This is a genomic window from Methylobacterium sp. 22177, from assembly GCF_052045615.1.
Classification (GTDB): domain Bacteria; phylum Pseudomonadota; class Alphaproteobacteria; order Rhizobiales; family Beijerinckiaceae; genus Methylobacterium; species Methylobacterium radiotolerans.
This window is the reverse complement of record NZ_JBQEPK010000005.1, coordinates 174,227-229,971: the sequence shown is the minus strand read 5'-3', so window position 1 is coordinate 229,971 and position 55,745 is coordinate 174,227. Positions and strand designations below refer to the sequence as shown.

The 55,745-nt window shown below is 71.6% G+C and carries 52 protein-coding genes (1 of these 52 cut by a window edge); 20 read left to right on the top strand and 32 right to left on the bottom strand.

Annotated features, from left to right (window positions below; genetic code table 11):
• The 15 genes from folB to ACTJK8_RS08335 all read right to left on the bottom strand — a co-directional run.
• Positions 1-166 carry the beginning of a dihydroneopterin aldolase gene (gene folB / locus ACTJK8_RS08405; RefSeq protein ID WP_043073097.1) on the bottom strand. Its footprint begins 212 nt before the window's first position, so the window shows 166 of its 378 coding nt (coding positions 1-166); its start codon is at positions 164-166; its stop codon lies beyond the left edge, outside the window.
• Between the two features lie 2 nt (positions 167-168).
• The gene (gene folP / locus ACTJK8_RS08400) at positions 169-1,005 is read right to left on the bottom strand and encodes a dihydropteroate synthase (RefSeq protein WP_440761784.1); all 837 of its coding nucleotides are present in this window, start codon (positions 1,003-1,005) and stop codon (positions 169-171) included.
• Positions 1,006-1,089: 84 nt separating this feature from the next.
• Complete coding sequence (locus ACTJK8_RS08395) at positions 1,090-1,452, bottom strand: hypothetical protein (protein WP_012317521.1); 363 nt, start codon at positions 1,450-1,452, stop codon at positions 1,090-1,092.
• The gene (locus tag ACTJK8_RS08390; RefSeq protein ID WP_043073099.1) at positions 1,433-2,143 is read right to left on the bottom strand and encodes a hypothetical protein; all 711 of its coding nucleotides are present in this window, start codon (positions 2,141-2,143) and stop codon (positions 1,433-1,435) included. Before ACTJK8_RS08390 ends, ACTJK8_RS08395 begins: the two co-directional genes overlap by 20 nt.
• Before the next feature lie 11 nt (positions 2,144-2,154).
• Positions 2,155-3,300: a pyrroloquinoline quinone biosynthesis protein PqqE gene (pqqE, locus tag ACTJK8_RS08385; protein ID WP_440761783.1), complete on the bottom strand. Its 1,146-nt coding sequence runs from the start codon at positions 3,298-3,300 to the stop codon at positions 2,155-2,157.
• Positions 3,297-4,382: a pyrroloquinoline-quinone synthase PqqC gene (gene pqqC, locus ACTJK8_RS08380; RefSeq protein ID WP_012317524.1), complete on the bottom strand. Its 1,086-nt coding sequence runs from the start codon at positions 4,380-4,382 to the stop codon at positions 3,297-3,299. Before pqqC ends, pqqE begins: the two co-directional genes overlap by 4 nt.
• Before the next feature lie 318 nt (positions 4,383-4,700).
• Positions 4,701-5,600, bottom strand: coding sequence for a pyrroloquinoline quinone biosynthesis protein PqqB (gene pqqB / locus ACTJK8_RS08375; protein WP_440761782.1), 900 nt, complete (start codon positions 5,598-5,600; stop codon positions 4,701-4,703).
• A 33-nt stretch (positions 5,601-5,633) separates the two neighbouring features.
• Positions 5,634-5,723: a pyrroloquinoline quinone precursor peptide PqqA gene (gene pqqA / locus ACTJK8_RS08370; protein WP_012317526.1), complete on the bottom strand. Its 90-nt coding sequence runs from the start codon at positions 5,721-5,723 to the stop codon at positions 5,634-5,636.
• Positions 5,724-5,947: 224 nt separating this feature from the next.
• Complete coding sequence (locus ACTJK8_RS08365; RefSeq protein WP_012317527.1) at positions 5,948-6,652, bottom strand: response regulator transcription factor; 705 nt, start codon at positions 6,650-6,652, stop codon at positions 5,948-5,950.
• On the bottom strand, positions 6,649-8,295 hold the full coding sequence (locus ACTJK8_RS08360) for a sensor histidine kinase (protein WP_012317528.1): 1,647 nt from the start codon (positions 8,293-8,295) through the stop codon (positions 6,649-6,651). The genes ACTJK8_RS08365 and ACTJK8_RS08360 overlap by 4 nt, the downstream gene beginning before the upstream one ends.
• Positions 8,296-8,385: 90 nt before the next feature.
• Positions 8,386-8,592: a hypothetical protein gene (locus ACTJK8_RS08355; protein WP_012317529.1), complete on the bottom strand. Its 207-nt coding sequence runs from the start codon at positions 8,590-8,592 to the stop codon at positions 8,386-8,388.
• A gap of 84 nt (positions 8,593-8,676) precedes the next feature.
• Positions 8,677-9,471, bottom strand: coding sequence for a formylmethanofuran dehydrogenase subunit C (locus ACTJK8_RS08350; protein ID WP_182177523.1), 795 nt, complete (start codon positions 9,469-9,471; stop codon positions 8,677-8,679).
• A 3-nt stretch (positions 9,472-9,474) separates the two neighbouring features.
• Positions 9,475-10,422, bottom strand: coding sequence for a formylmethanofuran--tetrahydromethanopterin N-formyltransferase (gene fhcD, locus ACTJK8_RS08345; protein WP_012317531.1), 948 nt, complete (start codon positions 10,420-10,422; stop codon positions 9,475-9,477).
• 27 nt (positions 10,423-10,449) lie between these two features.
• A complete protein-coding gene (locus ACTJK8_RS08340; RefSeq protein ID WP_440761781.1) occupies positions 10,450-12,096 on the bottom strand; it encodes a formylmethanofuran dehydrogenase subunit A in 1,647 nt (548 codons plus the stop codon).
• On the bottom strand, positions 12,090-13,160 hold the full coding sequence (locus tag ACTJK8_RS08335) for a tungsten-containing formylmethanofuran dehydrogenase subunit B (protein WP_012317533.1): 1,071 nt from the start codon (positions 13,158-13,160) through the stop codon (positions 12,090-12,092). Before ACTJK8_RS08335 ends, ACTJK8_RS08340 begins: the two co-directional genes overlap by 7 nt.
• A 441-nt stretch (positions 13,161-13,601) precedes the next feature.
• Between ACTJK8_RS08335 and ACTJK8_RS08330 the strand changes: the two genes are divergently transcribed.
• From ACTJK8_RS08330 to ACTJK8_RS08295, 8 genes are all read left to right on the top strand, one after another.
• Entirely contained in the window at positions 13,602-14,579 is a 978-nt protein-coding gene (locus tag ACTJK8_RS08330) for a beta-ribofuranosylaminobenzene 5'-phosphate synthase family protein (protein ID WP_029358403.1), read from the top strand.
• An 86-nt stretch (positions 14,580-14,665) separates the two neighbouring features.
• Positions 14,666-15,559: an NAD(P)-dependent methylenetetrahydromethanopterin dehydrogenase gene (locus ACTJK8_RS08325; protein WP_440761780.1), complete on the top strand. Its 894-nt coding sequence runs from the start codon at positions 14,666-14,668 to the stop codon at positions 15,557-15,559.
• 22 nt (positions 15,560-15,581) lie between these two features.
• Positions 15,582-16,733, top strand: coding sequence for an ATP-grasp domain-containing protein (locus ACTJK8_RS08320; RefSeq protein WP_127991529.1), 1,152 nt, complete (start codon positions 15,582-15,584; stop codon positions 16,731-16,733).
• A complete protein-coding gene (gene mch, locus ACTJK8_RS08315) occupies positions 16,730-17,704 on the top strand; it encodes a methenyltetrahydromethanopterin cyclohydrolase (RefSeq protein ID WP_012317537.1) in 975 nt (324 codons plus the stop codon). The genes ACTJK8_RS08320 and mch overlap by 4 nt, the downstream gene beginning before the upstream one ends.
• Positions 17,705-17,814: 110 nt before the next feature.
• Positions 17,815-18,723 (top strand): ATP-grasp domain-containing protein, encoded by a 909-nt coding sequence (locus ACTJK8_RS08310; RefSeq protein ID WP_012317538.1) that lies wholly within the window; start codon positions 17,815-17,817, stop codon positions 18,721-18,723.
• The gene (locus ACTJK8_RS08305) at positions 18,720-19,559 is read left to right on the top strand and encodes a triphosphoribosyl-dephospho-CoA synthase (protein WP_440761779.1); all 840 of its coding nucleotides are present in this window, start codon (positions 18,720-18,722) and stop codon (positions 19,557-19,559) included. Before ACTJK8_RS08310 ends, ACTJK8_RS08305 begins: the two co-directional genes overlap by 4 nt.
• Before the next feature lie 238 nt (positions 19,560-19,797).
• The gene (gene fae / locus ACTJK8_RS08300; RefSeq protein ID WP_012317540.1) at positions 19,798-20,310 is read left to right on the top strand and encodes a 5,6,7,8-tetrahydromethanopterin hydro-lyase; all 513 of its coding nucleotides are present in this window, start codon (positions 19,798-19,800) and stop codon (positions 20,308-20,310) included.
• 403 nt (positions 20,311-20,713) lie between these two features.
• Positions 20,714-21,007, top strand: coding sequence for a hypothetical protein (locus ACTJK8_RS08295; RefSeq protein ID WP_440761778.1), 294 nt, complete (start codon positions 20,714-20,716; stop codon positions 21,005-21,007).
• A gap of 106 nt (positions 21,008-21,113) precedes the next feature.
• Here the strand turns inward: ACTJK8_RS08295 and groL are convergent, their stop codons facing one another.
• Both groL and groES read right to left on the bottom strand, forming a co-directional pair.
• Positions 21,114-22,754: a chaperonin GroEL gene (gene groL, locus ACTJK8_RS08290; protein WP_012317541.1), complete on the bottom strand. Its 1,641-nt coding sequence runs from the start codon at positions 22,752-22,754 to the stop codon at positions 21,114-21,116.
• Between the two features lie 71 nt (positions 22,755-22,825).
• Positions 22,826-23,116, bottom strand: a complete 291-nt coding sequence (gene groES, locus ACTJK8_RS08285; RefSeq protein WP_012317542.1) for a co-chaperone GroES — start codon at positions 23,114-23,116, stop codon at positions 22,826-22,828.
• Positions 23,117-23,327: 211 nt separating this feature from the next.
• Here groES and ACTJK8_RS08280 point away from each other — a divergent pair, with 211 nt between their 5' ends.
• Positions 23,328-24,314: a CorA family divalent cation transporter gene (locus tag ACTJK8_RS08280; RefSeq protein WP_012317543.1), complete on the top strand. Its 987-nt coding sequence runs from the start codon at positions 23,328-23,330 to the stop codon at positions 24,312-24,314.
• A gap of 207 nt (positions 24,315-24,521) precedes the next feature.
• On the top strand, positions 24,522-25,982 hold the full coding sequence (locus ACTJK8_RS08275) for a methyl-accepting chemotaxis protein (RefSeq protein ID WP_024831083.1): 1,461 nt from the start codon (positions 24,522-24,524) through the stop codon (positions 25,980-25,982).
• 10 nt (positions 25,983-25,992) lie between these two features.
• Here ACTJK8_RS08275 and pdeM read toward each other — a convergent pair whose 3' ends face one another.
• Genes pdeM through ACTJK8_RS08260 form a run of 3 tightly spaced genes read right to left on the bottom strand, consistent with a single transcriptional unit; the run spans position 25,993 to position 30,382 of the window.
• Positions 25,993-26,706 carry a ligase-associated DNA damage response endonuclease PdeM gene (gene pdeM / locus ACTJK8_RS08270; protein WP_024831082.1) on the bottom strand — a complete coding sequence of 238 codons (714 nt, stop codon included), beginning with the start codon at positions 26,704-26,706 and terminating at the stop codon, positions 25,993-25,995.
• A 41-nt stretch (positions 26,707-26,747) separates the two neighbouring features.
• Positions 26,748-29,429: a ligase-associated DNA damage response DEXH box helicase gene (locus tag ACTJK8_RS08265; RefSeq protein ID WP_116655734.1), complete on the bottom strand. Its 2,682-nt coding sequence runs from the start codon at positions 29,427-29,429 to the stop codon at positions 26,748-26,750.
• Positions 29,426-30,382: an alpha/beta hydrolase gene (locus ACTJK8_RS08260; protein WP_012317547.1), complete on the bottom strand. Its 957-nt coding sequence runs from the start codon at positions 30,380-30,382 to the stop codon at positions 29,426-29,428. Before ACTJK8_RS08260 ends, ACTJK8_RS08265 begins: the two co-directional genes overlap by 4 nt.
• Positions 30,383-30,657: 275 nt before the next feature.
• On the opposite strand from ACTJK8_RS08260, the gene ACTJK8_RS08255 reads away from it, so the two are divergent.
• Both ACTJK8_RS08255 and ACTJK8_RS08250 read left to right on the top strand, forming a co-directional pair.
• The gene (locus tag ACTJK8_RS08255; protein ID WP_012317548.1) at positions 30,658-31,011 is read left to right on the top strand and encodes a DUF6460 domain-containing protein; all 354 of its coding nucleotides are present in this window, start codon (positions 30,658-30,660) and stop codon (positions 31,009-31,011) included.
• A gap of 142 nt (positions 31,012-31,153) precedes the next feature.
• Positions 31,154-32,518, top strand: coding sequence for an MATE family efflux transporter (locus ACTJK8_RS08250; RefSeq protein ID WP_024831079.1), 1,365 nt, complete (start codon positions 31,154-31,156; stop codon positions 32,516-32,518).
• 29 nt (positions 32,519-32,547) lie between these two features.
• Here the strand turns inward: ACTJK8_RS08250 and ACTJK8_RS08245 are convergent, their stop codons facing one another.
• Entirely contained in the window at positions 32,548-32,889 is a 342-nt protein-coding gene (locus ACTJK8_RS08245; RefSeq protein WP_012317550.1) for a hypothetical protein, read from the bottom strand.
• A gap of 215 nt (positions 32,890-33,104) precedes the next feature.
• Between ACTJK8_RS08245 and ACTJK8_RS08240 the strand changes: the two genes are divergently transcribed.
• The gene (locus ACTJK8_RS08240; RefSeq protein WP_012317551.1) at positions 33,105-33,998 is read left to right on the top strand and encodes an HpcH/HpaI aldolase/citrate lyase family protein; all 894 of its coding nucleotides are present in this window, start codon (positions 33,105-33,107) and stop codon (positions 33,996-33,998) included.
• A gap of 102 nt (positions 33,999-34,100) precedes the next feature.
• On the opposite strand, the gene ACTJK8_RS08235 is transcribed toward ACTJK8_RS08240, so the two are convergent.
• From ACTJK8_RS08235 to ACTJK8_RS08220, 4 genes are all read right to left on the bottom strand, one after another.
• Positions 34,101-34,409, bottom strand: a complete 309-nt coding sequence (locus ACTJK8_RS08235; protein WP_059408459.1) for a MarR family transcriptional regulator — start codon at positions 34,407-34,409, stop codon at positions 34,101-34,103.
• Entirely contained in the window at positions 34,406-36,703 is a 2,298-nt protein-coding gene (locus ACTJK8_RS08230) for an FdhF/YdeP family oxidoreductase (RefSeq protein ID WP_076729395.1), read from the bottom strand. Before ACTJK8_RS08230 ends, ACTJK8_RS08235 begins: the two co-directional genes overlap by 4 nt.
• Positions 36,704-36,949: 246 nt before the next feature.
• The gene (locus ACTJK8_RS08225) at positions 36,950-38,026 is read right to left on the bottom strand and encodes a quinone-dependent dihydroorotate dehydrogenase (RefSeq protein ID WP_440761777.1); all 1,077 of its coding nucleotides are present in this window, start codon (positions 38,024-38,026) and stop codon (positions 36,950-36,952) included.
• Positions 38,023-38,373, bottom strand: a complete 351-nt coding sequence (locus ACTJK8_RS08220) for a DUF952 domain-containing protein (RefSeq protein WP_059408456.1) — start codon at positions 38,371-38,373, stop codon at positions 38,023-38,025. The genes ACTJK8_RS08225 and ACTJK8_RS08220 overlap by 4 nt, the downstream gene beginning before the upstream one ends.
• A 316-nt stretch (positions 38,374-38,689) precedes the next feature.
• Here ACTJK8_RS08220 and ACTJK8_RS08215 point away from each other — a divergent pair, with 316 nt between their 5' ends.
• The 3 genes from ACTJK8_RS08215 to ACTJK8_RS08205 all read left to right on the top strand — a co-directional run bounded on the left by ACTJK8_RS08215 (position 38,690) and on the right by ACTJK8_RS08205 (position 41,674).
• On the top strand, positions 38,690-39,322 hold the full coding sequence (locus tag ACTJK8_RS08215; RefSeq protein WP_012317556.1) for a S24 family peptidase: 633 nt from the start codon (positions 38,690-38,692) through the stop codon (positions 39,320-39,322).
• 106 nt (positions 39,323-39,428) lie between these two features.
• The gene (locus ACTJK8_RS08210) at positions 39,429-40,526 is read left to right on the top strand and encodes a two-component system sensor histidine kinase NtrB (RefSeq protein WP_076729397.1); all 1,098 of its coding nucleotides are present in this window, start codon (positions 39,429-39,431) and stop codon (positions 40,524-40,526) included.
• Between the two features lie 173 nt (positions 40,527-40,699).
• Positions 40,700-41,674 carry a TIM44-like domain-containing protein gene (locus ACTJK8_RS08205; protein WP_029358422.1) on the top strand — a complete coding sequence of 325 codons (975 nt, stop codon included), beginning with the start codon at positions 40,700-40,702 and terminating at the stop codon, positions 41,672-41,674.
• Positions 41,675-41,717: 43 nt separating this feature from the next.
• On the opposite strand, the gene rsmA is transcribed toward ACTJK8_RS08205, so the two are convergent.
• The 5 genes from rsmA to lptF all read right to left on the bottom strand — a co-directional run bounded on the left by rsmA (position 41,718) and on the right by lptF (position 48,777).
• Positions 41,718-42,596 carry a 16S rRNA (adenine(1518)-N(6)/adenine(1519)-N(6))-dimethyltransferase RsmA gene (gene rsmA / locus ACTJK8_RS08200; RefSeq protein WP_440761776.1) on the bottom strand — a complete coding sequence of 293 codons (879 nt, stop codon included), beginning with the start codon at positions 42,594-42,596 and terminating at the stop codon, positions 41,718-41,720.
• Positions 42,597-42,606: 10 nt separating this feature from the next.
• Positions 42,607-43,722 (bottom strand): 4-hydroxythreonine-4-phosphate dehydrogenase PdxA, encoded by a 1,116-nt coding sequence (pdxA, locus tag ACTJK8_RS08195; RefSeq protein WP_070998547.1) that lies wholly within the window; start codon positions 43,720-43,722, stop codon positions 42,607-42,609.
• Positions 43,723-43,862: 140 nt separating this feature from the next.
• Complete coding sequence (locus ACTJK8_RS08190; RefSeq protein ID WP_012317561.1) at positions 43,863-46,442, bottom strand: LPS-assembly protein LptD; 2,580 nt, start codon at positions 46,440-46,442, stop codon at positions 43,863-43,865.
• Positions 46,443-46,519: 77 nt separating this feature from the next.
• The gene (gene lptG / locus ACTJK8_RS08185) at positions 46,520-47,608 is read right to left on the bottom strand and encodes an LPS export ABC transporter permease LptG (protein ID WP_024831071.1); all 1,089 of its coding nucleotides are present in this window, start codon (positions 47,606-47,608) and stop codon (positions 46,520-46,522) included.
• Between the two features lie 8 nt (positions 47,609-47,616).
• Complete coding sequence (gene lptF / locus ACTJK8_RS08180; RefSeq protein WP_440761775.1) at positions 47,617-48,777, bottom strand: LPS export ABC transporter permease LptF; 1,161 nt, start codon at positions 48,775-48,777, stop codon at positions 47,617-47,619.
• A 184-nt stretch (positions 48,778-48,961) separates the two neighbouring features.
• Here lptF and ACTJK8_RS08175 point away from each other — a divergent pair, with 184 nt between their 5' ends.
• The 4 genes from ACTJK8_RS08175 to msrP all read left to right on the top strand — a co-directional run bounded on the left by ACTJK8_RS08175 (position 48,962) and on the right by msrP (position 54,223).
• The gene (locus ACTJK8_RS08175) at positions 48,962-50,473 is read left to right on the top strand and encodes a leucyl aminopeptidase (protein WP_043073116.1); all 1,512 of its coding nucleotides are present in this window, start codon (positions 48,962-48,964) and stop codon (positions 50,471-50,473) included.
• 49 nt (positions 50,474-50,522) lie between these two features.
• A complete protein-coding gene (locus ACTJK8_RS08170) occupies positions 50,523-51,254 on the top strand; it encodes a hypothetical protein (protein ID WP_440761774.1) in 732 nt (243 codons plus the stop codon).
• 99 nt (positions 51,255-51,353) lie between these two features.
• The gene (locus tag ACTJK8_RS08165) at positions 51,354-53,108 is read left to right on the top strand and encodes an AMP-binding protein (protein WP_029358434.1); all 1,755 of its coding nucleotides are present in this window, start codon (positions 51,354-51,356) and stop codon (positions 53,106-53,108) included.
• A 161-nt stretch (positions 53,109-53,269) separates the two neighbouring features.
• The gene (gene msrP / locus ACTJK8_RS08160; protein WP_059408451.1) at positions 53,270-54,223 is read left to right on the top strand and encodes a protein-methionine-sulfoxide reductase catalytic subunit MsrP; all 954 of its coding nucleotides are present in this window, start codon (positions 53,270-53,272) and stop codon (positions 54,221-54,223) included.
• 96 nt (positions 54,224-54,319) lie between these two features.
• Here the strand turns inward: msrP and ACTJK8_RS08155 are convergent, their stop codons facing one another.
• Both ACTJK8_RS08155 and ACTJK8_RS08150 read right to left on the bottom strand, forming a co-directional pair.
• Positions 54,320-54,580 (bottom strand): YARHG domain-containing protein, encoded by a 261-nt coding sequence (locus ACTJK8_RS08155; protein WP_012317568.1) that lies wholly within the window; start codon positions 54,578-54,580, stop codon positions 54,320-54,322.
• Positions 54,581-54,621: 41 nt separating this feature from the next.
• Positions 54,622-55,512, bottom strand: a complete 891-nt coding sequence (locus ACTJK8_RS08150) for a LysR family transcriptional regulator (RefSeq protein WP_012317569.1) — start codon at positions 55,510-55,512, stop codon at positions 54,622-54,624.
• Positions 55,513-55,745 lie beyond the last annotated feature (233 nt).

Below are 55,745 nucleotides of genomic sequence, written 5' to 3'. Positions count from 1 at the left end.
CGTAGCTCACCGTGCCGGCCACGTCGTCGGAGCGACCCGCCGGGCCGAGATCGAGTTCGGCTTCCAGGGAGATGTAGAAGCGCTGGCCGAGCACCGCCTCCTCGGCCAGCACGCCGTGCCGGCCGAACACGGCGATCCGGGTGACGCGGATCAGGTCGCCCGCCATGCTCAGCGCGCCTCCGGCCGCATCACGGCGTCGACGACGCGCATCGCGTCGATATGCGCCGCGACGTCGTGCACGCGCACGATGTCGGCCCCGAGGGTGGCCGCGACGGCGTGGGCGGCGATGGATCCGTGCAGGCGATCCGCCGGACGGGTTTCACGGTCGTGCAGGCGTCCGAGGAGCGACTTGCGGGACACGCCGACCAGGACCGGGAATCCGAGGGCGCGGATCTCGGGCAGCCGCCGCAGCGCATCGAGATGCTGGTTCCAGGTCTTGCCGAAGCCGACCCCCGGGTCGAGCACGATCTCCGAATCGACGAGACCCGCGCGGTGGGCGATCGCCAGCGACCGCTCGAAGAAGGCCAGCATGTCGGCGACGATGTCGAGATCCGGCTCGATCGTCTCGCGGTTGTGCATGATGATGACCGGTGCGCCGTGCGCGGCCGCCACGGTGGCGATGTCGGGCTCGCGCTGGAGGCCCCAGACGTCGTTGACGATCCGCGCGCCCGCCTCCAGCGCGACGCGCGCGGTCGAGGCCTTGTAGGTGTCGATGGAGATCGGCACCGGCAGCCGCGGCGCCACCGCCCGGATGACTGGCACGACGCGGGCCTGCTCCTCCTCGGCGGGGACAGGAACGTGGCCGGGCCGCGTCGATTCCCCCCCGACGTCGAGGATCGCCGCCCCCTCGGCGACCAGCCGTTCGGCCTGGGTCACCGCCTCGGCCTCCCCGGCGAAGAGGCCGCCATCCGAGAAGGAATCGGGCGTGACGTTGAGGATGCCCATGACGAGCGTGCGGCCGCCGAGGGCGGGCAGCAGGTCGGACAGGCGGGAGGAGGGGGTCACAGGCGGGTCCCGTTCACGAACGCGGTTCGGGAGCCGGTGTGCGCGAATCGGGAGGCCGGCGCAACGCCGGCCTCGCCGTTCGATTCAGCCGCGATAGCAGCGGATCTCGGCCTCGGCCTGGGCGCGGCGCAGCTCCGCGACCTTGTCGTCGAAGATCTTGGTCGACTTGAACTCGTTCGCCCGGTTGCCGATCCCCTGCCGCATCGAGAGCACCGTGCTCGCCTGGACGTACTTGTCGTACGGCAGGATCGCGGCGAGCTGATCCAGCGAGCACGAGCATTTCTGCAGGCTCTCGCGGGTCTGGCCGTTGGCGGCCATGCAGCCGAACACGTAGTCGACCCGCGCGTCGGTCGGGTAGTCGTTCTCCTCGGCGGCCCAGCCGGCCAGGCCCGACAGCGTCAGGGCGAGGGCGGCCAGCGCGCCCCGTTCAGCCAGCCTTCTGATCATAGCTCAGCTTCTCCTCGAGCAGTTCGCCCCCGTCCGGGCTCTTCGACGACGCCTCGATCGAGACGATCTCGCCCGGGACCGAGGGGGCGGTGACGAAGGTATAGGTCATGTCGTCCATGCCGCGCATGCGCTGCGCCATCGCGTCGCCCGCGAACGGCTTCGTGACCACGCGCCAGCCGTCGACCTCGCGGCCGCCGATATCCACTTTGGTCGGCGTCACGATCGCCTTCTCGCGCAGGCCCTTGCGGATCGCGAGCTTGAGGTAGCGCGGGTTCGCCTCCAGCACCTTCGCGACGGCGCGCAGGTGGTTCTCCAGGAACAGCGAGACGACCGGATTTCCCGACATGTCCTCGAACGGGCCGGCCGGCATCCGGTTCAGCCCGGAGAACATCACGACGCTGATGTCGCGGCCCTCGGCGCTCTTCCCGGGCGTCACCTTGAGCTGAACCGTGTCCTCCAGCGGCGCCCCGAACGGGCCCTTCGAGATCCCAGAGCGACGCAGGTAATCGTAGGTCAGCGTCGAGCCCGGCGCCGTGTTCTTCATGTGCGGCTGGTCGAACAGCAGGTCCGCCGCGGAGGGCGGGGCGGCGGCGTTCGCCTGGGTGACGGTGGCGGGCTTCGGCGCGTCCTCGGCGAGGGCCGGCAACGCGGCCAGAACCAGCGCGACCGACGTCGCCGCGAGGCTCCTCACGACAAGACTTCTCACGAGTTCACTTCCTCCTTGAGCGGCGACCGGACGTTGCTGCCGATCGTCCGGTAGACGTAGTCGGGCGGGTTCTCGGCCGCCTCCTCGGTGGCCAGCGCCCGCACCTTGGCGTGGAGCGGCGAGAGCGAGCAGGCCGGATCCGTGGCGGCCGCGTCGCCCGCGAGTGCGAGCGCTTGGCAGCGGCAGCCGCCCCAGTCCTTCTCGCGCCGGTCGCAGGATCGGCAGGGCTCCTTCATCCAGTCCGTGCCGCGATAGGCCGTGAAGGCGGGGGAGTCGCGCCAGATCTCGCCGAGGGCGTGGTCGTTGACGTTCCAGAACTCCAGCCCCGGGATCGTCTCAGCGGCGTGGCACGGCAAAACCTTGCCCTGCGGCGTGACGTTCATGAGCTTGCGGCCCCAGCCGCCCGCGCAGGCCTTCGGGTACTTCGCGTAGTAGTCGGGCACGACGAGGTCGATGACGAGCTGGCCCTTCAGGCGCTCGCGGGCCGCCTCGACGATCCGGATCGACTCGTCGACCTGCGCCTTGTCGGGCATCAGGGCGGCGCGGTTGACGTAGGCCCAGCCGTAATACTGCGTGTGCGCCACCTCGAGCCGCTTGGCGCCCATCTTCACCGCGAGATCGATGAAGCCCGCCACCTCGTGGATGTTGCCGCGGTGAATCACCGAATTCAGCGTGAGGGGCAGGCCGAGTTCGACCACCTTGGCGGCGAACTCGAACTTCTGCGGCTGCGCGTTCTTCAGGCCGCCGATCTTCTCGGCGTTCTGCGCGTCGACGCCCTGCACCGACAGCTGCACGTGGTCGAGCCCGACGTCGTAGAGCGCCTGGAGCTTCGCCAGCGCCCCGCCGACGCCGGAGGTGATCAGGTTGGAGTACAGGCCGAGATCGGCGCAGGTCTTGGTGATCTCGACGATGTCGTTGCGGGCGGTCGGCTCTCCGCCGGACAGGTGCACGTGCAGGACGCCGAGCGCCGCGGCCTCCCCGAGGACGCGCTGCCAGGTCTGCGTGTCGAGCTCGCCCGACCGGCGGTCGAGCTCCAGCGGGTTCGAGCAGTACGGGCAGCGCAGCGGGCAGCGGTGGGTCAGCTCGGCGAGCAGACCGACCGGTGCCGGCGCATCGGATCGGTTCGGCGTCGGCGCGTTCATCGCTCGAGAACCCGTTTCTCCGCGAGGCCGTCGAGCATCACCAGGATGTCCGCCTCGATGGCGCGCGGATCGGCCGCGTAGGTCTTGCCCAGCTCGTCCGCGATGTCGGACACGCTGCGCGCGCCGTCCACCAGCTTGAGGACCGCGACGGCGTTGTCGTCGAGATCGAAGGTGCGCTCGGGGGCGAGCAGGACCCACTTCCCACGGGTCTCGTCGTTGCGCAGCCGGACGCCGCGCGGCAGCCGCGGGCGATCGCCGGCCGCCATCTTACCGCCGGACGCGCCCGGCTTGGCCTGGGACGCCTCGGACACGAGACCCTCGCCGGGCTGCCAGGCGTCCGGGGGGACCATGCCGGGGGCGACATAGGCGAAGTACAGGGCGTCGAGCTGCGTCCAGAGCACGGTGCACTTGAACGTCAGCGCCGCCATCGCCTGCCGCTGCAGCTCCGGGGTCGTGGCGTGCTGCTTGACGTAGTCCAGGGCGAAGTCCGCATCCCGCGGCGCCTGGGTCAGGCGCTTGTCGAAGTAGGCCAGCGTGTCTTTGGTGATGAAGTCGTAGTTCTTCAGCATCCCGGCCACGCGCTCGGAGATGATCGTCGGCGAGAACATCTCGGTCAGCGAGGAGGCGATCGCCTCCAGGAGCGTCCGCTCGGAGACGAAGTGGACGTAGGCCTCCACCGAGAACTTCGTGGCCGAGAGGATGCCGCGGGTGGACAGGACGTAGTCGCGGTCGAAGCCGACGCCCTCCGCCAGCTTGAGCCAGCGCTCGATGCCGCCGTCACCCTCGTGGTCGCCGTCGTGGTCGACGATGCGCTGGCGCCAGATCCGCCGCAGCGACGCGTCGGTCATGCGGGCCAGCACGGCCGCGTCCTTCACCGGGATCATCGCCTGGTAGTAGTAGCGATTCAGGGCCCAGGCCCGGACCTGATCCTTCGACAGCTTGCCGTCGTGCAGCAGCCGGTGGAACGGGTGCAGGTTGTGGTAGCGGCGCGCGCCGATATCGCGCAGGGCCGCCTCCAGCTCCTCGGGACTCAGGAGACGCTGACTGTCGGCGGTGTCCGGGGTCGGGAAGATGGCGTTCATGGCGTGTCCGGCGTCCGTTCTCGACCTGCGTTTCCTGTATCCTGATCCCGCCCTCGTCTGTGGGGCGAACGTCCGGGCTCAGGGACGATATAGTGCCGGCAACCGACGGGCCCAACCGTCGGTCGCCTGCGGACCGCCCGTTCGCGGCGCCGATGCCTGCGGCACAGGGCCCTGATCGTCGTCGTGCCGACCTGACCAGGAAGTGCCGATCATCGAGCCTCGGGTGCGACCGGACTTCGACCTCAGCCCTCGTTCGAGGCTCGCCCGCGCGGGCCCTTCCCGGTGGGGTCCGGGTCGGGGATCCCGACCGCGCACCGCCTACAGCGACAGACTCAGCCCGTCGTGCGCCACGGTCCAGCCGGCCGCCTCGACATCCGCCCGCTCCGGCGATCCTTCGACCAGCACCGGGTTGGTGTTGTTGATGTGCACGAAGACGCGCCGCCCGATCTCGACCGCCGCCAAGGCGTCGATCGAGCCGTTCGCGCCGCGCATCGGCACGTGACCCATGCGCCACCCTGTCTTGGTACCGACGCCGGCCCGGATCATGTCGTCATCGTGCAGGACGGTTCCGTCGAACAGCAGAGCGTCGACGCCCGCGATCCGCGCGCGCAGACCGTCCGTCACCCGGGCACAACCGGGAATGTAGGCGAGGCGGCGGCCGCCGGCCTCGATCAAGGCCCCGACGGTGGTCTCGGTCTCGGCACCGATCTCCATCGTTTCGTCCTCCAGCCAGAGCGGCACCTTGCCGGGCACCGGGAAGAGGGTGACCGACAGGCCGGGCAGGGGCTCGAAGCGCTGGTCCATGCCGATCGGCTGCCGGGCGACGACGCCCTCGGCCATCACGTCGAAGACGCGGTTGGCATTGACGGAGTCGAGGATCCCGCGCGTGCCGTAGAGCGTGTAGGGCTGACCTTCGCGCAGGGTCAGGAGACCCGCGACATGGTCGACGTCGCCGTTGGTCAGGAGAACCGCGCGGATCGGCGAGTGGCGCAGGCCCTCGCGCGGATGCATCTGCGGATTGTCGAAGAGCTGTTGCCGGATATCCGGCGAGGCGTTGATCAGCAGCCAATCCGACCCGTCCGCGGAGACCGCGATGCTCGACTGGGTCCGGGGCCGCACCCGGTCCAGTTCGGACCGCGCCAGCGTGCAGATGGGGCAGCGGCAATTCCACTGGGGAAGGCCGCCGCCGGCCGCGGAACCGAGGATCACGACGCGCATGGTGCGGCTCCCGAGATCCCCGGCCCGTAAAACTCAGTTGAAGGTGTCGATCTCGGCCGACTCGTAGCTCGTCACTTCCATGCCGACGCAGATCTCGGACACGATCGGGGCAGCCCACTTCATGGTGTTTCTCCTCAGGCGATATCATCACCGCGTGTCGCGCGGATCCTAAGAGGACCCTAAGACACTGATGGCGCTCTCATTTCCGGCGCGAGAGAGGTATCGACGATTCACGCGCGGGCTTCAAGCACTAAGTTGCCGGATCCTCCCAAATTTTTCGTGAGAGACTTCCTAAGCGTCCGGAAACCATCACGAAACAGGCGACCCTGCGACTAAAGTACAGTGGCTCACTGGCGGAAGTCGGGACCGCGCAGTTCGAGCATGAATCCTTTGCCGCGCACGGTGACGAGGCCCGGCCCGCCGTAGCGCACGAAATCGGCCATCTTGGAGCGCAGGTAGCCGATATAGACGTCGACCACGTTGAGGGAGAGCCCGCCCTGGCTGGCCCAGAGCCGGTCGAAGATGTCGGCGCGGGAGACCGGCTTGCCGATATTCTCCATCAGCATGGCGAGCAGGTCGGCCTCGCGGGGCGTGAGGCGGGCGCTGGCCTCGCCGCAGCTCGCTTGCCGGGTCTCGAGGTCGAGCATCAGCTTGCCGGCGGTGATGCGCGAGCGCGGCGCCTCCGCCTGCTCGCGCCGCATCAGATGGGTCCGCAGGCGGGCGACCAATTCGTCGAACTCGAACGGCTTGACGATGTAGTCGTCGGCGCCGAGCGCCAGGCCTTCGGCGCGGTCGCGGATCTCGTCCCGGGCCGAGAGGAACAGGATCGCTCCGGGGAAGCCGCCCTCCCGCAGGGACCGGCAGACGTCGTGGCCCGATCCGTCCGGGAGGTTGATGTCGAGGAGCACGGCGCCCGGGGCCGGATCGTGGGCGGCCTTCAGCGCTTCGTCGACGCAGGCCGCCGTCCCGACCTCGAATCCCTCGGCTTCGAGACCCCGGGCGAGGAGGCCGCGAATGTCGATATCGTCCTCGACGATCAGGATCCGCGTCATGCGGCCGACTCCTTCACCTGCGCGCCCACTCGGGCACCGACAGCAGCGCCGTCGGCCGCGCCCGTTTCCCATGCCGGATCGCAGGCCGGGATGTCCAGGGTGACCCGGGCCCCGCGTCCGTCCGGCCCGGGCCCGAGTCGGATCGTGCCGCCGTGCTGCTCGACGATCCAGCGCGCCAGGGCGAGCCCGATGCCGAACCCGGTCTCGTCCGGCCCGGCGCCCGTGCCGCGCTTGAAGCGCTCGAACAGCGCCTCCTCCGGGGCACCGAAGCCGGGACCATCATCCGTGATGGTGATCCGCCCGACCGGTCCCGGACCTGCCGCCAGGGCGACCTCGACCCGGGTGAGGCCGGCGGCGTGGCGGAGCGCGTTGTCGACGAGGCTCTCGACCGTCTGGCGCATCCACTCGCGGTCGGCGAGGCTCTCGACGTCCCGGCTGCCCGGATCGAGGGTGAGACCGACCCGGCGGCGCGCCGCCTCGGAGCTCATGTTGTCCACGGCCTCCGCGAGGACTTGGGCGAGCCCCAGACGGCGCTTGTCGAACGCGATCTCGCCGGACTCCGAGCGGGCGACGCGGAGAAGGTCCTCGACGCGCAGCTTGAGGCGCTGCGCCCGCTTCTTGATCGTGGCGAAGACAGGCCCCGGATCGGCGCCCCGGGACGCGCCGCGCAGGGCGAGGTCGCACTCGCCCAGGATCACCGTCAGGGGCGTGCGCAGCTCGTGGCTGACATCGGCGAAGAAGCGGCGGCGGGACTGATCGACCGCCTCCAGCCGGGCGTTGGCGGCGCGCAGGTCGGCGGTGCGCGCCGCCACCGTGTCCTCCAGCGCCGCCCGGTCGGCCGCGACCCGCGATTCCCGCCGTGCCAGCCGGGCGGCCATGCGGTTGACGTTCGTCATCAGCAGGCCGAGCTCGTCCCGCGTGGCGACGGAGAGGCGCGTGTCGAGGGCGCCGTGGCCGATGGCGCTCGCGGCGCGGCGGACCTCCTCGATGCGCGCCAGGGTCGGCCGGGTGACGCCCCGGTACAGGATCGCCAGCAGCACCAGGGCCGCCGCCACCGCGGCCGCGGCGGCCACCCGCAGGCGCTCGGACAGCGCCCGGGCCTGCTCGGAGCCGAGCGCCATGCTGCGCCGCTCGGCCTCGATGAGGAAGGAGAGGGGCTGGCCGGTCATGGCGCCGAAGCCGTTGAGCGCGCCCTTGATCGCGTCCTGACGCCGCTCCTGATCGGTCTGGCGGCTGATCAGCGAGACCTGCCGGTCCAGCACCGCGCGGGCCGCGCGCAGCTGCGCCATCGGGCGGGTGCGCGCGGCGTACTGCATCCGGTCGGCCGGGTCGTCGCTCGGCGGGAAGCTCTTGGCGAGCGCCTCGTCCACGGTGGTCAGGGCCCGATCGGCGTTGTCGCGGGCGATCGCCATCGCCTCGGGCTGGCCGTCGGGGTTGCCGACGGTCTCCACGGCCGCGAGACCGAACTGGGTGAGGCGGCCGGACAGCTCGGCCAGCAGCTCCAGGCGCCGCTGAGCCTCGAGGGTCCGGTCGACGGTCCGCTCCGCCGCCCCGATCGCCGCCAGCGCGGCCGCGGCGGCCAGCACCACCACGATGGCGGTGCCGCCGAGCAGCAGCGCGAAGCGGACCTTCAGCGAGCGCATCGTCCCCGTCCCGCCCTCAATCCCGCTCCGCGGGCGAGCCCGAGCATGGCACCGCCGGGGCGCCGAACCAAGGTGCCGTCGAGGGCGTCGTCACAGGTCCTTCGGCAGGCTGCCCTTGGCGGCGCAGCGCCACCGCTCCACGTGCCATTCCGGATGTGCGGCCTGCCAGGTCGCGAGCGCGCTCTGCGAGTTGCGCAGGCACACGAAAGGGCTCGATTTCTCGAAGGACATCTCGATCCGGTCCTCGCGGCAGGTCGAGGGCTGGGCGACGAGACAGATCGACAGCAGCAGCAGCATGGGCGCCTCCCCGGGCTGCCGGCCTCGAGCGGGCCGGCTTGGACGGGAGAATAGGACGCGCCCACGCCCATTGCCCAGGCGACGTCAGGCCGCGACCCAGATCTCGCCCTTGGCGATCGTCGCGAGGTCGCCGGAATAGCGGCGCAGCGGCTTGCCGAGGAGGTCGGCGTGCTCGGCGCTCAGGCCGCGCAGGGCCTTGGCCAGCAGCCGCAGGAACACGAGGTCGTGCGTCCCGGTCTCCACGAAGGTCGGCGACATCCGGCCGTGGGCGCCGACGAGGAGCGTCCCGCGGCGCATGCCGAAGCCGGGGTGGTCGCCGACCGCGAGCGCCGCCAGGGTGCCGGCGATCATGCGCGAGCCCGCGTACGCCCCCGCGCGCCCGGCCACGATCGTCCCGCGCCGCATCCGGTCGCCGAGATGCGCGCCGGCCGCACCGCGGATGATCAGCGTCGCGCCGTCGAGACCCGCCTTCGCGGCGTAGACCGCGCCCCCGGCATAGTCACCGGCGTCGCCCTCGACGGTGATCGTGCCGCCCGTGGCGCCGGAGGCCGCGTAGGGCCCGGCATTGCCGGTGACGATCAGGCTGCCGCCCGCCATGCCGGCCCCGAGGCGCTGGCCGACATCGCCGGTGACCCGGATCGTGCCCTCGGCCAGCGACGCGCCGACCCGGTCGAGGCGCTCGTGGCCGCCCTCGATGGTCAGGGTGTCGGAACCGTCCAGCGCGACCGCGAAGCAGTCGCCGAGGCGCACGCCGGTCCGGGTCGTGCCGATCTCGAGGCGCTCGACCTCGCCCTGGGACAGGCGGCTCAGGGCGAGCGGGTTGATGTTCAGGAGGTCCAGCCGCTCGGGCGGGGCCGCGCGCAGGGTGAGGGTGCTCACGGCTCAGCCCTCCGGCTTGGCGTCGTCGCGCGCGATCAGGTCGCGCAGGTGGTAGTGGTGGCGGCCGAGATTGCCGCCGTAATTGCCGGCCGTGACGGCGATCAGGCCGTGCTTGCCGCCGATCTCGGTGGCGGCGTGCAGGCCGGCGCGCATCGAGTCGGACACGCCCTGCGAGGTGAGGGCGTCGATCACGATCTCCAAGACCACGCCGCACTCGGCCGGCAGCGCCGAGCCGGCGCGGCCCTTCAGGGTCGGGCAGTAGGCGTCGTTGGTCGAGGCCATCATGCCCTTGGTCCGGCCGCCGACCTTGGAGCCGGAGCGGACGATGCCGCCGGGGAACGGGAGGATCGCGCCCGGCACCGCCTTGGCGGCCTCGACGGCGATCTCGGCGACCTTGAGTGTCTCGGCGTGGGTGCGGCCGAGGAACAGCAGGTTGCCGCCGCCGACCGCGCCGTCGACGGCCCGGACCGCGTCCTCGCAGAGGAACTCGCCGTCCATCACCGGGATGCGCCAGTAGCGCCGGGCCTTGCCGGTGGCGTCGTGCAGGCGCTTGGCCACCGCGAAGCCGTCGCCGAAGTACCGGATCGCGCCGCCGAGCTTGATCTTGGTCGGCCCGTCGACGCCCGCGTAGCAGGCGGTGCCCGGGCAGGTGAGGATGCACTGGCCGACCCGCTTGATCAGCTGGTCCTTCAGGCCGTTCGGCTCGAAGCCGAACAGCAGGATGCGCACGCCGGGCCGCCCGTCCGGAGTCTCCTCCGGCGACAGCTCGGCGTCGATGCCGGCCTCGGCGCCGCAGCCGATGACCGAGGTGGCGAAGCCCGTCATCGTGGTCGCGGCGATCATCGCCCACTTGGCGGTGTCGTTCGTGACGATGATGGCCGTGCCGGCCACGTCGAACGCCTCCGCGAAGGTGTCGACGACCGGGATGCCGTTGAGGGTGAGGTCAGACATCGTACTTCCCGCGGCTCGCCCCGCTGATCACGCCCGGCATGGCACCGCCTCGAAAGTCTCCCGGCCCTCGCCGAAGGCCGCGTCGGGCACGGCGAAGCTGTCGAGACCCTCGCCGAACCGCTCCGTGAGGTAGGTGTCGGCGCGCTTCGCCATGGCCTTGTCGGACTCGACGGTCAGCGACAGCGTGCGACCGGCGCGCCACTCCACGACCTCGCCGTCCTCGACGATCGGCACGCCGTCCTTCAGGACGAGCTTGGCCGCGGTGAACATCGCGGTGCGGTTCGCGTCGTCGCGGTAGACCGCGACGTCGGCCCGGGCGCCGGCCCGCAGGTGGCCGCGGTCGGCGAGGCCGAGGAGCTTCGCCGGTCCGGACCGGGTCAGCTGCGCGATCTCCGAGAGCGTGTACTCGCGCTCCAGTCCCGGCAGGCTCGAGCGCTCCCCCACGACGCTCGGCAGCGTCGCGATCTCGCGGTCGCGCTCCGACTTGTCCATCAGCAGGTGGATGATGCGCGGGTACTGCGTGAACGGGCCGCCGTTCGGGTGGTCGGTGGTCAGGATCGTCCGCTCCGGGTCGGTGGAGAGCAGCATGATCTCCAGGCCGATCGCCCATTGCAGCGAGCTGGTCGGGCCCCGGGGCCGGTACAGGAACGGCACCACGCCGCCGCCCTCGGCGTCGCCCGCGTTCAGGACCCACTTCTTCGGCTTGGCGCCCTTGCGGCCGGCGAACTGGCGGAGGATGTCGAGGGACACCGTCACGGTCTGGCCGAACACGACCTGCCCGATATCGAGGGTGGCGTTCGGGTTGTCGGTGATCGCCTGGGCGATCCGCTCGGCGGCCGAGCGGAAGCCGCCGGTGCCGGGATTGGCCGGGTCGACCGCGCCGTAGGCGTAGAACTGCGCGTGGGCGAAGTGGATGCGCCGGCCCTCCGCTGCATCCAGGGTCGCCATGAAGCTGTCGTCCGCTCCGGGCAGGCCCAGGTTGTTGCAGTGGACGTGCAGCGGGTGCGGGACGCCGATCTCCTCGACCGCGTCGAGGAGCGAGCCCATGATCTGCCGGGTCGAGAGCCCGTAGCAGGGGATCTCGTCGTCCAGCGACAGGCGCAGCGCCCCGTCCTTGAAGGCGGAGGCGCCGCCCGCGTTGATGCACTTCACCCCGAGGCCGCGCGACTGGGCGACCGACAGGGCGACGAGGTCGCGCACGGCGTTGCCGCCCTGGCGCTCGCGCAGCATCTCCAGAAGCTGGTCGTCGTTGCCCATCACCGTGAGGGCGCCGCGGTCGAGCAGCGGGATGTCGGCGAGCTCGAGCTGCGTGCCCAGGGCGTGGGTCGGCGGCATCGCCGGCTCGACGGCCGTGGTGTAGCCCATCCGCGCGTAGGTCGAGCCGATCCAGGCCGCGGCCCCGCCCGCATGGGCGAAGGGATGGCCGTCGGGCGCCGCCTCGCTGACGTAGAGGTCCGGCAGCAGCAGCCGCGAGGTGATCACGTTGCCGCCGGCGATGTGCGAGTGCACCTCGACGCCGCCGGCCATCACCACGCAGCCGGCGGCGTCGATCACCGCGTCGGGCTCGCGGCCCGGCGGATCGACGACGCGGCCGTCCTCGATCCAGACGTCGCCCACGGAATCGCGGGACGCGGTCGGATCGACGACGCGCCCGCCCCGGATCACGCTCAGCATGCGGGTTCACTCCTCGACGCGGCCGGGCCCGTGACCAGGCGCTCCCTGAGGGCGCCCAGCACCGACGCGGCCGACGGCAGATCCGACGGCGCCGAGGCCGGCCAGAAAGTCAGCGCGGCGCGCTGCTCGTTCCACAACACGCCGCCGTGGTCGCGGCCGGGCTGGCCGACCGAGATCACCACCTCGGCGGCCTTGGCCTCACCGTCCGCGACCAGCGCGACGGAGGGGATGTTCGACAACCAGTCCGGGCGCGACACCGGGACGGCGCCGAGCCAGAGGACCGCGTCGACCTCGCCGGCGGCGACCTGCCGGGCGGCGTCGAAGCGCCAGGGATCGTGCTCGGGCACGCGGCGCCCGAAGCCGCTGCGCGGCGCCTGCCCGGTGAGCCAGGCCGAGACCGGCACCACCGCCCGGTCCTGACCGGTGCCGCCGACCGCGAGGGTGAAGCAGCGCGTCGTCTCGCTGAGCTCCATGGCGAGGCCCTGGAGCATCTCGATGCCGACCTCGCCGAGTTCGGCCGCGTCGTAGAGGAGCACGCCGTACTGCGCGGCGGCGAGCCGGGCGGCGATCTGGCCGGGCAGATCGTCGCCGGCCAGATGGCCGCGGGCGTGGGCGCGCAGCACGCCGACCGCCTCGGTCAGCCCGCCCTCGGCCGGCCAGGACAGCGACGCGGTGGCGTTGGCGCCGACAGCCAGAAGGGTGCGGTCCGACCCGGCGGCGCGACCGCGGCTCGGCTTGCCGTCGACGAGGCGCTTCAGGAGCGGCGCCTGCCAGGGGGCGGCGCCCACCACCAGCACCAGGTCGGCGCGGCCGACAGCCTCGGCGGGCGTCGAGGTCAGCGCCCCGACCCGGCTCAGCGATCCGAGTTCCGCGTAGGTGCCGGCCGAGCCGGCGGTGTCGACGGAGGCGCCGATGCGGCCCGCGAGATCGTAGGCCGCGCGGATCGCGGCCACGTCGGCGCTGAGGCCGGCGATCACCGGCGCGCGCGCCTTGGCGAGCAGGGACGCGGCCGCCTCGATGGCGGTGCCAGCGTCCGTCGCGCCACCCTTCACCCAGGCTGCCATGCTCCCTCTCGCAACGTTCTTGCTTGGTTTCGGAGCGGGCGACGGCCGTAAGACCGGACGAAGCGGGTGCCCCTCGAGCCCGAGGGTTCCCCACCGAATCGGAATGGCTCATCCGCCCGGCGTGTCCGGGCAGGCGGCAAACTCGGCGCGCCGTCGCGGCCTTAGGTTTGCATTCATCCGCGCACCGCGGCAAGGGGGTCCGGCGGCGTTGCGCGTCGGGAAGTGAATCGCGGGTATCGGTTCGCCGCCGCGCGCGGCGCCGCGACCGGGCCCCGGATCGCGGGGCATCGGCGCCGCGGGACGGCCTTGCGGTCGCTCCGGGCGGTCTGTTCTGCGCCGCCGGCGGGCACGATCCGCGCGCGCCCACGTTGCCCGGTCCGGGGACGCGTGTGAAAAGCGCGCCGCGCGGGCGCCGGACCTGCGGGATTCGAGGGAAGTGCGTTGGGCGAGGTCCCCGAACGGAACGAGGCGGCGGCGGACGGTGCCGTGCGGGTCGAGGCGCCGGCGCGGCTGCATTTCGGGTTCCTGGACCTGCACGGCGGGCTCGGCCGCCGCTTCGGCAGCATCGGGCTGGCCATCGACGCGCCGTCGCTGGTCCTGACCGCCCGCCGGGCGCCCCGGCCCGACGTCACGGGTCCCGAGGCCGACCGCGTCCGCGGCTACGTCGGGGCCGCCGCCGCCCATCTCGGGCGCGGCGGCGACGTCGCCATCGCGGTCGAGCGGGTGATCCCGGCCCATGCCGGGTTCGGCTCGGGCACGCAGCTCGCCCTCGCGGTGGCGGCCGCGATGGCCCGCCTGAACGGCGAGCCCTTCGCGGCGGAATCCTTCGCGGCGACCCTGGACCGGGGCAACCGGTCCGGCGTCGGCCTGTGCGCCTTCACGGAGGGCGGCCTGATCGTCGACGGCGGCCGCGGCGCGGATGGCGGGCCGCCGCCGGTCATCGCGCGTCTGCCCTATCCGGAGACCTGGCGGATCGTCCTGATCCTCGATCCGAGCATGGCGGGCGTGCACGGGACGCGCGAGGTCGAGGCCTTCCGCGACCTGCCGCGCTTCCCCGAGGCGCAGGCCGCCGAGATCTGCCGGATCGCGCTGATGCAGGTGATGCCCGCCGTCGCCCTGGCGGAGCCGCAGGGCTTCGGCGCCGGCATAACCCGGATCCAGACGCTGATCGGCGACCACTTCGCGCCTCATCAGGGCGGCCGTTACGCCAGCGCCGCGGTGGCGGAGGCGCTCGCCAGCGTCGCCGCGCAGGGCATCGCGGGCTACGGCCAGTCCTCCTGGGGGCCGACCGGCTTCGCGCTGGTCCCGTCCGAGGCCGAGGCCCGCGCCCTTGTGGCCAGCCTCGACCGGGGCGGCCCTCTCCGGTTCGTCATCGCCCGCGGCCGCAACGGTGGCGCTTCGGTAACCGGTCCGGCGTGAGCCGGTCGCCCCGGGCTTGACCCGGGGCGCCGCTCCGGGTTTGGACGGAGGGAAGGCGCCTCTCTCGCGCGCCGCACGAGGATTCCATGGCCCGCTCGATCCTCCACATGCTGACGCCGCTCCGGCACATGAGCCCGTTCGACGTGAACATGGCCGTGGATGCCGGCTTCGAGACGGTGGTGACCTACACGGAGGTCAGCCTCGCCGACGTCGTCTCGCTGACCCAGGATTCGATCTTCTCGCGGTCGCCGGCCGACGGGACGCGGACGGGCATCTTCATCGGCGGCAAGAACGCCGAGGACGCCCTCGACATGGTCGACCGCGCCAAGAAGGCCTTCGTGCCGCCCTTCGTGAACCACGTCTTCGCCGACCCGGCAGGCTCGTTCACCACCGGCGCCGCCATGGTGGCGCAGGTCTCCCGCGCCCTCCGGCAGAAATTCAACACCGACCTCACGGGCAAGCGCATCGTGATCTTCGGCGGCGCCGGCGTCGTCGCCTACGTGGCCGCGGTGATCGGCGCCCTGCAGGGCGCCACCACCGTGCTGGTCGGCCACGACGGCGAGGAGCGCGTCTCGAAGATCGCCTTCACGATGAAGTGGCGCTTCGGCGTCGAGGTGGGCGCCGTCGACGGCACGACGCCCGAGGATCGCCGCGCCGCGATCCGCGACGCCGACGTCATCCTCTCGGCCGGGCCGGCCGGCATCCCGATCCTCACCGCGGAAGACCTGAAGTCGGCGCCGAATCTGCTCGTCGCCTCGGACGTCAACGCCGTGCCGCCCGCCGGCATCGCGGGGATCGACGTCAACGCGGTGGACGTCGCGCTGCCCACCGGCAAGGGCGTCGGCATCGGCGCGCTGGCCGTCGGCGACGTGAAGTACCAGACGCAGCGGCGCCTGTTCGACCGGATGCTCGCCTCCGACACGCCGCTGTGCCTCGACTTCCGCGACGCCTACGAGCTCGCCGTGGAGATCGCCGGCTAGGCCGCTCCCGGACCGGATGCCGATGGCGGACGCGGTCCTGATCGCCGCGCAGGCCGGTCGCGCCCTGGCCGAGGCGGCGCGGCGCGCGGGGCTTCGGCCCTACGTCGCCGACCTGTTCGGCGATTCCGACACCCGCGTGCTGGCCGAGGCCTACCGGCAACTGCCGGGCCGCTTCGGCACCGCCCCCGCCGCCGACGCCACCCTGGCGGCGCTCGACGACCTCGCGGCGCGGGCCGGGCGCCCGGTCGGCCTGATCCTGGGCAGCGGCTTCGAGGACGCGCCCGACCTGATCGCGCGCCTCGCCGCGCGGCACCGGCTCATCGGTGCCTCGGCCGGGACCGTCGCCGCCCTGAAGGATCCCGTGGCCTTCGCGGCCCTGTGCGCGCGCCTCGGCGTGCCGCATCCGGCCGTGGCGGTCGGGCCGCCGGCGGATCCCGCGTCCTGGCTGCTCAAGCGGGCCGGGGGTTCCGGCGGCAGCCACATCCGGCCGGCCACGCGGTCGCTCGCGCCGCCGGGCTACTACTTCCAGGCGCGCGTGCCGGGGCGGCCGCACGCCCTGAACGTCCTCGCCGACGGGCGCACGATCCGCGTCCTCGCGGTCACCGAGCAGTGGTGCGCGCCGTCGCCGATCCGCCCGTTCCGCTATGCCGGGGCGCTCGTCCGCGGCGCCGGAGAAGCCCCGGCGCTTCCCGCTTCGGTCGTCGAGGCCGTCGCCGCCGGCATCGAGAGGATCGTCGCCGCGACGGACCTGCGCGGCCTCGCCAGCGCCGACCTGCTGGTCGACGGGGCCGACTGGTGGCTCACCGAGATCAACCCGCGGCCCGGCGCGACCCTCGACGTCCTGGACCGGCGCGGGACGCCGCTGCTCGCGGCCCACATCGCCGCCTGCCTGGGCACGATGCCGGATCCCGGACCGCATCCGGCGGGTGCGGCGGCCGCGCAGATCTGTTACGCGGACCGTGAGCTTGCGCCTGTGCCGGACATCGACTGGCCGGACTGTGTGCGCGACCGCCCGTGCCCCGGCTCGGCGGTCCGCCGCGACGCGCCGCTCTGCACGGTGCTGGCCGAAGGCGCGGACCGGGCGGAGGTGCTCGCCCTGTTGGAAACGCGGACGGCACACCTGCGGGCCGTCTGCGCGGCGAAGAAAACACACCCCGAGGAAGCCCCGTCATGAGTGCCAGCCAGTCCTATCCCAGCATCAACGCGCTCTCAGGCCCCCTGGTCGAGCGGCTCGTAGCCGATGCGCCGACGCTGCGGCTGTCCGTGTCGCAGGCCGCCGGCGGCGCCCGCATGGTCGATGCCGGCGCGCAGGCGCGGGGCTCGATCGAGGCCGGGCGGCGCATCGCCGAGATCTGCCTCGGCGGCCTCGGCACCGTCACCATCGCGCCGAGCGGGCCGATTGCGTCCTGGCCCTACTCGGTGACGGTGCATTCCGCCGACCCGGTGCTCGCCTGCCTGGGCAGCCAGTACGCCGGCTGGAGCCTCGCGGACGAGACCGGTGATTCCGGCTTCTTCGCCCTCGGCTCGGGCCCGGGCCGCGCCGTGGCGGCCGTCGAGGATCTCTACCAGGAGCTCGGCTTCCGCGATTCCGCCACCAAGACCGCCCTCGTTCTGGAGGCGGCGGGCGGCCCGCCGGAGAGCGTCGTCGCCAAGGTCGCCGAGGCCTCCGGCCTCAAGCCCGAGGACCTGACCTTCATCTACGCGCCGACGCAGAGCCTCGCGGGCTCCACCCAGGTCGTCGCCCGCGTCCTCGAGGTCGCCCTCCACAAGGCTCACACGGTCGGCTTCGACCTGCACGCCATCGTGGACGGGATCGGCTCGGCGCCGCTGTCGCCGCCGCACCCGGACTTCATCAAGGCGATGGGCCGCACCAACGACGCGATCATCTACGGCGGGCGGGTCCAGCTCTTCGTGGATGCCGACGATGCCGACGCCAAGCAGCTCGCCGAGCAGCTGCCCTCGACGACGTCGAGCGACCACGGCGCGCCCTTCGCCGAGATCTTCGCGCGGGTGAACGGCGACTTCTACAAGATCGACGGCGCCCTGTTCTCGCCGGCCGAGGCGATCGTCACGTCGGTGCGCTCCGGCGCGACCTATCGCGGCGGCCGCCTGGAGCCGACGCTGGTGGACGCGTCCTTCGCCTGAGAGGCGAGCCGGGCTCGCTCTCCCGCACGGGACGGGGAGTCCGGCCCCGCTCAGTGACATCTCCCTGGGCCGCCCCGGAGGCGGGCGGCGCCGTGACGATCAGGACACCCATGCGCATCGGGCTCGCGGCCGATAACGGCACCTGGCACAAGAGCCGCCTGCTCGCCGCCCTGCGCGCGAACGGCGTCGAGCCGGTGCTGTTCTCGCTCGCCGACGTGGCCGTCGTGACGGGCGGCGCCGAACCTCTCCGCGTTCCGGGCTTCCCGGACGCGCTGCCGGACGGCGTCCTGATGCGAACCATCGCGGGCGGGACCTTCGAGGCGACGACGATGCGGCTCGGCGTACTGCACGCGCTGGTCGCGGCGGGTGTCACCGTCTGGAACGCGCCGACCGCGATCGAGCGCTCGGTGGACAAGGCGGCGACCTCGCTGCTCATCGATCGCGCCGGGCTGCCCACGCCGGCCACCTGGGTGTTCTCGAAGCGCGAGGCGGCCGCGGCCCTGGTCGCCGCCGAGGCGCGTCCGGGCGCGCCGCTGGTCCTGAAGCCGCTGTTCGGCTCGCAAGGGGAGGGGCTCGCCCTGATCGAGCGCCCGGAGGACCTGCCCGACGAGGAGTCGGTGGCGCGGGTCTACTACCTCCAGCGCTACGTGCCGCGCCGGGACGGCCTGTGGCGCGACTACCGGGTGTTCGTCTGCGACGGCCGGGCCATCGCCGGCATGATCCGCGAGGGCGACGGCTGGATCACCAACGTCCACCGGGGCGGCCGGCCGCTCCCCTGGGCGATGCCGCGCGGCGCCGCCGAGCTGGCCGAAGCGGCGGCGGCCGCGGTCGGCGTCGACTATTCCGGCGTCGACCTCGTTGAGGACGGGGAGGGCGGGTTCTCGGTCCTCGAGGTCAACTCGATGCCGGCCTGGTCGGGCCTGCAGACCGTGTGCGAGACCGACATCGCCGCCGCGGTGGTGCGCGGCTTCCTCGCCGCGGCCCGCGGTGCCAGCCGTCCTCGGCTCGTGGTGGCATGAGCGGGGGCGGCCTCGATCCGGCCCTGATCGGCACGCTGTACCGAGCGGCCTGCCTCGCGGAGCTCGACGCCCTCAAGCCCGGCAACGTCCACGCCCACGCGCCCGGCCACCGCATGGTGCTGGCGGATTTCGTCACGAGTGCCGACGTCTCGGCGCCCGCCCTGGCCAGAGCGGGCGCGGGCGTCGGGACGCGGGTCCGCGACGGCGTCGCCGCCACCATGGCGGCGGTGGGCCAGAACACCAATCTCGGCATCCTGCTGCTCTGCGCGCCGCTCGCGGTCGCGGCCGAGCGTGAGCGGACCGTCGCCTCGGTGCTCGACACCCTGGACGGCGCGGATGCGGAGGCCGTCTTCGCGGGCATCCGGCGCGCCAATCCGGGCGGCCTCGGCGAGGCCGCCCGGCACGACGTTGCCGAACCGGCGCCCGGATCGCTGCGAGACGCCATGGCGGAGGCCGCCGACCGGGACCGGATCGCCCGCGCCTACGTCACGGGTTTCGCGGACGTGCCGGCGATCGGGCTCGCGGCCCTGCGCGAGGCCCGCACCGCCGGGCTCGACCCGACTTGGTGCACGACTGCGATCCACCTCGCCTTCCTGCGCGCCGTCCCGGACAGCCACGTCGCCCGCAAGCACGGCGCGGCCGCGGCCGAGGGCGTCCGCCGGGAGGTAGAAGCGACGCTCGCCGGGATCGACCTCGCCGCGCGGCCGGTGGACGCGCTGCTGGCCCTCGACGCGTCGCTGAAAGGGCGGTCGATCAATCCCGGTACGAGCGCGGATTTCACCGTCGCGACGCTGTTCTGGGACGCGCTCGCGGGCGCCGGTGCCCGGCTGGCCTGAGCCGCGTGCACGATCCGGTGTTCATAGCGCCGGACGGATGGAAATTCCTCCGTGTCAGAGCCTTGCGCGGGTTGTGAGCCGCAGGGCCCCGCTGTAGGGTCCGCCGCGCTGTCCGGCCCAACCGGCTCGGCCCATCCGGCTCGGCCGGCATGGTCGGGCGCCGATAACAAGGATGGCTTCCCGGCCGCGGCACCGCCCGGCGCGCGGCTCTATTTCGGAATCCAGGGAGAGACACCGAATGGCGAAGATCACCAAGGTTCAGGTCGGCGAGGCCCTCGTCGGCGACGGCAACGAGGTCGCCCACATCGACCTCATCATCGGACCGCGCGGTTCGCCGGCCGAGACGGCCTTCTGCAACGGCCTCGTGAACAACAAGCACGGCTTCACCAGCCTGCTCGCGGTCATCGCGCCGAACCTGCCGTGCAAGCCGAACACCCTGATGTTCAACAAGGTCACCATCAACGACGCCCGTCAGGCCGTCCAGATGTTCGGCCCGGCCCAGCACGGCGTTGCCAAGGCTGTGCAGGACGCGGTGGCCGAGGGCATCATCCCGGCGGACGAGGCCGACGACCTGTACATCCTGGTCGGCGTGTTCATCCACTGGGAGGCGGCCGACGACGCCAAGATCCAGAAGTACAACTACGAGGCCACCAAGCTGTCGATCCAGCGCGCCGTCAACGGCGAGCCGAAGGCCTCGACGGTCACCGAGCAGCGCAACTCCGCGCAGCACCCCTTCGCCGCCAACGCTTAGATCGGGGACGGTCCTGGGCAGAGCGAGCCTCCGCCCGCACCGCGGGGCCTGCTCCAGCGACTGGCTTCGATCTTCCTTGGCCGATAGGTAGGCCCCTGAACGGGACGGCGCGAGCCGTCCCGTTTCTCGTTTGGGCCGGCCGCCCGACCCGCCGCGGGGCGGCGCCGGGCCTCGGCTCCCCGGATCCGAAACGGTCGGCGAGCCCGCTGCGCGGACGCGATCCGCGCTGCTGCCCCCTCCCTCGACCTCCGCGCGATCACGCGGCGGGAGCAGGCTTGATCTCCCCGCGGACGCGGCGTCCTCGCCCGCGTCGAGCCTCCGCCAAGCGTGATCGGCGCCCCAAGTACCGCCTGCGGACGCGAGGATGGAGCGGCGGCGTCGAGCGCGACCGCGAGGTCAGGCCATGACTTCATCCGCCGAGGATTCGGCTGCCCTCCGCGATGACTGGATACACGGTGGCCGGCTCATTCTCGCTGCGGATCCCGATCCATCGGATCACGCGGCGATCCATGCCTGGATCCTGGAGTTCATCGAGGTCGGCGGGGAAGGCCCCGATCAGGACGGGATCCGAGACCTGATCGACCACAGCCTGAACTTCGAAATTCCGGTCCGGGCGACCGGCCGCGTCCGGCAATCCTTGATCGCTACTGTGTGGGCGCGCCTCGCGGCGCGGGCTTCGCCGCGTCACGGCCGATGAGGCTGACCGGACTGCGCCTCGCGCGCCGCTGGAGCGTGCCGCCATCAAAAGAAAAGGGGCCGCCTCACGGCGACCCCTTTCCCCCGTCATGCGCGGTGGCGCGGACTTAGAAGTCCATGCCGCCCATGCCGCCGCCCGGCATGGCCGGAGCGGGGCTGTCCTTCTTCGGCGCGTCGGCGACCATCGCCTCGGTGGTGACCAGCAGGCCGGCGACCGAAGCCGCGTCCTGCAGAGCGGTGCGCACCACCTTGGCCGGGTCGACGATGCCGGCCTGGATCATGTCGACGTACTCTTCGGTCTGGGCGTTGAAGCCGAAGGTCTCCGAGGAGGTGTTGTCGGTGATCTTGCCGACCACGATCGACCCTTCCACGCCCGCGTTCTGGGCGATCTGGCGGAGCGGGGCCTCGAGAGCCTTGAGGACGATCTTGATGCCGGCCTGAACGTCCGGGATGTCGGACTTCAGCTCGGCGACCGCCTTCTTGGCGCGCAGCAGCGCGGTGCCGCCGCCGGGGACGATGCCTTCCTCGACCGCCGCGCGGGTGGCGTTGAGGGCGTCGTCGACGCGGTCCTTCTTCTCCTTCACCTCGACCTCGGTCGCGCCGCCGACGCGGATCACCGCGACGCCGCCCGCGAGCTTGGCCAGACGCTCCTGCAGCTTCTCACGGTCGTAGTCCGAGGTGGTCTCCTCGATCTGCGCCTTGATCTGCGAGATGCGGCCCTCGATGTCGGACTTCTCGCCGACGCCGTCGATGATCGTGGTGTTCTCCTTCTCGATGCGCACGCGCTTGGCGCGGCCGAGCATGGGAAGCGTCACGTTCTCGAGCTTGATGCCGAGATCCTCGGCGATCATCTGGCCCTTGGTCAGGATCGCGATGTCCTCGAGCATCGCCTTGCGGCGATCACCGAAGCCCGGCGCCTTGACGGCCGCGACCTTCAGGCCGCCGCGGAGCTTGTTGACGACGAGCGTGGCGAGCGCCTCGCCCTCGATGTCCTCGGCGATGATCAGGAGCGGCTTGCCGGTCTGAACAACGGCCTCGAGCACCGGCAGCATGGCCTGGAGCGAGGAGAGCTTCTTCTCGTGGATGAGGATGTAGGGGTCCTCGAGCTCGGCGACCATCTTCTCCGCGTTCGTGATGAAGTACGGGGAGAGGTAGCCGCGGTCGAACTGCATGCCCTCGACGACGTCGAGCTCGGTCTCGGCCGTCTTGGCCTCCTCGACCGTGATCACGCCCTCGTTGCCCACCTTCTGCATGGCGTGGGCGATCATCTCGCCGATCTCCTTGTCGCCGTTGGCGGAGATCGTGCCGACCTGGGCGACCTCGTCGGAGGTCGAGACCTTCTTGGCGCGCGCGATGATGTCCTTGACGGCGGCCTGGGTGGCGAGGTCGATGCCGCGCTTCAGGTCCATCGGGTTGATGCCGGCGGCGACGTACTTGGCGCCCTCGCGGACGATGGCCTGGGCCAGCACGGTCGCGGTGGTGGTGCCGTCACCCGCGATGTCGTTGGTCTTCGAGGCCACTTCGCGCACCATCTGGGCGCCCATGTTCTCGAACTTGTCGGCGAGCTCGATCTCCTTGGCGACCGTCACACCGTCCTTGGTGATGCGCGGGGCGCCGAAGCTCTTCTCGATCACGACGTTGCGGCCCTTCGGGCCCAGCGTCACCTTCACCGCATCCGCGAGGATGTCGACGCCGCGCAGCATCTTATCGCGGGCGTCGGCGGAGAAACGAACGTCTTTCGCTGCCATTGTGTGCCTCTTAGCTACTGGTTGAACCCCAAGGCCGGGACGGCCTCAAAGGGCGATGACGGGTGATCCGATCAGAGGGCGACGACGCCCATGATGTCGGATTCCTTCATGATCAGGAGGTCCTGACCGTCGATCTTGACCTCGGTGCCGGACCACTTGCCGAACAGGACGCGGTCGCCGGCCTTCACGTCGAGCGCGTTGACGCGGCCCTGCTCGTCGCGGGCGCCGGGGCCGACGGCGACGACTTCGCCCTCCTGCGGCTTCTCCTTGGCGGTGTCCGGGATGATGATGCCGCCCTTGGTCTTCTCTTCGCTCTCGATGCGACGGACGACCACGCGGTCGTGCAGCGGACGGAACTTCATGAGCTGCCCTCTTGCTTCAGGTCTGGAGTTGGCGTTGATGCGGCCGGCGGGACCGCTCGCGAACTCGACTGTTAGCACTCTGTCTCGGCGAGTGCCAAAGACGGCCGCGAGATAGGCGCGGGCGGGTTCCGAGTCAAGGCTGTCGCACCCCCGCGCGACGGTGCGATGACGCGCCGGCGGCTCCTTTCCCCCTCATGGATAACGCGCTCTCATGCTGAGCCTGCACGGACCCGAAGGCCCGGTGGCGCTGCAACCCGGCAGGCCGGTCGCGCGCGACACCGTGTGGCTCGACCTGAACGATCCCACGCCGGAAGAGGCCGCGGCGGTCGAGGCCGCGACCGGTCTGCGCGTGCCGTCCCGGGCGGCGCTCTCGGAAGTGGAGACGTCGAGCCGCCTGCGCCGGGTGAAGGGCGGGCTCTCGCTCTCGACGCCGATGATCACCTTCGAGCAGAGCGCGTCGCAGCTGAAGCCGCTGGGCTTCCTGCTGACCAAGGATCACCTCGTCACGATCCGCTTCCACGAGCTGCGCGCCTTCGAGACCTCCGCGAAGCGCATCGCGGACGGCGACGGCAGCACGACACCCAGCGAGATCTTCCTCATCGTCCTGGAAGAGCTGGTCGACAGCCTCGCCGACGCCCTGGAAGACATGGGATCCGAGCTCGACACGCTCTCCACCCGCATCTTCGACTTCGACGTCCGCGGCGCAGAGCGGCGGCGCCTGGAGCGCCCCCCGCCCCGGCGCCGCGATCTCGCCCTGCGCCGGATTCTGCGCGGCATCAGCAACCGCGGGAAGGTTCTGGGAAAGATCCGGTCGAGCCTGCTCGGCCTCGAACGGATCATCCCGTTCGTCGCCGCGGCCTGCGACGGCCTCGGCCTGCCGGAGGATTCCCGCTTCGAGACGATCAAGCGGGACATCGAGTCCCTCGACGAGTTCGAGACGCGGCTCGCCGAGAACGTCCAGTTCCTGCTCGACGCCGCCCTCGGCCTCATCACGATCGAGCAGAACAACGTCTTCCGGGTCCTCACCGTGGTCTCGGTGGTCGGCGTCCCGCCGACGCTGATCGCGTCGATCTACGGCATGAACTTCAAGCACATGCCCGAGCTGGATTGGGCTCTCGGATATCCCTACGCGCTCGGCCTGATCCTTTTGAGCGCGGTCGCGCCGATCATATACTTCCGCATGCGGGGCTGGTTCTAATATTGACCGAAAAATTATAGCATTGGAAACACCACATCGCATCTCAGCCGCCGAGGGCGGCGCCGGTCCGGACACGAGCACAGAGCGGACACGGCGTCGCAAGCATTCGTTCGATCTTCGCCCGCGCTTAACCTGAACGAATTCCGAAATAAGCAATTCATTAACGATGCGGCGCTAGACCCGGCGCGGGGGAACGCGAGCGGGACCATGTTCAATCGTACTGTCTTCAACGAGGCCCAGGCCAAGATCGACGCCCTGGACCGCTCACTCGCGATCATCGAATTCTCGATGGACGGGACCGTCCTCCACGCGAACCAGAACTTCCTGCGGCTGATGAAGTACAGCCTCAGCGACGTCCAGAGCCGGCATCACCGCATCTTCGTGGACAAGAGCTATGCCGAGACCGCGGAGTACGCCGCGTTCTGGGACAAGCTCAAGGACGGTCAGTACGTCACGGGCGAGTTCCTGCGCCTCGACAAGGAGGGCGACTCGGTCTGGCTCGAGGCGACGTACAATCCCGTCCTCGACGCGCGGGGCAAGCCGATCAAGGTCGTAAAGTTCGCCGCGGACATCTCCGCGAAGAAGAAGGAGATCAACCGGCTCCTGACGATGATCGACAACGTACCGGTGGCCGTCATGACGGCCGACCTGAAGGACAACTTCAAGATCGACTACATGAACGCCACGTCGCGCAAGACGCTCGGCACGATCGACCAGCACCTGCCGGTCAGAGTCGACGACATGCTCGGCCGCTCCTTCGATATCTTCCACAAGAACCCGAGCCACCAGCGCACCATGCTGGCGGACGCGAGCCGGCTGCCGCACAGCACCAAGATCAGGGTCGGGCCCGAGACCCTCAACCTGCGGGTCACGGCGGTGAACGACGAGAAGGGGCAGTACCTCGGCCCGATGCTGACCTGGGCGGTGGTCACCGCGCAGGTGAACATGGAGACCGACGTCAAGCGCGTCGTGGAGGCCGTCGGCTCCGCCATCCAGGAGATGCAGAGCTCGGCCGAGGGCCTGATGCAGTCAGCCGAATCCGCGCGCCACAAGGCCTCGTCGGTCGCGTCGAGCTCCGAGCAGATGAACGGCGCGATCCAGGAAATTTCCGGCCAGGTCGGGCGGGTCTCGGAGCGCGCGCAGCAGATCGCCGCCCAGGCGGGGACGACCGACGCGACCATGCGCCAGCTCGCCGAGAACGCCCGCAAGGTCGACGCGGTGGTGAGCATGATCAAGTCGATCGCCGACCAGACCAACCTGCTGGCGCTGAACGCCACGATCGAGGCGGCCCGGGCCGGCGCCGCCGGACGCGGCTTCGCGGTCGTCGCCTCCGAGGTGAAGGCGCTCGCCGAGCAGACGGCCAAGGCGACCGGCGAGATCACCCAGCAGGTCTCGGCGATCCAGAGCGCCACCGGCGACGCCGTCGGCGCCATCGAGATGATCACCGCGGCGGTGGACGAACTGTCCAAGCTTACCCTGGCGATGGCGAGCGCCGTCGAGGAGCAGGCGGTCTCGACCCACGAGATGGCGGGCAATATCGGCGGCGTTTCCGAGGCCGCCAACGCCACCGGTCAGCTGGCGCAGACGGTCCAGGGCATCGCCGAGAGCCTCGCCGGCCACTCGACGAGCCTGTCGGAGAGCGTGATCCGCTTCATGAAGACGGCCTGATCCGCGCGGCTCAATCCCGGGCGAGCTGCGCCCGGCCGATGGCGAAGACCCGCCCGTCGCCGAGGAGATGGGCGGTGAACCCGTCGGGGAACAGGCTCTCGATCGCCCTGTCGCGGACGTTCAGGCCGCCCGCGTAGGCTCCGAAAGCCGGCATGACGAGGCGGGTGCCGTCCGTGACGAAGCAGCGGCGGCGCACCGCCCGCCCGCGCATCGCCACCTTCCCGCAGGGATGGAGATGGCCCGCGATCTCGCCGGGGACGGGCTCTGGGCTCGGCTCGTGGCGCAGGACGAGGCCGCCCAGCGTGAGCGCGTCGGCGTAGCGGCCGCCCACGCCCTCGTTCACGGCCGCGTCGTGGTTGCCGGCGATCCAGACCCAGTCCCGCCCCTCCTGCAGGGCCGCCACCAGGGCGCGGTCGCCGGGCTCCATGCGCTCGGGACCGCGGGCGTCGTGGAAGGAATCGCCCAGCGCGACCACGCGGGCGGGATCGTGGCGCACCACCGCCTCGTGCAGGCAGGCGAGCGTCTCGCGGGTGTCGTAGGGCGGCAGGAACTGGCCGGAGCGGGCCGCGTAGGACGAGCCCTTCTCCAGGTGGAGATCGGACACGATCAGCGTCCGGTGCTCCGGCAGCCAGAGGCCGCCGCAGAGGTCGAGCACCAAGGTCTCGCCCGCGAGAAGCAGGGTGGGGTGCTTGTGAGTCTTCTCGAGTCTCAGGCCGGCCGCCAAGATCGCATCCTCGGTGTCGTCGGGGAAGGGCGGATCGGCGGTCAGGACAGAGCCTCTTGGAGAAGCTCCGCCTCGGCCTCGGCCAGGATCTCGTCGGCGCCCTCGCCGTAGACCCGCTCGCGCCCGATCTCGAGCATCACGGACACGGAGAGCGGCGAGACCCGGTCGAGAGACCTGTGGATGATTCGCCCCTGGATGCGCTCTAGCATCATGCCGAGGCGCCTCACGTCGAGGAGTCCGGTTGCCGCATCCTGCCGCGCCGCCCGCAGCAGGAGGTGGTCGGGCTGGTGCTTGCGCAGCACGTCGTAGATCAGGTCGGTCGAGATCGTGACCTGCCGGCCGGACTTCTTCTGACCCGGATGGTGGCGCTCGATCAGGCCGGCGATCACCGCGCACTGGCGGAACGTGCGCTTCATCATGGCGGATTCGTCGAGCCACGCCTCGAGGTCGTCGCCCAGCATGTCGACCGCGAACAGGTCGCCGATGAAGTCCGGATCGATCGCGGCGCGCTCCGAGACGTCGCGGGTCGACCAGATGGCGATGCCGTAATCGTTGGCCGCGAAGCCGAGGGGCCGCAGGCCGGCGCGCTCCAGGCGCCGGGTCAGCAGCATGCCCAGCGTCTGGTGGGCGAGGCGGCCCTCGAACGGGAAGGCGGTCAGGTAGAAGCGCTTGCCCCGCGGGAACGTCTCCACGAGGAGGTCGCGCTCGCCCGGCAGGACCGAGCGTCGGCGCTGCTGCAGCAGGTACTCGCCGATCTGCTTCGGCAGCCGGTCCCACGCGAACGGGTCGGCGATGAGCGCCCGGACCCGCGCGGCCAGGAAGGTCGAGAGCGGGAACTTTGCGCCCGCGTAGGACGGGATCGCCGGATCGGTGCCGGCCGGCGCGCGGGTGACGAGGCACTCGTCCTCGGAGAGCCCCTCGAACCGCAGGGTCTCGCCCGCGAACAGGAACGTGTCGCCGACGGTGAGCGTCTCGGCGAACTCGTCCTCGATCTCGCCGAGCACGCGGCCGGTCTTCGGCAACACCGTGCCGGGCTTGCCGCGCAGGGTCCGGCCGAGCCGGACCTTCACCCGCGCCGCCTCCACGATGGTGCCGACATTCATCCGGTAGGCCTGCGCGGTGCGGGCGTCGCGGACGCGCCAGAGCCCGTCCGGCCCGCGCAGGATCTTCGCGAACCGCTCGTAGGCGCGCAGCGCGTAGCCGCCGGTCGCGACGTAGTCGACGACCTGCTCGAACGCTTCCCAGGAGAGACCGGCGTAGGGCGCGGCCGAGACGATCTCGTCGTAGAGCTCGAGCGGGTCGAAGGCGTCGGCGCAGGCCATGCCGAGCACGTGCTGGGCGAGGACGTCGAGGGCGCCCTGGCGGGCGTCGGGCGTGTCCTGCGCGGCCTCCTCGACGGCGTCCAGCGCCGCCTGGCACTCCAGCATCTCGAAGCGGTTGCCCGGGACGAGGTAGGCCTTCGAGGGCTCGTCCATGCGGTGGTTGGCGCGGCCGATCCGCTGCATGATCCGGCTCGCTCCCTTCGGCGCGCCGACATTGACCACGAGGTCGACGTCGCCCCAGTCGATGCCGAGGTCGAGGGTTGCGGTGCAGACGATCGCGCGGAGCTGCCCTGCCGCCATGGCGGCCTCGACCCGGCGGCGCTGCTGGGCATCGAGCGAGCCGTGGTGGATCGCGATCGGCAGGGCGTCCTCGTTGAGCCGCCACAGCTCCTGGAACGTGTACTCGGCCTGGAGCCGGGTATTCACGAAGACAAGCGTGGTCCGGTGTTCCTTGATGAGCTCGTAGATCGCCGGCATCGAGTGCCAGGCCGTGTGGCCGGAGATCGGCAGCGCCCGGCCGAGGTCGAGCATGCGAAGATCCGCCTTCGCGCCGCCGGCCACCGTGACGAGGTCGGCCATGGGCGTCTCGACGGGGGCCCTCTCCCCTGCGGGAGAAAGTCGCGAGGAGGCCGAGCCTCCTCCCGGAAGGCTCCGGCCCTCACCCTTTCCCACTCCTGCACCGGCACGGGGGTCCCCGTCATGTTCGGCAGCCGTATGACCCTCGTCGCGATGCGATCCCGGTTGCCCGCTCGCAGAGGGAGGAGGGGGAAGCGGCCCCTGCGGCACCAAGTACTTCCGCAGCTCGTCCGGCTCCCGCACCGTCGCGGAAAGCCCGATCGCCGCCAGTCCCGGGCTCAGCCGGTGCAACCGCGCCAGCGCCAGCGCCAGCAGGTCGCCGCGCTTCGAGGTGACCAGCGCGTGCAGCTCGTCGAGCACCACGCAGCGCAACCCGGCAAAAAACTCAGCCGCCTCGCGGTGGGCGATCAGCAGGGCCAGCTGCTCGGGCGTGGTCAGAAGGATGTCCGGCGGCCGGCTGATCTGGCGGGTGCGCTTGTGGGCCGGCGTGTCACCGGTGCGGGTCTCGACGCGCACCGGCAGCGCCATCTCGGCGATCGGCGCGTCGAGGTTGCGGGCAATGTCCACCGCCAGCGCCTTCAGGGGCGAGACGTAGAGGGTGTGTGGGCCCGCCGCCTTCTTCTGCGGCCCGCGCTCGGCGAGGTCGACGAGACTCGGCAGGAAGCCGGCCAGCGTCTTGCCGGCCCCGGTCGGCGCCACCAGCAGCGCCGAGCGGCCGGCGCCGGCGATCCGCAGGAGATCGAGCTGGTGCGACCGGGGCGCCCAGCCGCGGCCCGCGAACCAGGCGCGGAATCCTTCCGGCAGGATCTCGGACGGGACGCTCAGGCGAGCGCCATCAGGAAGCGGTCGATCAGCTCCAGCGCCCGCTCGCTCATCGGGCTCGGGTAGCGGGCGAAGACATGGCAGCCGCCGGGATAGATCGCCGTGTGTCCGCCATTGCCGGCCGCGGCCCAGCGCGCCGACATGTACAGCGTGTCGTCGAGGAGGGGATCGGCGGTGCCGATGGTGAACAGGGCGGGCGGCAGGCCCTTCAGGTCGGCGTAGATCGGCGACACGTCCGGCCGGCGCCGGTCGATGCCCTCGCGGACGTAGCCGTCGGCGAACTTGGTCAGGTCGCGGGTGTTCACGACCAGCCGCTCCTCGCCCCAGTTCCGCACCGACGGGGTGAGGCCGAGATCGAAGAAGCCGGCGTTGAGGTTGGCGCCCCGGAAGGCCCGCGGGAGGTTGTGTTTGTCGCGCAGCCGCAGCAGCACCATCACGGCGAGGTGCGCGCCCACCGACTCGCCGCCGATGGTCAGGGCGTGGATGCCGAACTCGGTCTTCCCCGGACCGGCCAGCCAAAGGGCCGCGGCCTCGCAGTCGAGCAGGGCCGCCGGATAGGGATGCTCGGGGGCGAGGCGATACTCGACCGACAGGGCGACGAAGCCGCAGGTGTCGGCGATGCGCTCCAGCCAGGGATCCTGCTCGTCGGCGGAGCCCCAGACCCAGCCGCCGCGGTGAATGTGCAGGTAGGCGCCGCGCAGCTTCACGCCGGGCTTGGGCCGGACCACGCGGAGCTTGAGCGGACCGCCCGGCCCGTCGATCGTCAGCCACTCCGCCCGGGCGCTGTGCGGCATGGCGGGGGCCGCCTTGGTGCCCAGACGGCGGCGCTCGCGAACCTCGGCGATCGGCAGCGACCAGGGATCGGGCAGCGCGGCGTGCGCCGCGACGATCTCGGCATTGAGCCGGAGCGTCTCGGGATCGATCGTCGCCGGGTCGAACAGGGCGTGGTCGATCATCGTGCGTATGGTCCCGTCGGCACTCAGAGCCTCTCACACCAATCCCGATTCCCGGGAGTTCTCCCTTTGGTCGAGGCCGCGCCGCGCGAGTCGCGCGTCGCAATCCACCCCGTCCCGCATCTTGGCGCGCGCGACGCCGCTTGCCATGTGCACGGCGCGCGAGAAACCCGCCAACGCCTGATCCGCGCTCGGGTTTCGAAGCGGTGTGGTGTGCCGGCCACGGTTCCGCCCGCTTCGTCGCCGATCCGAGGGCCCTGAGGCTTCACGAGGACGCAATGCTCGTCGATCACGACCGGCGCCGGCAAGGCTATCAGCAGGGTGCCCCGCCGAACGCCCCCTACGGCGCGGAGGGCTACCGGTCCCATCCCTCCGCGCTGCGGCGGTTCCTCGGCGGCTCGCCCGCCGGCGTGTTCCTGCGGCTGCTGTTCCTGTCGGTGCTGGTCGGCGCCTTCATGTCGATGCTCGGCCTGACGCCGGGGCGGCTGTTCTGGCACGTCTACGATTCGGCGCGGGCGCTGGTGGAGGTCGGGCTCGCCTCGCTCCACGATTTCGGCGGCTGGATCGTCGCCGGGGCGATCGTGGTCGTACCGCTCTGGCTGATCGCGCGCCTCTTCGCCGTCTCCCGCTGACGGGGTCGGGGGCCGATCCGACACGGTCGCACCCCGACGGCCCGGCGCGCCGTGGGTTCGGGCAGATCGGCCGCCCGCCATCGCAACCCGCCGATGCGATCACCCCGCTTTGCGCGGAGGGCTCGGCTTCTTAGCGTGCGGCATGATGCATACCGTCGCCAGCTCGGCCCGCCCGACGAACCGCCGCGTCCTGGCCCTGGCGCTGCCCATGACGATCGCCAACGTCACGACGCCGATGCTCGGCTTCGTCGGCGCGGCGGTGATCGGGCGGCTCGGCGACGCGGCGCTGCTCGGCGCCATCGCCCTCGGCGCCGTGATCTTCGACGCGATCTTCTGGTCGTTCGGGGCGCTCCGCATGGCGACCGCCGGCCTGACCGCGCAGGCGGTCGGCGGACGGGACGACGCCGAGGTCGACCGCATCCTGGCGCGGGCGCTGGCGGCGGGCGCCCTGATCGGCCTCGTCCTGGTGGCCCTGCAAGGCCCTCTCGCGCAGCTCGCCTTCGCGATCAGCGGGGCGAGCGCGGCAGTCATCGCCGGTCTCGCGACTTACTTCCACATTCGCATCCTGTCAGCGCCCTTCGTGCTGGCGAGCTACGGCGTGCTCGGCTCGGTCCTGGGGCGCGGGCGCACCGATCTCGGCCTGCTGCTGCAGATCGCCATCAACCTGACCAACGTCGCGCTGACGCTCACCCTGGTCCTGGGCTTCGGCCTGGGCCTCGCCGGCGCGGCGCTGGCGACCCTCGGCGCCGAGGCGCTCGGACTCGGCCTCGGGCTGACCCTCCTGGCGCGGCTCGGCTCCCGGCCCTTCCGAGTGCCGCTGCGCGACCTCCGCGACGCCGCGGCGCTGCGCCGGACGCTCAGCGTCAACGGCGACGTCATCCTGCGGACGCTCGCGCTGATCACCGGCATCGTGCTGTTCTCGGCGCTCGGCGCCCGGCAGGGCGACGTGGTCCTGGCCGCGAACTCGGTCCTGTGGAATCTCTTCCTGATCGGCGGCTTCTTCCTCGACGGCTTCGCCACGGCGGCCGAGACCCTGTGCGGCCAGGCCGTCGGCGCCCGGGACCGGGAGGCGTTCGACGCGGCCGCCGCCCTGAGCCTGCGCTGGTGCCTCGGCTTCGGCCTCGCGGTCAGCCTAGTGTCTCTGGCGGGCGGCCCGGCCTTCATCGATGCCGTGACCACGAACGGTCCGGTCCGCGAGGCGGCCCGGTCCTACCTCGTCCTCGCCGCCCTGGCGCCGCTCGCCGCCGCGGCGCCCTTCGCGTATGACGGGATCTATATCGGCGCGACCTGGACGCGGGCGATGCGCAACCTCATGGTGTGCGCGCTCGCCGCCTACTGCGCGATCCTCGCGCTGGTCGAGAGCCTGGGCTTCGGCAATACCGGGCTGTGGCTCGCCTTCGTGAGCTTCCTGGGCGCCCGCGGTCTCGGGCAGGCGATCGCCTTCCCGCGCCTCGCCCGGGACACGTTCCGGACGCCCGCCCCGGCCGCCCTCGAACCGGCAGCCTAGGCGGCAGCCGCGCGCGGCCTTGAGGCCTGCTAGCGCGGGTCCTTCCAGGTGGTGGGCTGGGCCGGCGGCGCGGCGCGGGCCACGGAGCCCGTCGTCCGCGGCACGACCGCCTCCGCGCGCCGCGGATAGGAGCGGCGCGGCGCTGCGTAGCCGTAGCGGCGGCCCCGGCGGACGTGGCGGCGCCCGCGCTCCGTCGAGTTCCCGACGAAGCCGCCGACCACGGCCCCCGCGACGGCGCCGATCGGCCCGCCGACCAGCGCCCCGGCGACCGCGCCGGAGCCGACGCCGAGGGTGGTCCGGCTCTGGGCCCGGGCCGCCTCGGGTGCAGCCAATGTCCCGAGCAAGGCGAGGGTGACCAAGACTTTGCGCATCGTAGAGATCCCGGACTCCGAGAATTGGTTTCGGTCGGCCTTTAAGCGGCGGAACATGACCAAACCGGGGCTTCGATCTGCGGAGAGACGGCGCGGTATCAAACCGCGCGGGGACTCACCCGCCCCGACCTTTAGGGTGTGGCGCGGCCGGGTTCGTGCTTTAGGGTGCAGCGCAACGACGGGAGGCCGCGCGACGGCCCAGGAGGGAGAAGCCGATGGCCACGACGACCGATCTGCGCCTGCGCCGGAGCGTGCTGTACATGCCCGGCTCGAACCAGCGGGCGCTCGACAAGGCCAAGACCCTGCCGGTGGACAGCATCATCCTCGACCTCGAGGACGCCGTCGGCCCGGAGGAGAAGGACATCGCCCGCGAGCAGGTCTGCGCCGCGGTGAAGAGCGGCGCTTATGGCAGCCGCGAGCTGGTCATCCGGGTCAACGCCCCACAGACCCCGTGGGGCGAGGCGGATCTCCACGCCGCCATCGAGGCCAAGCCCGACGCGATCCTGATGCCGAAGGTCTCGTCCCCGGCCGTGCTGGAGAGCATCGCCGACCGGCTCGAATCCCTCGACGCGCCGGACGGCATCGCGATCTGGGCGATGATCGAGACCCCGGCCTCGATCCTCAACATCCAGGAGATCGCCCGGGCGAAGCGCGACCCGCGCAACCGCCTGACCTGCCTCGTCCTCGGCACCAACGACCTCGCCAAGGACACCTGGGCCAAGATCGTCCCCGGCCGCGTGCCGATGCTGCCCTGGATGATGATGGCGCTGGCCGCAGCCCGGGCGGAGGGGCTCGCGATCCTCGACGGCGTCTACAACGACATTGCCGACACCGAGGGCTGCCGCGACGAGTGCCGGCAGGCGCGCGACCTCGGCTTCGACGGCAAGACCCTGATCCACCCGACGCAGCTGGAGCCGGCCAACACGTCCTTCGCCCCCACCGAGGAGGAGGTGCGCCGCGCCAAGCTGGTGATCGAGGCGTTCGAGCGCCCGGAATACGCCAAGCGCGGCGCGATCAAGCTGGAGGGCCGGCTCTACGAGCGGCAGCATCTCGGCGTGAACCGCCGGGCGGTCACCTGGGCCGAGGCCATCAGGGCGAAGGGGTTCTGAGCGCGGCTCCGTCCGATGTCGGTTAACATCCGACCCTGCGAGCGGGGCGAGGCCATCCAGCAGCGCCACGCTCTGCGGCATCGCGCTGCCCAGGTCACTGCGCTACGCGCGCGATGACGCCGGAGGCGACGGCACCGAAGCTCGTGAACCGGAGGTCGTGTAGCGCGTCCGCTGCGTGCGCCCGTCGCGCGCCGTGACGGCGACGAGCCCGGCCTCCTCCAGGCCCGAGAGGGCGCGCAGCACGAGGGCGTGCTCCACCCCGAAGGTGCGGGCGAAGGCGCGGCTGTCGCCCGGAAGGCCGAGGTCCAGCGCCGCCACGAGGCCCGCCGCCAGCGGGTCGAGATCCGGCCGGGCGGCCGAGACCCGGTCGAGTGCGGCGACGAACGCCGCCTCGTCGGGCCCCCCGCTCACGCCGCCGCGCGCGCCTGCAGGGTGACCAGAACCGACTTGGAGGTCGGCGTGTCGCTTTTCTCGCCGAAGGTCGAGAGCGGCACCAGCACGTTCAGCTCCGGGTAGTAGCCAGCCAGGGCGCCCCGCGGCATGTCGAACGGCACGAGGCGGAAATCCTCCGCCCGGCGGGTGATGCCGTCGTCGTGCGTGCCGACGACGTCGACCCGATCGCCGAGCCGGTCGCGGATCTCCGCGAGGTCGTCCGGGTGGGCGAAGATCACGCGGCGCTCGCCGTAAACGCCGCGGTAGCGGTCATCCAGGCCGTAAATCGTCGTGTTGTACTGGTCGTGGCTGCGGAAGGTCTGCAACACGTAGGTGTCTCGGGTCTTCCGGGCGGCCTGATGCTCGGTCTCGGTCGGGAGGGCGTCGGCCGAGAAGTTGGCCCGGCCCGTGACCGTCTCGAACACCCGCTCGGCGGCGAGGTTGCGCAGCATGAAGCCGCGCGGCTTGCGCACCCGGGTGTTGTAGCCGGTGAAGCCCGGGATCGTGGCGGCGATCGCCTCGCGGATCCGGTCGTAATCGGCGGCGAACCCGGCCCAGTCGATGGCGGCGGAGCCGACGGTGGCCTGCGCCATGCCGGCGATGATGGCGATCTCGGAGCGCAGCTCCTTCGAGGCCGGCTTGTTGATGCCGCCCGACCCGTGGACCATGCTCATCGAATCCTCGACGGTCACGATCTGGATCTTGCCCTCGGCGCCCCGGTCGATCTCGGTGCGGCCGAGGCAGGGGAGCAGGTAGCCGACCGCGCCGGGCACGAGATGGGCGTGGTTGAGCTTCGTGGCGATGTGCACGGTGAGCCGGCACGAGGCCAGCGCCTGCGCCACGACCGGCGTGTCGGGCGTCGCCCGGAGGAAGTTGCCGCCGAGCCCGATGAAGGCCTTCGACGTGCCGTCCCGCATGGCGCGGATCGCCGCCAGGACGTTGTGGCCGTGCCGGCGCGGCATGGCGAGCCCGAAATGGCGCTCCAGGGAATCCAGGAAGGCGGCGGAGGGGCGCTCGTTGATGCCGACCGTGCGGTCGCCCTGCACGTTGGAATGGCCGCGCACCGGGCAAAGGCCCGCGCCGGGCCGGCCGATATGGCCGCGCAGGAACAGCAGGTTGGCGATCTCCCGGATCGTCGCCACCGAGTGCCGGTGCTGGGTCACGCCCATGGCCCAGGTGGCGATGACCCGCTGGGCGCCGAGATAGACGTCCGCCATCGCGGCGATCTCGTCCATGGTCAGGCCCGACTGATCGAGGATCGCGTCCCAGGACGTCGCCTCGACGGCGGCGCGATACGCGTCGAGCCCGGCGGTGTGGTGCTCCAGGAAGGCGCGGTCGAGGAGCGAGGGCCGGCCGGCCGCGAGCGCCTCGGCGTCGCGCGCGAACACGACCTTGGCGATGCCCCGGAAGGCCGCCATGTCGCCGCCCGAGCGCGGCTGCAGGTAGTGGCTGGCGATGGGGCGGCTGGCGCCGCGGAGCATCTCGACGGTGTTCTGCGGGTCGGCGAAGCGCTCCAGGCCCCGCTCGCGGACCGGGTTCAGCACCACGACCTTGGCGCCGCGCTCCGCCGCCCGGCGCAGGTCGCCGAGCATCCGCGGATGGTTGGTGCCGGGATTCTGGCCGACGCAGAAGATCGCGTCCGCCTTCTCGAAATCCTCCAGCAGGACCGTGCCCTTGCCGATGCCGATCGCGTCGATCAGCGCGACGCCGCTCGCCTCGTGGCACATGTTCGAGCAGTCGGGGAAGTTGTTGGTCCCGTAGGCGCGGGCGAAGAGCTGGTACAGGTACGCCGCCTCGTTGGAGGCCCGGCCCGACGTGTAGAACTCGGCCTGGTCCGGATGGTCGAGCCCGCGCAGGGTCGCGCCGATCTCCGCGAAGGCCTCGTCCCAGCTCACCGGCAGGTAGCGGTCGCTCGCCGCGTCGTAGCGCATCGGGTGCGTCAGGCGGCCCTGGCCCTCCAGGGCGTAGTCGCTCCAGCCGCGCAGCTCGGTCAGGGTGTGCTTGGCGAAGAAGGACGGCGTCGTGCGCTTGTCGGTCGCCTCCCAGGAGACCGCCTTCACGCCATTCTCGCAGAACTCGAAGGACGAGCCGTGCTCCGGGTCGCCCCAGGCGCAGCCGGGGCAGTCGAACCCGTCGGGCTGGTTCGCCTTCAGCAGCGCGCGGGCGCCGGTGAGGGGGGCGCGGCTGCCGAGCAGGTGCTTGCCGCAGCTCTTCAGAGCACCCCAGCCGCCGGCGGCGGAGGAGCGCTTGGTGGACCCTTCAGACTGGGCCATGAACCGTCCTGGATTGGCTGACGCGATGTGTCTCGCAACCGCGAGATAAGCGTCTCTCCAGGTCTCTCACAACGGCGTGCCGGCGCAGGCCCCTCATGCACGGGGCACAGGCTAAGCTCCCGCTGTGCAAAGCCTTTCTAAACTGCCCCCGCAAAAAAACTTGTCTGCCCGGCCCCGTTCACGCGCGCCATGGCCGGCGACGCGATCCGCGGCGGTGCGAGACCGGCTGCACCGCGCCGCGGCCGCTCAATCTCCGCGGGCCAGATCGGCGGCGTCGCGCCCGACGGCCCGCCGGAGAGAGGCGACGCCGGCCTCATTCATGCGCCGCAGGAGCCCGTCCTTGATGCGCCCGACCAGGCCCGGCCCCTCGTAGACCAAGGCCGAGTAGAGCTGCACGAGGCTCGCGCCGGCCCGGATCTTGGTCCAGGCCGCCTCGGCCGAATCCACGCCGCCGACGCCGATGAGCGGCAGCGTCTCCCCGACGCGCAGGCGCGTCTGGGCGAGCATCCGGGTCGCCGGACCGAAGAGCGGCCGCCCCGAGAGGCCGCCGGTCTCCCGGGCGAGGCCCTGCTCGCGCAGGCTCGCCGGGCGGGCCACCGTGGTGTTCGACACGACGAGGGCCTGGACCCCGCGCCGCTGCGCCGTGGCGCAGACCGCATCGAGGGCGTCCAGCGCCATGTCGGGGGCGATCTTGAGGAGGATCGCCGCGCCGGCACCCGCCGCGTCCCGGGCCTCGACCGTGCGGGCGAGCAGCTCGTCGAGGAAGGCCTCACCCTGGAGGTCGCGCAGGCCCGGCGTGTTGGGCGAGGAGACGTTGACCGTGACGAAGTCGACGAGCGGGGCCAGGGTGGCGGTGCAGGCGGCGTAGTCGGCGAGGCGGTCGGCGGAGTCCTTGTTCGCACCGATGTTGACACCGACGATCCCGGGCCGGCCCTTCCGGACGCGGAGCCTGTCGGCCACCACCTGCAGCCCCTCGCTGTTGAGGCCGAAGCGGTTGATCACGGCGCGGTCGGCGGCGAGGCGGAACACCCGCGGCCGGGGGTTGCCGGGCTGGGGCCGCGGGACGACCCCGCCCACCTCGACGAAGCCGAAGCCGAGGCCCAATAGCGCGTCGGGCACGCGCGCGCCCTTGTCGAATCCGGCCGCGAGGCCGACCGGGTTGGGGAAGCGGCGGCCCAGCAGGTCGACGGCGAGGCGCGGGTCGTCCGCCGGCCGCGGGCCCGCGGGCAGGAGCGCCAGGGCGGCGAGGGTCAGGTCGTGCGCGCGCTCCGCGTCGAGGCGGTGCAGCAGCGGTCGGACGAGGGGGAAGGCGGCCGCGATCATGCCGGCAGGATCCCGGCCGGGAAGGCGTGCCGGCCGTCGGCGCCCAGCGGCATATCGTCCACCGCGACCACGGCGGAGAGCGGCAGCGGGCCGTAGAGGTGCGGGAACAGGTCGCCGCCGCGCGACGGCTCGTAGCGCAGGCCGTCGCCCAGCGCGTCGGCCTCGACCGCGACGAGGAGCAGGTCGTCCTGGCCGGCGAAGTGACGGGCCGCCGTCTCGGCGACCTGGGCGGCCGTGGAGAAGTGGATGAAGCCGTCCTGGTGATCGACCGGCGCGCCCGTGAACCGGCCCGCGGCCTCGGCCTCGCGCCACAGGGCGCGCGGACAGATCTTGTAGATGAGCGGCATCGAAGCTCCCCCGAAACGACGCTGCGATAGAGGCGCCCGGCCGCGGCGGCAACCGCGCCGCGCCGCGCGTGATTCGAGGAGCGATTGCAATCTGCCGCCCGTAGTTCTACTTTCCTACGACTAGGCTGGACGTCACACTGCCCTGTCCGGACCGGCAGAGCGGATCCGGAAAGCAAATTGTCAAGTATCTCCGCGCGTACCCGGCGGGTGTCGAACGGACCCGGCGGGCGAACCGTCTCCGTGCCTCCGAGGCAGCCGGATTCCGGCTGGTGAGACGGGGGTGCCGGCCCGCTCAGGGTGAGCTTCCGAGCCCGCTATGCTGTCGCACGAGCAGATCTGGAACGCCATCGACCGGCTCGCCGAGCGCCACGGCTACTCGGCCTCGGGCCTCGCCCGCCGTGCCGGCCTCGACGCGACCAGCTTCAACCGGTCGAAGCGCGTGGGCGCCGACGGCCGCAAGCGCTGGCCGTCCACCGAATCCGTGTCGAAGGTCCTGGCCGCCACCGGATCGAGCCTCGACGAGTTCCTGCGGCTCATCGAGGCGCGCGAAATCCCCGCTCGCACGATGGTCCCGCTGATCGGCCTGACGCAGGCCGGGGCCGGCCGCCTGTTCACCGACGAGGGCATGCCCACCGGCGGCGCCGGCTGGGAGGAGATCGAGTTTCCGGATCTCGGCGAGGAGCGGGCCTTCGCGCTGGAGATCCAGGGCGATTCCATGCTGCCGCTGTTCCGGGACGGCGACGTTCTGATCGTGTCGCCCACGGCCAGCGTCCGCAAGGGCGATCGCGTCGTTGTCCGTTTGCACGGCGGCGAGGTCCTGGCCAAGGAGCTGCGGCGGCGCACCGCCCGGACCGTGGAACTGGCCTCCCTGAACCCCGAGCACGAGGACCGGGTCCTGAACCTCGGCGAGGTGGCCTGGATGGCGCGGGTGATGTGGGTGCGCCAGTAGGCGGTGCCCGGACGGGTCACGGTGGTTCGGCGCTTGGCCGTGAGGCCGTTCATCGCTATCGCTGGCCCGTCGCGGACCTTCCGCATCCGCTGAGCGCGAACGCAGCATGGCGCAGCCCGGGACGGATCACAGCGCGGCCGAAGCCGCGCCGCTCGCGGACGAGGCCCGCACGCTCCTGGACGCGCTGCCGACGCCCAGCCTCCTGCTCGATCCGCAGGGCCGTGTCCGCCACGCCAATCCCGCCCTGGAGGAGCTCGCCGGCTACTCGGCGGAGCGACTCGTGGCGCAGGGGCTCGACCTGATCCTGGCGCAGCGCACGGCGCCGCTCGATCCCGCCGGCGCCGAGCCTCAGGATTTCCTGGCGGCTCGCGCGGACGGGACGAGCTTCTGGGCCCGCCTGGAGACCGCGCCCCTGCCCGGGACCCCGTTCCGGATCGGCCAGATCCGCGACGAGACGGCCCGGCGGGAGGCGGAGGGCGCGCTCGCGCTCTCCCGCCAGCGCGAGGCCCTGGGGCTCCTGACCAACAGCGTCGCCCACGAGTTCAACAACTTCCTGCAGATCCTGATCGGCTACATCGACGGCCTCAAGCGGCGGCTCGGGGACCGGCAGGAGCCGTTCGTCCAGCGGGCGATCGCCCGCTCGGCCGACGCCACCGAGCGCGCGGCGATCCTGACCCGGCACCTGCTCGCCTATTCCCGCCGCATCGCGCCCGACGTCCGGTCGGTCGACCTCGACGCCATCGTGGCCGACCTCGCCGGGCGCCTCGAACCCGACCTGCCGCCCGGCATCCGCCTCACTGTGGCGGCGACGCCGGGCCTGCCGCGGGCGATCAGCAATCCGACGCAGATCGAGTTCGCCCTGCGTCATCTCGTCGCCAATGCCTGCGAGGCCATGCCGTCGGGCGGGACCCTGACCCTGTCGACCTTCCGGATAGAGCCCGGCGACCGGTCCCTGCAGCAGCCGGGCCAGGGCAGCGTCGGGATCGCGGTGGGCGACACCGGGCAGGGCATGTCCCCCGAGATGCTGGCCCGGGCCCTCGCACCGTTCCAGACCAGCCACGAGGCGGGGCGCGGCGCGGGCCTCGCGATCGTGCACGGGCTGATGAAGCGGCAGAACGGGACCATCACCCTCGACAGCCGGAGCGGGGAGGGGACGCAGGTCCGCCTGTCCTTCCCGGCCGCGCCCGAGCGCACGCTCCACTAGAGCCGCGCCGTCCCGGAGAGCGGCCTCGGCGAGAGCGTCGTCCGGGCGGCGCGACGATCCGGTGGAAAACGTCGTTCGGGCGACGGCGGTCTGGACTAAAACCGCCGCCCGACCGTTCCCATATCGTCACTGGCGCTCCGCGCCATCCGGTTCTCGTCCTCTGAGGCGTGTACATGTTTACTGAGATTTCGCGCCGCCGGCGTGTGGCCGCCCTCCTGGCGCTGGCCGCTGCGCTGACCGTCGCGGCGCCCGTCGCGGAAGCCCGTCCGGGCGGCGGTGGGTCCTTCGGGTCCCGCGGATCGCGCACCTACACGGCGCCCTCCGCCACGCCGACCGCTCCGGGCGGCGGCATGACGATGCAGCGCTCCCAGACCGCGCCGTCGCCCGGCATGGGCAGCCCAGGCATGCAGGCTCCGGCCGCGCAGGGTCGCCGTTTCGGCGGCGGGTTCTTCGCGGGCCTGCTCGGCGCCGGCCTGATCGGCGCGCTGCTCGGCGGCGGCTTCTTCGGCGGCCTCGGCGGCCTCGCCTCGATGATCGGCCTGCTGTTCCAGGTCGGGCTCGTCGTGCTGGTGGTGATGCTGGCCCTGCGGTTCTTCCGCCGCCGGAACGAGCCGGCCGGCGCCGGCGCGCCCTACGCCCGCACGTCGCTCGACGATCAGCCGGGCGCCCGCGGCCCGATGGGCGGCGCTCCGGGCGGCCCCGCCGCCGGCGGCATGTTCGGCGGTGGGCAGCGCCCGCCGCAGACGCGCCCGGTGCAGATCGGACCGGCCGATTACCAGGCCTTCGAGCGCCTGCTCGGCGACATTCAGGACGCCTATTCCCGCGAGGATCGGGTGACCCTGGGTAACCTGTCGACGCCCGAGATGGTCGGCTACTTCGACGAGGAGCTGCGCGGCAACGCGGCCCGCGGCGTGGTGAACAAGATCTCGGACGTGAAGCTGCTGCAGGGCGACCTCGCGGAGGCCTGGGGCGAGGACCGCACCGACTACGCGACCGTGGCCATGCGCTACGCCCTCAAGGACGTGATGATCGAGCGGTCGAGCGGCCGCGTCGTCTCCACGGACTCGTCCGAGGCGACGGAGCTCTGGACGTTCCTGCGCCAGCCCGGCCGCGGCTGGGTGCTCTCGGCGATCCAGCAGACCCGGTGATCCGATCGCGCTCCGGCCTTCGGGCCGGAGTCACGATGCTCATTCAGGCCGGCGTCCCCACCGGGGCGCCGGCCTTTCTGTGCGCGTCCCACCGATTGGCGAGATCGACGAAGCCCGCCACCGGGATCTCCTCGGCCCGCGCGGTCTCGGACAGGCCGGCGGCGGCCAGCAGGTCGCCGGCCGCGGGGGTCAAGGCCTTGAGGCTCTGGCGCAGCATCTTCCGGCGCTGGCCGAAGGCCGCGCGGGTGACGGCCTCGAGCGCGCCGGCGCGGCACGGCAGGGGCTGGGCGCGGGGCACCAGCCGAACCACGCTCGACGTGACCTTCGGCGGCGGCACGAAAGCCGAGGGGCTGACGTCGAACAGGATCTCGGCCTCCGTGCGCCAGCCGCACAGGACGCCGAGCCGGCCGTAATCGGCCCGCTCCTCCGGGCCGGCGACGATCCGCTCGGCCACCTCCCGCTGGAACATCAGCACGGCCTGATCCCACCAGGGCGGCCAAGCCTCCCCGTCGAGCCAGCCGGTGAGCAGGGCCGTGCCGACATTGTAGGGCAGATTGGCGACGATCCGCGCCGGGGCGTCGCCCACCAGCGGCCGCGGATCGAAGGCGAGGGCGTCGGCGTCGACCACCTCGAGGCGTCCCGGATAGTGGGCGGCGATCTCGGCGAGCGCCGGGAGCGCCCGCGGGTCGCGCTCGATCGCCACCACGCGGGCGGCCCCCTCGGCGAGGAGCGCGCGCGTGAGGCCGCCGGGTCCCGGACCGACCTCCACCACCGTCACGCCCGCGAGGGGACCGGCGGCCCGGGCGATCCGCCCGGTCAGGTTGAGGTCGTAGAGGAAGTTCTGGCCGAGCGCCTTCTTCGGCTCCAGGCCGTGGCGGGCGACCACCTCGCGCAGCGGCGGAAGCAAGTCCCCGGCGCTCATGCTGGGTCCCTCACAGCTCGTCCTCGGGATCGAAATGGCGGGCCCCCGCAGGGCGCGGCCGGCCGGCATAGACGCTGAACGGGATGATCTCGGCCCCGCCGGGGGCCTCGTCCTGCGCCGCCGCGTTGGCGGCCAGCCGGTCGGCGAGGCGCAGGGCCGCCACGAGGCTGTCGGGCCGGGCGACGCCCTTACCGGCGATGTCGAAGGCCGTGCCGTGGTCCGGGGAGGTGCGCACGAACGGCAGGCCGAGGGTGACGTTCACGCCGTCGTCGAACGCGATCGTCTTGATCGGGATGAGGGCCTGGTCGTGCGTCGGTGCGAGGGCGACGTCGTAGGTCTCACGGGCGCGGGCGTGGAACAGGGTGTCGGCGGGGAGTGGCCCGCGGATGTCGATGCCCCGCGCCCGCAGCCGTGCCACCGCGGGGGCGAGGACGTCGCGGTCCTCGTGGCCGATCGTCCCGGCCTCGCCCGCGTGCGGGTTCAGACCCGCGAGGACGAGGCGCGGCTCGGGCAGGCCGAACCGCTCCCGCAGGTCGCGGGCGACGATCGCGGCGGTCTCCTCGACGAGCTCCTGGGTGAGCAGGTCCGGCACGTCCTTCAGCGGGACGTGGATCGTCACCGGCACCACCGAGAGGCCTGCGCTCCAGATCATCATCACCGGCCGGGGCGGCGTCACGCCGGGCGGCACCGCGAGGGCGGCCAGGAACTCGGTGTGGCCGGGATGGGCGAAGCCCGTCCGGGTCAGCACGAACTTGGCGATCGGGTTGGTCACCACCGCGCCCGCGCGCCCGGCCTTCACGAACTCCACCGCCGCGGTGATCGACTCGATGGTCGCGCCGGCATTCACCGAATCGGGTACGCCCGGCTCGGCGGCGACGCGGGCGCCGCTCGGCAGGGGCACCACGGGGAGCGCGCGCGGGAACACCTCGGCGGCGGTCTCGGGATCCACCTCCGCCACCGGCACGGGACGGTCGAGGCGGTGAGCGAGGCGCTCGACGAAGTCCGGGTCGGCCACGAGGAAGAAGGGCGGCAGCGGATCTGCGCCGCCCCGACCGAGCCACGCGCTGAGCGCCAGCTCCGGACCGATGCCGGCGGGATCTCCGAGGGTGAGGGCGAGGGGCGGCATGGGCGCTCTATAGCGCCCGCGCGGCGCGGGCGCATCCTCCGCGGAGCGCGGCCGTGCGCGGAGCCGGATCCCGCCGCTCGGCGCGGGATGGGACCGCGACGGACGCGGCGCCGAAACGGAGCGCCGCCGGTCCCGGTTCCTCACCGCACCGAGGCGATGCCGTCCGCGGTGGTGGCGGTGCCGACGTTCTGGCGCAGGTCGGCCTCACCCAGCGTCTTCAGCTCGACCCGCAGCAGCACCGTCTGGTTGCGCTCGCGCACGCCCGTCGCGGTGGCGATCGGCGAGTTGATGTAGTTCAGCGAGACGGTGGTGCACTCATCCTGGTAGCCGCCGCCGAAGCTCGCGCCCGACAGGTAGAAGCGGCCCGGGTTCTGGTAGATCGGCACCGTCCCGATCGGGTTTGCCAGGTACGAGCTCAGCGCGTCCGTGTAGGTGTTGCGCACGTCGAGGTAGTGGGTCAGGTCGACGAGCAGCGAGCCCGACACGAACCAGTTCGGCGTGATGTTGTAGGTCGCGGTGGCGGTGATGCCCTCGCGGTAGTGGCTGTAGCCCAGCAGCGGCTGCGCCTCGTAGTACGAGTAGAAGGCCGAGACGGTGAGCGGCAGGAACGGCGCGAACCGCGCCGTCGCGCCGGTCTCGAACCGCGCCACGTGGAAGTCGGACTGGTTGAACCGGGCCCGGCTGATGAACGTGATGTTCTGGTTCGGCGAGACCTGGAAGCGGCCGACGAAGTCCGACCGCTGCGTCTCGAGCCCGGAATCCAGGCCGACATTGGCGATGTCGCCCCGGCGGAACGAGTTGACGCCCGCGAGCTGGATGGACTCGCCGAACAGGACGTTCGCGTACCAGCCCGACGGCGTCACGACGGAGTACTGGCCGCCGAGGTTGGTGCGCACGCCGCCCTCGACCCGGTCGTAGCCCGAGAACTTGTCCCACTCGAACAGCGAGGTGTCGTCGAAGACGAGGCTCTGCGCGTCCTCGTTCGGCAGGCGGCCGATCCGGGTCTCGGACGGACGCGCGATGATCTGGCCGATCGGCTCCAGGGTGTGGACGCCGAGCGCGCCGAAATTGGCGACGAACGGGTAGCGGTAGTCGAGGCCGACCGCCGGCATGACCCGCCCGGCGAAGCCGTCGTCGATCTTGGCGACCTGCGGGGCCAAGTCGTTCTGGTAGCCCGAGAAGCTCGGGTTGGTGAAGAACGCGTCGGTGCGCAGGTACGCGAACGGCGTGAACTTCTGGCCCCAGTCGTCGATGAAGCTCCGGCGCCAGGACAGCTCCGCGGAGGCGCGGGTGTTGGTGCCGGCCAGCCCGTCGATGGCGCACAGGCCGCGCTGGAAGACCGTGCAGGTCTGGTAGAGCGGGAAGCTGACGCCGTTGACGCTCGGCGAGAACAGGTAGCTCGAGGTCCGCGGCAGGCCCTGGTACTGGGTCGTCTCGCGGGTCAGGCTGGTGATGTTCGCCTGGAAGCGCACCTCGCCGCCGATCTCCGAAGGACCGTTGACCCGCTTGTCGTAGTCGATCACCGGCGCGACGATCGGCTGCTGCTTCTGCCAATCGAAGCTCGACAGGCCCTTGAAGTAGTAGCCCCGGGCCTCGAACCACGAGCGGTCGCCCTGGCCGATCAGGAAGGCGGTCGAGGTCGCCTCGCGGAAATAGTCCGTGGTGATGTTCTGGTTGCGGATCCGGTAATTGTCGAGGAACCACTTGTCTGTCACACCGACGAGGTCCCAGCCCGTGCGCCAGCGCGGGTTGATGTAGAACCGGCCCTGCGATTCGACCGAGCCGCGGAAGTCCCGCTCGCCGGCGCCGAGCGGGCTCGGGAGGAAGGCCGAGGGCGTCGTCTGCGAGATGCCCGACAGGCGGATGTTGTAGAAGCCGTTGTCGATCCGCTGGCGGAACTCGCCCTGCGCGAGCAGGCCCTGGCGGCTGAGCAGGGTCGGCGTCAGCGTCAGGTCGTAGCTCGGCGCGAGGTTGATGAAGTACGGGAGCGACACGCCGTTGCCGAGCGCGGTCGTCGTGACGAAGCGCGGCGTCAGGAAGCCGGTCTTGCGCTTCACCGTCGGGTCCGGCGCCTCGAAATACGGCAGGTAGGCCACCGGGATGCCGGCGATCTCGAGCGTCGAATCGTCGAAGTAGACCGTGTGGGTCTCGTTGTCGTGGATGATCTTCTTCGCCTTGATCTGCCACAGCGGCGGCGTCTCAGGGTTGTCCTTGCACGGCTCGCAGGCCGTGTAGCTGCCGGACTCGAAGCTGGTCTGCTCGCCGTTCAGGCGCTCGGCCCGCGGCGCGGAGAACCGGGTGCGCACCGTCTCGAACTTGCGCTGGACGGTCTGCTGGCCGCGGAAAGCGTCGACGAAGCCGGTCTTGAAGTCGTCGGTGAGTTCCATGCGCGCGCCGGTCACGACGCCGCCGTCGGCCTCGGTGAGGCGGACATTGCCCTCGGCGAAGACCCGGCCGGAATTCCGGTCGTAGCGCACGCGGTCGGCTTGCAGGGTCCGCGGGCCGTAATGCAGCTCGGCGTTGCCCCGCGCCGTCACTGTGCCGCGGTCGTTGTCGTAGATCAGCTCGTCGGCCTCGACGAGCAGCTTGTCGCCGGGCTTGCCGGCCGCGACGGCGGGCAGGCCCTGGGCATGGGCGGACAGGCCCCCCGCCAGCGGCGCGGCGAGCGCCAGCGCGGCCCGGAAACCAGCCTTCCGCAGGATGTCGGCGACCTTACGCAACGCGCGTCCCAACCCCTGTGACGTCTGCCGCCACCAACCTCAACACCCGTCTCCCGTCCCGCGAAGGATCGCGGAAGTCAGCCGTCTTCCTGGTACAGAAGCGTGAGCGTACCGAGAAGACTGCCTACCACGGCCGGGAACCAGGCCGCCACCGGTGCGGCGACGAGTCCGGACGCTCCGAGCCCCTCCATGACCTGTCGGACCACGTAGAGAGCGAAGCCGGCCGCGACGCCACCGAGGACGAGTTTACCGACCCCACCAAAGCGGAAGAACCGTAAGGAAACGGTTGCGGCGACGATGACCATGGCCACGAACAGCACCGGCCGCGCCCACAGGACGTCGTACTGGAGACGGTAGCGGGTGGCGTCCAAACCGGCCCGCTCGGTCCGCGCGATGGTTGTGGGAAGTTGCCAGAAAGGCACAGATTCCGGGGGGGTGAAGCGCTGCCGGACCTGCCCGGGGTCGAGGTTCGAGGCGATCAGATACGTGTCGAACGACTCGGGCGGTGCGTCCGGTGTGAGAACGCGCACATCGGAGAGCTCCCAGTAGCCGTCGTGGAGCATGGCGCGGGCCGCGACGAGCTGCTCGGCGAACTTCCCGGCCGCGTCGAAGGTGAAGACCGATACTCCCGCCAGGGTGGTCGTACCTTCGACGGCGGTCTCGGCGCGGAGGATCGCCTCGCCGTCGAGGCCCTTCTGCCGGATCCACAGGTCCTTGCCCGAACTCGCCTTGGTGGATTTGGCGAAGATCTTCGCCTCGATCTCGGTGGAGCGCTGCTTCAGCATCGCCGAGACCGGGTTGTAGACGCCGACCGCCAGGGCGCCGAGGGCGAGGGCCACGAAGAGGCCGGGCTGCAGGAACTGCCAGGCCGAGATCCCGGCCGCGCGGGCGACCACCAGCTCCAGCTTGCGCGACAGCTGGAGCAGGGCCGCCATGGAGCCGAACAGGACCGCGAAGGGGAGCACGCCCTCCGCCACCGCGGGGGTGCGGTAGAGCGAGAGCTGCGCCATCAGGCCCGCGGACGCGCCCTGGGCCTCGCCGGCGCGGCGGAGCAGCTCGACGAAGTCGAGGGTGTAGACCAGCGCGAACACGGTGACGAAGACGCCGAGCACCGTGCGGAGGAAGCGGGCGGCGAAGTACCGCCCGAGGGTGGGGCCGATCAGCATCATCGGAATCAGGCCGCCGGCGCGAGGCGCGGACCGCGGAACCGCCCGCGGACGGCGCGGGCCAGGGCGGCGTTGAACGCGCGCACCCGGGGGCCGTAGAAGATGAGAAGGCTCGACAGGAGGATCGCGACAAGCGGCACGCCGTAGACCGCCAGGACTGCCGCGGGGCTGCGCGCGGCGGCGCTGACCGCCGCGAAGCCGCCGATGCGCAGCGCCACGACGGCGACGATCGCGCCCGCGATGGCGAGGCCGCGCCCCTGCCGGGTCGTGCGGGGATCACCCAGGGCCGCGAAGGCGATGAAGACCAGGGCGAGCGGGTAGAGGCAGGCCGAGAGGCGGTCGTGCAGCTCGGCCCGGAACCGGCCCTTCTGCAGCTTGTAGTAGCCCTCTGTCGTGTCGGGGAACAGGAGCTGCGCCGTCGAGCGCTCGCGCGGCTTGTAGATCGTGTCCGAATCCGGGGGCGCGAAGGCCGCGAGGTCGATCGTGTAGCGCTCGAAGGTCAGGATCGAGGAATCGCGCGACTCCCTCTGCTGCTGGTGGACGCTGCCGTTCTCCAGGATCAGGTAGCTCTGGCCGTCGACGTCGACCGCGTTGCCGCGCTCGGCGAGGTAGACCTTGGTCTTGCCCGCCTCGCGCCGGTCCTGGATGAACAGCCCCTTGAGCGTGCCGCCCGGTCCGCGCTCGCGGAAGTGGAAGGTGATGCCGTTGTCGAGCTGGGTGAACTGCCCTTCCTTGACGACGTTCGCGATGAAGTCGCCGCGCACCCGGGTGATCACGTCGCGCAGCTCCTGGAAGCTCGCGGGCATCACCACCACGACCAGGAACCCCACCAGGAAGCTGACGAACAGCGCCAGGGTGAGGAAGGGCCGCAGCAGCGAGCGCGGCGGCATCCCGGCCGCCGACATGACGATCAGCTCGGAATCGCCGTTCAACTTGTTGAGCGCGTAGATCGTGCCGATGAACAGCGCCACGGGGGCGATGACGACGACGAGGGTCGGCAGCGACAGGCCCGTGACGAAGAGAAAGACCAGCAGCGTCTGGCCCTTGGCGGTCACGAGATCGAGCTCGCGCAGGGCCTGCGTCAGCCAGATGGTGCCCGTCAGCCCGATCAGGCAGGCGAGGGTGGCGCCCAGGGCGATCCGGAAGATGTAGCGCTCGATCTGCCTCATCGGCCCGGCAGTCCCGCTCGTCCTCTCGCGCCCTCGGGGCGGCAGGGACCCGACAAAAGGGGCGATTCCAGGGCTGTCACGCCGCGTTGCGTTCTCCGTCTCAGCGGCTACACAGGGCGGATGGCCCGCGCCGTGGCGCGCGGGTGCGTAGTACGGCTCCGGGATAACGGGCAGGGCGACGGGTATGGCGGACGGTATCGAGATCGGTTTCGGTCCCCTGGAGCAGAGCGGCCAGGGCCCCGGCGGATCCGGCGATCTCGTGGTCTTCGTCGGCGATGACCTGTCGCTCGGGTCGGCGGCCCGCGAGGCGCTGGGCGCCTCAGGGGCCGATCTCGTGGCCCGCGCGGCGGCTTCGGAGAAGTTCAAGGGCCGCTCGCTCAGCGCCCTGTCCCTGCCGGCGCCGGCGGGCGTCGGTGCCGACCGCCTCGTGGTCGTGGGTCTCGGCTCCGAGAAGGACCGGGCCAAGACCGACTGGCCGGCGCTCGGCGGCTTCACCGCGAGCAAGGTGGCGGGACGGACCGCCCGGGTCGTGCTCGACTGGCCCGGCACGACGGTCACGGCGGCGCAGGCCGGCGAGTTCGCCCTCGGCGCGCGCCTGCGGACCTACGCGTTCGACCGCTACAAGACCAAGAAGAAGCCCGACGCCGACGACAAGTCCGTCACCGCGCTGACCCTGCTGCTCGCCGATCACGGCGCGGCCGCCCGCGAGGGCGAGGGCGCCCGGAGCCTGTCGGACGGCGTGATCCTGGCCCGCGACCTCGTGAACGAGCCGCCGAACGTGCTCTTCCCGGCGGAATTCGCCCGCCGCGCCTCGGAGCTCGCCAAGCTCGGCGTCGAGATCGAGGTGCTGGAGCCGGCCCGGATGCGGGAGCTCGGCATGGGCGCGCTGCTCGCGGTGGCGCAGGGCTCGGCCCGGGAGCCGCGGATCGTGATCATGCGCTGGAACGGCGGCCCCGCGGCCGAGGCGCCCGTCGCCCTGATCGGCAAGGGCGTCGTGTTCGATTCCGGCGGCGTCTCGATCAAGCCGGGCGGCGGCATGGAGGACATGAAGGGCGACATGGGCGGCGCCGCCGCCGTGGTCGGGGCGCTCCACGCGCTGGCGGCCCGCAAGGCGCGCTGCAACGTGGTCGGCGCCATCGGCATCGTGGAGAACATGCCGGACGGTGGCGCGTACCGCCCGTCCGACATCCTGACCTCCATGTCCGGCCAGACCATCGAGGTGATCAACACCGACGCCGAGGGCCGTCTGGTGCTGGCCGACGTGATCACCCACGTCATCCGCAGCACGAAGCCCAAGGCGATCGTCGACCTCGCGACGCTGACCGGCGCGATCATCGTGGCCCTCGGTCAGGACATCGCCGGCATGTTCTCGAACGACGACACGCTGGCGGGCAACATTCACGCCGCCGGCGAGGCGACCGGCGAGAAGGTGTGGCGGATGCCGCTGATCCCCGCCTACGACAAGGCGATCGATTCCAAGTTCGCCGACATGAAGAACACCGGTGGCCGCCACGGCGGCGCCGCCACCGCGGCCTCGTTCATCAAGCGCTACGTCGAGGACGTGCCGTGGGCGCATCTCGACATCGCCGGCGTCGCGATGTCGTCGAACGCCAGCGAGATCAACCGCAGCTGGGGCGCGGGCTGGGGCGTGCGCCTCCTCGACCGGCTGATCCGCGACCATTACGAGGCCCGCTGAGGCGGCCGCGGCGCTCCTGACGCCGCGCGCCTGTCCGGGCGATCCCAGCATGGCCGCACACGCCAACGCCGCGCTCGACCGGGCCGGCCCGGGCGCCGGGACGTCCGGGGGCCGCCGCGGCGGCCCGCTGGCGGCGGCGGGGCCGATCCTCGCCATGCTGGCCGCCCTGGCGCTCGTCGCGGCGACCGGGCTGAGCCAGCGCGACGCCGTGCCGGAGGCGCTCGAGCCCTGGATCTTCGGCTACTTCATCGGCCGCTACCCGCTCTTCGCGTTCGCGCTGGTCTACGGGCTCGGGCACCTCGCGCGGGTGGCGACGGGCCCGGGCCCGGCCTCCGCACCGCGCCGGCTCGTGTTCGGCCTCGCGGGCGCGGCCGCGCTCCTCGCCGCCGGGCTCTACCCGACCTTCGGCGGCCTCGTCCTGCGCGGTGCCTTCGCGACCGGCGGCATGGCCTTCCTCACCCACCAGCCCCTGTGGCTGGCCTACGGGCTCGGCACAGCCGTCGGCGCCCTGATGTTCGGCGGCGTCCTCGGCCTGTTCGCGATCGCGGCCAACCGGCCCCTGCGGCCGCGCCTGCGCCGGATCGTGTACGGGGCGCTCGCCTTCCTGGCCCTGTGGTTCGGCGCGATCCTGATCGGACTCGCGGGCGACCTCGGTGTCGGCCCCTGGCCCCGCCGCGCGATGCGGCCGGAGGAGGCCGCACTCGCCGCCGGCCTGCTGGTCGCCGCGGCTCTGCCGCACGCCGCGCTGGCGACATTGCTCCGGCATCGTCCAGCCCTCTGAGCCGCCTGCCTTGCGGGCCGGCCTCCGTTCCCGCAGAGTCGGCGCGACAGGCGTTGCGGGACTCGGCCCCCGAGAGTCGGGCCCGCGGGAGGCATCGCGATGCATCAGGCGAACGTGATGGAGCACGGCGCTCAAGCCGCCACCGCCGGAGCGATGCCGGGCGCGCCGGGCAACGGGGCCTCCGACCGGCCCTGGCTGGCCGCCTATCCGCCCGGCGTCCCGGCGGAGATCGACGTCGCGGGCCTCGGGACCCTGGTCGACCTGTTCGAGACCAGCGTGACCGCCTTCGCGGGCCGGCCGGCGATGCTGTGCTTCGGCTCGACCATGACCTACGCAACGCTCGGCCAGCAGGCGCGCGACCTCGCTGCTTGGCTGCGGGGACAGGGGCTGGCGAAGGGCGACCGCGTGGCGATCATGCTGCCGAACGTCCCCGCCTACGCGGTGGCGATCTTCGGCGTGCTCCTGGCAGGCGGGACGGTGGTCAACACCAACCCACTCTACACGCCCCGCGAATGCGCCCAGCAGATCGGCGATTCCGGCGCGCGGATCCTGATCGTCCTGGAGAATTTCGGTGCCACGATCGCCGCGGCCCTGCCGGACGTGGCTCTGGAGCGGGTCGTCCTCGTGGGCCCGGGCGACGGGCTCGGGCTCAAGGGGCAGGTGATCAACCTCGCGAGCCGGCACGTCCGCAAGGCGGTGCCGGCGTTCCGCCTGCCCGAGGGCCTCGCGATCCCCTTCGCCACGGTGCTCCGCCGGGGCCGGTCGCTGCCGCGCGTCTCGGCAGCGGTGGAGCCGGAAGATCTCGCCTTCCTGCAGTATACCGGGGGCACGACGGGCATCGCCAAGGCGGCGATGCTGAGCCACCGCAACATCATGGCGAATGTCGAGCAGTCGCAGCTCTGGTTCAACTCGAAGGATCCGAGCGTCACGCGCTGCGTGGTCACGGCCCTGCCGCTCTACCACATCTTCGCGCTCACCGCGTGCTTCTTCCAGTTCATGCGCAGCGGCGGCTCCTGCCTGCTGATCCCCAATCCGCGCGACTGCGACGGCATGGTCAAGACGCTGAGTCGCACGCGCTTCACCCACCTGATGGGCGTGAACACCCTGTTCAACGTGCTGATCAACCACCCGAAGATCGGAACGGTGGATTTCGCCAACCTCGACTTCGTGGTCGGCGGCGGCACGGCCGTCCAGCGCGCCGTGGCCGAGCGCTGGAAGGCCCTGACCGGCAACACGATCATCGAAGGCTACGGCCTGTCCGAGACCTCGCCGGTCGTGTGCGTCAACCCGCGGGGCATGCGCGACTTCTCCGGCACGATCGGCTACCCGCTGCCGTCGACAGAAGTCTCGATCCGCGACATCTCCGGTGCCTCCCTCCCGAACGGGCAGCCGGGCGAGATCTGCGTGCGCGGCCCGCAGGTGATGCGCGGCTACTGGAACCGGCCGGAGGAGACCGCGCGGGCGATGACCGCGGACGGGTTCTTCCGGACCGGCGACGTCGCGATCCTGCAGGCGGACGGGCAGGTCCGGATCGTCGACCGGATGAAGGACATGATCCTCGTCTCCGGCTTCAACGTCTATCCGAACGAGGTCGAGGATGTGCTGGCGGCTCATCCGGCCGTGCTCGAATGCGCCGTGGTCGGCGCGCCGAGCGAGGAGACCGGCGAGATGGTGGTGGCCCACGTGGTCCTGAAGGACCCGGCGGTCTCCATCGATGTCCTGCGGGCGCACGCGCGCACACAACTCACCGGCTACAAAGTGCCCCGCCGCGTGGTGCTCCACGAGACCCTGCCGAAGACCAATGTCGGCAAGGTGCTGCGGCGGATGCTGCGCGACGAGACGCCGCCGGCCTGAGAGTCGCCGGCGCGGCGGCTCGGCGCCTGCGGCCCCGTGCCGCTCGCGGGCGGTGTAACCCCTGCGGGCCGTTCGCCGAAAGGTGAGGCTGCGGCGCTTGTGCCCCTGTCGGCCGCGGCCGATCTGTGGGTTGTGCGCGCAGGAGATCCGAGGAGACGGCCATGTTGATCAAGCGCAGGCGCGGCTGGGAGATACCGGACCATCTGGCGACGCCGGAGGCCGTCTTCCTCGATCGGCGGACCCTGATCGGCGGCGCGGCCGGTCTGGCGGCCGGCTCGCTCCTGGGCGGCCGCGCCGCCTGGGCGGCCGCGGGCGACCAGGCGCTCTACCCGGCGCCGCAGAACTCCGCCTACACGCTCGATCGCCCGCTGACTCCGGAGCGCTTCAGCGCCGACTACAACAATTTCTACGAGTTCGGCACGTCGAAGACCGTGCTGCCGGCGGCCAACGCCCTCAAGACGCAGCCCTGGACGCTGAAGATCGACGGCCTCGTGGAGAAGCCGTTCGAGATCGGCGTCGACGACCTGATCCGGAAGGTCGGCCTGGAGGAGCGGCTCTACCGCCACCGCTGCGTCGAGGCGTGGTCGATGGCGGTGCCGTGGACCGGCTTCCCGCTGGCGAAGCTCGTGGCGCTCGCCAAGCCCACCTCCGGCGCGAAGTACATCCGCTTCGAGACCTTCCTGGACAAGGCGATGGCGCCCGGCCAGCGGGCCTTCTTCTATCCCTGGCCCTACACGGAAGGCCTGACTCTGGCGGAGGCCGGCAACGACCTCGCCTTCATGGTGACGGGAATCTACGGCAAGCCGCTGCCCAACCAGTTCGGCGCACCGATCCGCCTCGCGGTGCCGTGGAAATACGGGTTCAAATCGGCCAAGTCGTTGGTGAAGATCTCGTTCACCGCCGATCGGCCGAAGACCTTCTGGGAGGGGCTGCAGGCCTCCGAGTACGGCTTCTGGGCCAACGTGAACCCGGCCGTGCCGCACCCGCGCTGGAGCCAGGCGACGGAGCGCGTCCTCGGCACCGACCAGCGGGTGCCGACGCTGATCTACAACGGCTACGGCGAGCAGGTCGCCGGCCTCTACAAGGGCCTCGAAGGCGAGCGCCTGTTCGTCTGAGGCGGACCCGGTGGAGCCGCGTCGGCGCCGGGGCGGCTCCCGTTTCGACAACGCGGCCCCGACGCCGCCCAGCCGTCCCCCTCGACGGCCCGCGGACTAGCGCGGGCAGGCGTGGGCCCGTTCGAAGGCCTGCAGATCCGCCACGGTCGCCTGCTCCTGCCGCGAGAGCGGCACGCGATCCATGGCGTCGTACCGGCAATCGGCGTTGCCGAAGGTTCGGATCGCCCGCGGCGTGCTGAAGCAGTAGCCCGCCTGCTTGTAGATCAGGTTGCGCTGGTACCAAGCTTCCGCGCAGTCATCCGCCATCACGCCGGTCGGTCCCGCGACGAGGATCAGAGCGTAGAGAGCAGCGCGCATCGAATCGTCTCCGTGAGGAGGCGGAGTCAACCATCGGATGCTCAGTAGGTCCAGCGCTGCGCCTTCGAGACGAGGAAGTCGCGGAACGCCTGCACGCGGGCGACCGAGCGCATCTCCTCGGCGTAGACGAGGTAACTCTCGAGGCTCGGCATCTCGGTCTCGCGCAACACCTGCACGAGTTGCTGCCCGCCATCCACCGCGTAGTCGGGCAGGATGCCGATGCCGGCGCCGGCCTCCATCGCGCGTTGCAGGGCGCCGATATTGTTCACCGTCAGGTGAACCTGGCGACGCTCGCGACCCTCGCGGCCGGCATCGGCGAGCCAGTGGGCGGCCAGCAGGTACGAGGGCTCGTTGCCGCCGAAGGAGACGAGGCGGTGGTCGTCGAGCTCCTCGATGGTCTTGGGCTCGCCGAAGCGCTTGACGTAATCCGGGCTCGCGAAGGCGTGGTAGTGCACGGTGAACAGCCGCCGCTGGATCAGGTCCGGCTGCGCCGGGCGCCGCATGCGAATCGCCACGTCGGCCTCGCGCATGGCCAGATCGAGCTCCTCGTTGGTCAGGATCAGCTCGATGCGCACGTCCGGGTAGAGGTCGAGGAACTCGCCCACACGCTGCGACAGCCAGGACGTGCCGAGGCCGACCGTGGTGGTCACCTTGAGATCGCCGGTCGGCCGCTCAGAGGTCTCCACGAGCCGGGCCCGGGTATTCTCCAGGCGCAGCTTCATATCTCGCGCGGCGCGGAACAGCAGGTCGCCCTGCTCGGTCAGCAGCAGGCCGCGGGCATGGCGGTGGAACAGCGGCGCCTTCAGCTCGCGCTCCAGGGCACTGATCTGGCGGCTCACCGCCGATTGGCTGAGCCCGATATCGTCACCCGCCTTGGTGAAGCTCCCCGCCTCCGCGACGTTGAGGAAGATCCGGATCTTGTCCCAGTCCAAGGCGAGAACCCCTACCAGCGCGCGCCCGCGGGACGCACCCGGGGTGGAGTGGGCGCGAAGCGGCGGGCAGATCACCGGGCGAACTGCGCGGTGCCGCGCGCGGATGGCCGCTCGCGGCACCGCGCGGGCATGCAATCCGTGCATCCCGGCGCAGTCAGCACTCCTATGCACACGGTGCATGGTGCTGCGCAAGCGCGAGCAGCGCGAACTTGTTGAAATGCTAGCCGCGGCGG

Coding starts and splice junctions, on each gene's coding strand:
- ACTJK8_RS08215 (WP_012317556.1), top strand. CDS start 38,690: ATGCTGTCGCACGAGCAGATCTGGAACGCCATCGACCGGCTCGCCGAG.
- mch (WP_012317537.1), top strand. CDS start 16,730: ATGAGTGCCAGCCAGTCCTATCCCAGCATCAACGCGCTCTCAGGCCCC.
- ACTJK8_RS08165 (WP_029358434.1), top strand. CDS start 51,354: ATGCATCAGGCGAACGTGATGGAGCACGGCGCTCAAGCCGCCACCGCC.
- ACTJK8_RS08240 (WP_012317551.1), top strand. CDS start 33,105: ATGGCCACGACGACCGATCTGCGCCTGCGCCGGAGCGTGCTGTACATG.
- ACTJK8_RS08245 (WP_012317550.1), bottom strand. CDS start 32,889: ATGCGCAAAGTCTTGGTCACCCTCGCCTTGCTCGGGACATTGGCTGCA.
- fhcD (WP_012317531.1), bottom strand. CDS start 10,422: ATGTCTGACCTCACCCTCAACGGCATCCCGGTCGTCGACACCTTCGCG.
- ACTJK8_RS08205 (WP_029358422.1), top strand. CDS start 40,700: ATGTTTACTGAGATTTCGCGCCGCCGGCGTGTGGCCGCCCTCCTGGCG.
- groES (WP_012317542.1), bottom strand. CDS start 23,116: ATGAAGTTCCGTCCGCTGCACGACCGCGTGGTCGTCCGTCGCATCGAG.
- ACTJK8_RS08230 (WP_076729395.1), bottom strand. CDS start 36,703: ATGGCCCAGTCTGAAGGGTCCACCAAGCGCTCCTCCGCCGCCGGCGGC.
- ACTJK8_RS08305 (WP_440761779.1), top strand. CDS start 18,720: ATGAGCGGGGGCGGCCTCGATCCGGCCCTGATCGGCACGCTGTACCGA.
- ACTJK8_RS08320 (WP_127991529.1), top strand. CDS start 15,582: ATGGCGGACGCGGTCCTGATCGCCGCGCAGGCCGGTCGCGCCCTGGCC.
- ACTJK8_RS08395 (WP_012317521.1), bottom strand. CDS start 1,452: ATGATCAGAAGGCTGGCTGAACGGGGCGCGCTGGCCGCCCTCGCCCTG.
- lptG (WP_024831071.1), bottom strand. CDS start 47,608: ATGCTGATCGGCCCCACCCTCGGGCGGTACTTCGCCGCCCGCTTCCTC.
- pdxA (WP_070998547.1), bottom strand. CDS start 43,722: ATGCCGCCCCTCGCCCTCACCCTCGGAGATCCCGCCGGCATCGGTCCG.
- ACTJK8_RS08170 (WP_440761774.1), top strand. CDS start 50,523: ATGGCCGCACACGCCAACGCCGCGCTCGACCGGGCCGGCCCGGGCGCC.
- ACTJK8_RS08225 (WP_440761777.1), bottom strand. CDS start 38,026: ATGATCGCGGCCGCCTTCCCCCTCGTCCGACCGCTGCTGCACCGCCTC.
- pqqA (WP_012317526.1), bottom strand. CDS start 5,723: ATGAAGTGGGCTGCCCCGATCGTGTCCGAGATCTGCGTCGGCATGGAA.
- ACTJK8_RS08295 (WP_440761778.1), top strand. CDS start 20,714: ATGACTTCATCCGCCGAGGATTCGGCTGCCCTCCGCGATGACTGGATA.
- ACTJK8_RS08155 (WP_012317568.1), bottom strand. CDS start 54,580: ATGCGCGCTGCTCTCTACGCTCTGATCCTCGTCGCGGGACCGACCGGC.
- lptF (WP_440761775.1), bottom strand. CDS start 48,777: ATGAGGCAGATCGAGCGCTACATCTTCCGGATCGCCCTGGGCGCCACC.
- groL (WP_012317541.1), bottom strand. CDS start 22,754: ATGGCAGCGAAAGACGTTCGTTTCTCCGCCGACGCCCGCGATAAGATG.
- ACTJK8_RS08210 (WP_076729397.1), top strand. CDS start 39,429: ATGGCGCAGCCCGGGACGGATCACAGCGCGGCCGAAGCCGCGCCGCTC.
- fae (WP_012317540.1), top strand. CDS start 19,798: ATGGCGAAGATCACCAAGGTTCAGGTCGGCGAGGCCCTCGTCGGCGAC.
- ACTJK8_RS08260 (WP_012317547.1), bottom strand. CDS start 30,382: ATGATCGACCACGCCCTGTTCGACCCGGCGACGATCGATCCCGAGACG.
- ACTJK8_RS08355 (WP_012317529.1), bottom strand. CDS start 8,592: ATGCTGCTGCTGCTGTCGATCTGTCTCGTCGCCCAGCCCTCGACCTGC.
- ACTJK8_RS08335 (WP_012317533.1), bottom strand. CDS start 13,160: ATGGCAGCCTGGGTGAAGGGTGGCGCGACGGACGCTGGCACCGCCATC.
- pqqC (WP_012317524.1), bottom strand. CDS start 4,382: ATGAACGCCATCTTCCCGACCCCGGACACCGCCGACAGTCAGCGTCTC.
- msrP (WP_059408451.1), top strand. CDS start 53,270: ATGTTGATCAAGCGCAGGCGCGGCTGGGAGATACCGGACCATCTGGCG.
- ACTJK8_RS08310 (WP_012317538.1), top strand. CDS start 17,815: ATGCGCATCGGGCTCGCGGCCGATAACGGCACCTGGCACAAGAGCCGC.
- ACTJK8_RS08250 (WP_024831079.1), top strand. CDS start 31,154: ATGATGCATACCGTCGCCAGCTCGGCCCGCCCGACGAACCGCCGCGTC.
- ACTJK8_RS08325 (WP_440761780.1), top strand. CDS start 14,666: ATGGCCCGCTCGATCCTCCACATGCTGACGCCGCTCCGGCACATGAGC.
- pqqE (WP_440761783.1), bottom strand. CDS start 3,300: ATGAACGCGCCGACGCCGAACCGATCCGATGCGCCGGCACCGGTCGGT.
- ACTJK8_RS08360 (WP_012317528.1), bottom strand. CDS start 8,295: ATGCGCTCGCTGAAGGTCCGCTTCGCGCTGCTGCTCGGCGGCACCGCC.
- rsmA (WP_440761776.1), bottom strand. CDS start 42,596: ATGAGCGCCGGGGACTTGCTTCCGCCGCTGCGCGAGGTGGTCGCCCGC.
- ACTJK8_RS08340 (WP_440761781.1), bottom strand. CDS start 12,096: ATGCTGAGCGTGATCCGGGGCGGGCGCGTCGTCGATCCGACCGCGTCC.
- ACTJK8_RS08220 (WP_059408456.1), bottom strand. CDS start 38,373: ATGCCGCTCATCTACAAGATCTGTCCGCGCGCCCTGTGGCGCGAGGCC.
- ACTJK8_RS08280 (WP_012317543.1), top strand. CDS start 23,328: ATGCTGAGCCTGCACGGACCCGAAGGCCCGGTGGCGCTGCAACCCGGC.
- ACTJK8_RS08255 (WP_012317548.1), top strand. CDS start 30,658: ATGCTCGTCGATCACGACCGGCGCCGGCAAGGCTATCAGCAGGGTGCC.
- ACTJK8_RS08275 (WP_024831083.1), top strand. CDS start 24,522: ATGTTCAATCGTACTGTCTTCAACGAGGCCCAGGCCAAGATCGACGCC.
- ACTJK8_RS08365 (WP_012317527.1), bottom strand. CDS start 6,652: ATGACGCGGATCCTGATCGTCGAGGACGATATCGACATTCGCGGCCTC.
- ACTJK8_RS08175 (WP_043073116.1), top strand. CDS start 48,962: ATGGCGGACGGTATCGAGATCGGTTTCGGTCCCCTGGAGCAGAGCGGC.
- pqqB (WP_440761782.1), bottom strand. CDS start 5,600: ATGCGCGTCGTGATCCTCGGTTCCGCGGCCGGCGGCGGCCTTCCCCAG.